Source organism: Marinoscillum sp., from assembly GCF_965229915.1.
In the GTDB taxonomy this organism is placed as follows: Bacteria; Bacteroidota; Bacteroidia; order Cytophagales; family Cyclobacteriaceae; genus Marinoscillum.
In genome coordinates, this window is sequence record NZ_CBDDJZ010000001.1 from 4,598,604 (window position 1) to 4,656,274 (window position 57,671).

At 42.8% G+C, this 57,671-nt stretch carries 53 protein-coding genes (2 of these 53 cut by a window edge); 24 read left to right on the plus strand and 29 right to left on the minus strand.

Annotated elements, in window-relative coordinates; all coding sequences use genetic code 11:
* Positions 1 to 199, plus strand: partial view of a hypothetical protein gene (locus ACO067_RS19625; protein WP_421877304.1) — the 3' portion only. It extends 221 nt beyond the left edge of the window; the window shows 199 of its 420 coding nt (coding positions 222–420); the start codon falls outside the window, past its left edge; the stop codon is at positions 197 to 199.
* On the opposite strand, the gene trpS is transcribed toward ACO067_RS19625, so the two are convergent.
* Positions 196 to 1,164 (minus strand): tryptophan--tRNA ligase, encoded by a 969-nt coding sequence (gene trpS / locus ACO067_RS19630; protein WP_421877306.1) that lies wholly within the window; start codon positions 1,162 to 1,164, stop codon positions 196 to 198. The two genes, ACO067_RS19625 and trpS, sit on opposite strands and share 4 nt — an antisense overlap.
* 85 nt (positions 1,165 to 1,249) lie before the next feature.
* On the opposite strand from trpS, the gene ACO067_RS19635 reads away from it, so the two are divergent.
* Complete coding sequence (locus ACO067_RS19635) at positions 1,250 to 2,332, plus strand: DUF1573 domain-containing protein (protein ID WP_421877309.1); 1,083 nt, start codon at positions 1,250 to 1,252, stop codon at positions 2,330 to 2,332.
* Between the two features lie 76 nt (positions 2,333 to 2,408).
* Here the strand turns inward: ACO067_RS19635 and ACO067_RS19640 are convergent, their stop codons facing one another.
* Positions 2,409 to 4,292 (minus strand): M1 family metallopeptidase, encoded by a 1,884-nt coding sequence (locus ACO067_RS19640; RefSeq protein WP_421877312.1) that lies wholly within the window; start codon positions 4,290 to 4,292, stop codon positions 2,409 to 2,411.
* Between the two features lie 73 nt (positions 4,293 to 4,365).
* On the opposite strand from ACO067_RS19640, the gene ACO067_RS19645 reads away from it, so the two are divergent.
* Positions 4,366 to 4,506, plus strand: coding sequence for a hypothetical protein (locus tag ACO067_RS19645; RefSeq protein WP_421877314.1), 141 nt, complete (start codon positions 4,366 to 4,368; stop codon positions 4,504 to 4,506).
* Positions 4,507 to 4,508: 2 nt separating this feature from the next.
* On the opposite strand, the gene gyrB is transcribed toward ACO067_RS19645, so the two are convergent.
* On the minus strand, positions 4,509 to 6,467 hold the full coding sequence (gene gyrB / locus ACO067_RS19650) for a DNA topoisomerase (ATP-hydrolyzing) subunit B (protein WP_421877316.1): 1,959 nt from the start codon (positions 6,465 to 6,467) through the stop codon (positions 4,509 to 4,511).
* Between the two features lie 100 nt (positions 6,468 to 6,567).
* On the opposite strand from gyrB, the gene ACO067_RS19655 reads away from it, so the two are divergent.
* The gene (locus ACO067_RS19655) at positions 6,568 to 7,968 is read left to right on the plus strand and encodes a hypothetical protein (RefSeq protein ID WP_421877318.1); all 1,401 of its coding nucleotides are present in this window, start codon (positions 6,568 to 6,570) and stop codon (positions 7,966 to 7,968) included.
* A 1-nt stretch (position 7,969) separates the two neighbouring features.
* Here the strand turns inward: ACO067_RS19655 and ACO067_RS19660 are convergent, their stop codons facing one another.
* From ACO067_RS19660 to ACO067_RS19670, 3 genes are read right to left on the minus strand one after another with little or no spacing between them, the layout of a single operon-like run.
* Entirely contained in the window at positions 7,970 to 8,338 is a 369-nt protein-coding gene (locus tag ACO067_RS19660) for a CoA-binding protein (RefSeq protein WP_421877320.1), read from the minus strand.
* A 1-nt stretch (position 8,339) separates the two neighbouring features.
* The gene (locus ACO067_RS19665) at positions 8,340 to 10,181 is read right to left on the minus strand and encodes a membrane-binding protein (protein WP_421877322.1); all 1,842 of its coding nucleotides are present in this window, start codon (positions 10,179 to 10,181) and stop codon (positions 8,340 to 8,342) included.
* Positions 10,182 to 10,198: 17 nt separating this feature from the next.
* Positions 10,199 to 11,140, minus strand: a complete 942-nt coding sequence (locus ACO067_RS19670; RefSeq protein ID WP_421877324.1) for a tryptophan 2,3-dioxygenase family protein — start codon at positions 11,138 to 11,140, stop codon at positions 10,199 to 10,201.
* Between the two features lie 60 nt (positions 11,141 to 11,200).
* On the opposite strand from ACO067_RS19670, the gene ACO067_RS19675 reads away from it, so the two are divergent.
* Positions 11,201 to 12,424, plus strand: coding sequence for an acyl-CoA dehydrogenase family protein (locus ACO067_RS19675; RefSeq protein ID WP_421877327.1), 1,224 nt, complete (start codon positions 11,201 to 11,203; stop codon positions 12,422 to 12,424).
* 105 nt (positions 12,425 to 12,529) lie between these two features.
* Here ACO067_RS19675 and ACO067_RS19680 read toward each other — a convergent pair whose 3' ends face one another.
* Positions 12,530 to 14,977, minus strand: coding sequence for an ABC transporter permease (locus ACO067_RS19680; protein ID WP_421877329.1), 2,448 nt, complete (start codon positions 14,975 to 14,977; stop codon positions 12,530 to 12,532).
* 139 nt (positions 14,978 to 15,116) lie between these two features.
* Between ACO067_RS19680 and ACO067_RS19685 the strand changes: the two genes are divergently transcribed.
* Positions 15,117 to 18,119, plus strand: a complete 3,003-nt coding sequence (locus tag ACO067_RS19685) for an amidohydrolase family protein (RefSeq protein WP_421877332.1) — start codon at positions 15,117 to 15,119, stop codon at positions 18,117 to 18,119.
* Between the two features lie 4 nt (positions 18,120 to 18,123).
* Complete coding sequence (locus tag ACO067_RS19690) at positions 18,124 to 19,437, plus strand: amidohydrolase family protein (RefSeq protein WP_421877334.1); 1,314 nt, start codon at positions 18,124 to 18,126, stop codon at positions 19,435 to 19,437.
* 173 nt (positions 19,438 to 19,610) lie between these two features.
* Here ACO067_RS19690 and ACO067_RS19695 read toward each other — a convergent pair whose 3' ends face one another.
* Positions 19,611 to 20,027: a hypothetical protein gene (locus ACO067_RS19695; protein WP_421877336.1), complete on the minus strand. Its 417-nt coding sequence runs from the start codon at positions 20,025 to 20,027 to the stop codon at positions 19,611 to 19,613.
* 92 nt (positions 20,028 to 20,119) lie between these two features.
* Between ACO067_RS19695 and ACO067_RS19700 the strand changes: the two genes are divergently transcribed.
* The 4 genes from ACO067_RS19700 (at position 20,120) to ACO067_RS19715 (ending at position 24,051) form a co-directional block, all read left to right on the plus strand.
* Positions 20,120 to 20,983, plus strand: a complete 864-nt coding sequence (locus ACO067_RS19700; RefSeq protein WP_421877338.1) for a tyrosine-type recombinase/integrase — start codon at positions 20,120 to 20,122, stop codon at positions 20,981 to 20,983.
* Between the two features lie 69 nt (positions 20,984 to 21,052).
* Positions 21,053 to 21,691, plus strand: a complete 639-nt coding sequence (locus ACO067_RS19705; protein ID WP_421877341.1) for a hypothetical protein — start codon at positions 21,053 to 21,055, stop codon at positions 21,689 to 21,691.
* A gap of 1,219 nt (positions 21,692 to 22,910) precedes the next feature.
* Positions 22,911 to 23,261 (plus strand): hypothetical protein, encoded by a 351-nt coding sequence (locus ACO067_RS19710; protein WP_421877344.1) that lies wholly within the window; start codon positions 22,911 to 22,913, stop codon positions 23,259 to 23,261.
* Between the two features lie 16 nt (positions 23,262 to 23,277).
* Positions 23,278 to 24,051, plus strand: a complete 774-nt coding sequence (locus ACO067_RS19715) for a hypothetical protein (RefSeq protein WP_421877346.1) — start codon at positions 23,278 to 23,280, stop codon at positions 24,049 to 24,051.
* A 7-nt stretch (positions 24,052 to 24,058) separates the two neighbouring features.
* Here ACO067_RS19715 and ACO067_RS19720 read toward each other — a convergent pair whose 3' ends face one another.
* Positions 24,059 to 24,310 (minus strand): hypothetical protein, encoded by a 252-nt coding sequence (locus ACO067_RS19720; protein WP_421877348.1) that lies wholly within the window; start codon positions 24,308 to 24,310, stop codon positions 24,059 to 24,061.
* A complete protein-coding gene (locus tag ACO067_RS19725) occupies positions 24,279 to 25,283 on the minus strand; it encodes an IS110 family transposase (RefSeq protein ID WP_421877351.1) in 1,005 nt (334 codons plus the stop codon). The genes ACO067_RS19720 and ACO067_RS19725 overlap by 32 nt, the downstream gene beginning before the upstream one ends.
* Before the next feature lie 301 nt (positions 25,284 to 25,584).
* Here ACO067_RS19725 and ACO067_RS19730 point away from each other — a divergent pair, with 301 nt between their 5' ends.
* From ACO067_RS19730 to ACO067_RS19755, 6 genes are all read left to right on the plus strand, one after another.
* Entirely contained in the window at positions 25,585 to 26,247 is a 663-nt protein-coding gene (locus ACO067_RS19730) for an acyl carrier protein (RefSeq protein WP_421877354.1), read from the plus strand.
* Positions 26,248 to 26,497: 250 nt separating this feature from the next.
* Positions 26,498 to 27,112 (plus strand): hypothetical protein, encoded by a 615-nt coding sequence (locus tag ACO067_RS19735; protein WP_421877356.1) that lies wholly within the window; start codon positions 26,498 to 26,500, stop codon positions 27,110 to 27,112.
* A gap of 272 nt (positions 27,113 to 27,384) precedes the next feature.
* The gene (locus ACO067_RS19740; RefSeq protein WP_421877359.1) at positions 27,385 to 27,864 is read left to right on the plus strand and encodes a hypothetical protein; all 480 of its coding nucleotides are present in this window, start codon (positions 27,385 to 27,387) and stop codon (positions 27,862 to 27,864) included.
* Entirely contained in the window at positions 27,864 to 28,244 is a 381-nt protein-coding gene (locus ACO067_RS19745) for a hypothetical protein (protein WP_421877361.1), read from the plus strand. Before ACO067_RS19740 ends, ACO067_RS19745 begins: the two co-directional genes overlap by 1 nt.
* 344 nt (positions 28,245 to 28,588) lie before the next feature.
* Positions 28,589 to 28,930, plus strand: coding sequence for a type II toxin-antitoxin system RelE/ParE family toxin (locus tag ACO067_RS19750; protein ID WP_421877363.1), 342 nt, complete (start codon positions 28,589 to 28,591; stop codon positions 28,928 to 28,930).
* Positions 28,927 to 29,238, plus strand: coding sequence for a helix-turn-helix domain-containing protein (locus ACO067_RS19755; RefSeq protein ID WP_421877365.1), 312 nt, complete (start codon positions 28,927 to 28,929; stop codon positions 29,236 to 29,238). The genes ACO067_RS19750 and ACO067_RS19755 overlap by 4 nt, the downstream gene beginning before the upstream one ends.
* 239 nt (positions 29,239 to 29,477) lie before the next feature.
* Here the strand turns inward: ACO067_RS19755 and ACO067_RS19760 are convergent, their stop codons facing one another.
* Positions 29,478 to 30,482, minus strand: a complete 1,005-nt coding sequence (locus tag ACO067_RS19760; RefSeq protein WP_421877351.1) for an IS110 family transposase — start codon at positions 30,480 to 30,482, stop codon at positions 29,478 to 29,480.
* Positions 30,483 to 30,840: 358 nt separating this feature from the next.
* On the opposite strand from ACO067_RS19760, the gene ACO067_RS19765 reads away from it, so the two are divergent.
* Positions 30,841 to 31,353, plus strand: coding sequence for a hypothetical protein (locus ACO067_RS19765; protein WP_421877367.1), 513 nt, complete (start codon positions 30,841 to 30,843; stop codon positions 31,351 to 31,353).
* Here ACO067_RS19765 and ACO067_RS19770 read toward each other — a convergent pair.
* Entirely contained in the window at positions 31,341 to 31,526 is a 186-nt protein-coding gene (locus ACO067_RS19770; protein WP_421877370.1) for a hypothetical protein, read from the minus strand. The two genes, ACO067_RS19765 and ACO067_RS19770, sit on opposite strands and share 13 nt — an antisense overlap.
* Before the next feature lie 205 nt (positions 31,527 to 31,731).
* Between ACO067_RS19770 and ACO067_RS19775 the strand changes: the two genes are divergently transcribed.
* The 3 genes from ACO067_RS19775 (at position 31,732) to ACO067_RS19785 (ending at position 33,113) form a co-directional block, all read left to right on the plus strand.
* A complete protein-coding gene (locus ACO067_RS19775) occupies positions 31,732 to 32,052 on the plus strand; it encodes an ArsR/SmtB family transcription factor (protein ID WP_421877373.1) in 321 nt (106 codons plus the stop codon).
* 23 nt (positions 32,053 to 32,075) lie between these two features.
* On the plus strand, positions 32,076 to 32,546 hold the full coding sequence (locus ACO067_RS19780; RefSeq protein WP_421877377.1) for an SRPBCC family protein: 471 nt from the start codon (positions 32,076 to 32,078) through the stop codon (positions 32,544 to 32,546).
* 93 nt (positions 32,547 to 32,639) lie between these two features.
* Entirely contained in the window at positions 32,640 to 33,113 is a 474-nt protein-coding gene (locus ACO067_RS19785) for a VOC family protein (RefSeq protein ID WP_421877379.1), read from the plus strand.
* A 105-nt stretch (positions 33,114 to 33,218) separates the two neighbouring features.
* On the opposite strand, the gene ACO067_RS19790 is transcribed toward ACO067_RS19785, so the two are convergent.
* From ACO067_RS19790 to ACO067_RS19800, 3 genes are all read right to left on the minus strand, one after another.
* Positions 33,219 to 33,947 (minus strand): hypothetical protein, encoded by a 729-nt coding sequence (locus ACO067_RS19790; RefSeq protein ID WP_421877382.1) that lies wholly within the window; start codon positions 33,945 to 33,947, stop codon positions 33,219 to 33,221.
* Between the two features lie 88 nt (positions 33,948 to 34,035).
* A complete protein-coding gene (locus ACO067_RS19795; RefSeq protein ID WP_421877385.1) occupies positions 34,036 to 35,331 on the minus strand; it encodes an amidohydrolase in 1,296 nt (431 codons plus the stop codon).
* Between the two features lie 117 nt (positions 35,332 to 35,448).
* Positions 35,449 to 36,585, minus strand: coding sequence for a hypothetical protein (locus ACO067_RS19800; RefSeq protein WP_421877387.1), 1,137 nt, complete (start codon positions 36,583 to 36,585; stop codon positions 35,449 to 35,451).
* Positions 36,586 to 36,704: 119 nt separating this feature from the next.
* On the opposite strand from ACO067_RS19800, the gene ACO067_RS19805 reads away from it, so the two are divergent.
* The 3 genes from ACO067_RS19805 (at position 36,705) to ACO067_RS19815 (ending at position 38,156) form a co-directional block, all read left to right on the plus strand.
* On the plus strand, positions 36,705 to 37,151 hold the full coding sequence (locus ACO067_RS19805) for a DinB family protein (protein WP_421877389.1): 447 nt from the start codon (positions 36,705 to 36,707) through the stop codon (positions 37,149 to 37,151).
* Entirely contained in the window at positions 37,148 to 37,597 is a 450-nt protein-coding gene (locus tag ACO067_RS19810) for a GNAT family N-acetyltransferase (protein ID WP_421877391.1), read from the plus strand. The genes ACO067_RS19805 and ACO067_RS19810 overlap by 4 nt, the downstream gene beginning before the upstream one ends.
* Before the next feature lie 118 nt (positions 37,598 to 37,715).
* Positions 37,716 to 38,156 (plus strand): hypothetical protein, encoded by a 441-nt coding sequence (locus ACO067_RS19815; protein WP_421877393.1) that lies wholly within the window; start codon positions 37,716 to 37,718, stop codon positions 38,154 to 38,156.
* Between the two features lie 39 nt (positions 38,157 to 38,195).
* On the opposite strand, the gene ACO067_RS19820 is transcribed toward ACO067_RS19815, so the two are convergent.
* The 14 genes from ACO067_RS19820 to ACO067_RS19885 all read right to left on the minus strand — a co-directional run.
* The gene (locus ACO067_RS19820) at positions 38,196 to 38,870 is read right to left on the minus strand and encodes a heavy metal transporter (RefSeq protein ID WP_421877396.1); all 675 of its coding nucleotides are present in this window, start codon (positions 38,868 to 38,870) and stop codon (positions 38,196 to 38,198) included.
* 128 nt (positions 38,871 to 38,998) lie between these two features.
* Positions 38,999 to 40,132, minus strand: coding sequence for a sialate O-acetylesterase (locus ACO067_RS19825; RefSeq protein ID WP_421877398.1), 1,134 nt, complete (start codon positions 40,130 to 40,132; stop codon positions 38,999 to 39,001).
* A gap of 190 nt (positions 40,133 to 40,322) precedes the next feature.
* The gene (locus ACO067_RS19830; protein ID WP_421877401.1) at positions 40,323 to 44,300 is read right to left on the minus strand and encodes a carbohydrate-binding domain-containing protein; all 3,978 of its coding nucleotides are present in this window, start codon (positions 44,298 to 44,300) and stop codon (positions 40,323 to 40,325) included.
* 366 nt (positions 44,301 to 44,666) lie between these two features.
* Entirely contained in the window at positions 44,667 to 45,209 is a 543-nt protein-coding gene (locus tag ACO067_RS19835; RefSeq protein WP_421877403.1) for a YceI family protein, read from the minus strand.
* A gap of 200 nt (positions 45,210 to 45,409) precedes the next feature.
* Complete coding sequence (locus ACO067_RS19840; RefSeq protein WP_421877405.1) at positions 45,410 to 47,023, minus strand: SulP family inorganic anion transporter; 1,614 nt, start codon at positions 47,021 to 47,023, stop codon at positions 45,410 to 45,412.
* A 573-nt stretch (positions 47,024 to 47,596) separates the two neighbouring features.
* The gene (locus ACO067_RS19845; RefSeq protein ID WP_421877407.1) at positions 47,597 to 49,825 is read right to left on the minus strand and encodes a hypothetical protein; all 2,229 of its coding nucleotides are present in this window, start codon (positions 49,823 to 49,825) and stop codon (positions 47,597 to 47,599) included.
* 5 nt (positions 49,826 to 49,830) lie between these two features.
* Entirely contained in the window at positions 49,831 to 50,946 is a 1,116-nt protein-coding gene (locus tag ACO067_RS19850; protein ID WP_421877410.1) for a DUF4249 domain-containing protein, read from the minus strand.
* 4 nt (positions 50,947 to 50,950) lie between these two features.
* Complete coding sequence (locus tag ACO067_RS19855) at positions 50,951 to 52,075, minus strand: DUF4249 domain-containing protein (RefSeq protein ID WP_421877412.1); 1,125 nt, start codon at positions 52,073 to 52,075, stop codon at positions 50,951 to 50,953.
* A gap of 1 nt (position 52,076) precedes the next feature.
* The gene (locus ACO067_RS19860; RefSeq protein WP_421877415.1) at positions 52,077 to 54,641 is read right to left on the minus strand and encodes a carboxypeptidase-like regulatory domain-containing protein; all 2,565 of its coding nucleotides are present in this window, start codon (positions 54,639 to 54,641) and stop codon (positions 52,077 to 52,079) included.
* Positions 54,642 to 54,747: 106 nt separating this feature from the next.
* The gene (locus tag ACO067_RS19865; RefSeq protein WP_421877417.1) at positions 54,748 to 55,488 is read right to left on the minus strand and encodes a pirin family protein; all 741 of its coding nucleotides are present in this window, start codon (positions 55,486 to 55,488) and stop codon (positions 54,748 to 54,750) included.
* Positions 55,472 to 56,068 carry a nitroreductase family protein gene (locus tag ACO067_RS19870; RefSeq protein WP_421877420.1) on the minus strand — a complete coding sequence of 199 codons (597 nt, stop codon included), beginning with the start codon at positions 56,066 to 56,068 and terminating at the stop codon, positions 55,472 to 55,474. The genes ACO067_RS19865 and ACO067_RS19870 overlap by 17 nt, the downstream gene beginning before the upstream one ends.
* A gap of 74 nt (positions 56,069 to 56,142) precedes the next feature.
* A complete protein-coding gene (locus tag ACO067_RS19875) occupies positions 56,143 to 56,442 on the minus strand; it encodes a response regulator transcription factor (protein ID WP_421877422.1) in 300 nt (99 codons plus the stop codon).
* Between the two features lie 57 nt (positions 56,443 to 56,499).
* On the minus strand, positions 56,500 to 56,715 hold the full coding sequence (locus ACO067_RS19880; RefSeq protein ID WP_421877425.1) for a response regulator transcription factor: 216 nt from the start codon (positions 56,713 to 56,715) through the stop codon (positions 56,500 to 56,502).
* Between the two features lie 77 nt (positions 56,716 to 56,792).
* A protein-coding gene (locus ACO067_RS19885) for a 7TM diverse intracellular signaling domain-containing protein (protein WP_421877427.1) crosses the window boundary here: on the minus strand, positions 56,793 to 57,671 show its 3' portion. It continues 678 nt past the right edge of the window; the window shows 879 of its 1,557 coding nt (coding positions 679–1,557); its start codon lies off the right edge, out of view; its stop codon occupies positions 56,793 to 56,795.

The following is a 57,671-nucleotide window of genomic DNA, read 5'->3' on the forward strand; positions in this document are numbered from 1 at the left end:
CTACATGGCTTCTACCTACCTGCAAGGAGATGGAAACCATCAGTTTGATGTACCTCCATCGGAGGGAATTGCAGTTGAAGCGGATGATTTTCCGGGTATTAATGCTCGGCTAGTATTGGTCCCGGGGCCCACTAGACTCGTTCTGCAAGGACAAACGGTCCCTTTCAAAGAAACGGTCTGGGTGGCTAGAGAAAATTAATAGCCAATCTTTGCCCGCACTCTTTTCAATACTTCATTGGCAATGACTGCTGCACGCTGTTCTCCAGCTTGCAGCTTCTTTTCTAGTTCCGGGATGTTATTGATGTAGAAGTCATATTGCTCTCGCACTTCTGAAAAACGCTCCACAATGAGTTCATAGAGAGCTTGCTTGGCATGACCATATCCATAATTGCCTCCCTCATAATTATTACGCATTTGAGCTACCTGGTCAGATGTGCCCAGAATCTTGTAAATGGCGAACACATTGCAGGTATCCGGGTTTTTTGGTTCTTCCATTGGAGTGCTATCCGTGACTATCTGCATGACATTTTTACGTAGCTTCTTGTCGGTTTGGAAGATGTCAATTGTGTTGCCGTAAGATTTGCTCATTTTCTGACCATCTGTTCCGGGAATGGTCATCAAGTTTTCGTCTATTTTGGCTTCCGGCAAGACAAAGGTTTCTCCATATTGGTGATTGAAGCTGGAGGCGATATCTCGGGTCATTTCCAAATGTTGCTTTTGATCCTTACCTACAGGTACATAATTGGCGTCATACAAAAGTATATCTGCTGCCATGAGGACAGGATAGGTAAACAATCCTGCATTGACATCTGCTAGTTTTTCAGACTTGTCCTTGAACGAGTGCGCATTCGCTAGCATCGGGAAGGGCGTATAGCAGTTTAGATACCATGCTAATTCACATACTGCGGGCACTTTGGATTGGCGGTAAAACAAGTTCTTTTCAGTATCAAATCCACATGCGATCCACGCTGCTGCCACTGAGTAGATATTGTCAATACGTGTTTGGGCATCTTTAATAGTGGTAAGTGAATGGAGGTCAGCAATGAAGAAAAAGGACTCATTTTTTTCGTCTTGAGAAAGTTCAATTGCTGGCAAAATAGCTCCTAGTAAGTTGCCCAAATGTGGTTTACCCGAACTCTGAATTCCGGTCAATATTCTAGCCATACCAAAATTTTTGTGCAAACCTAAATAATTTGAATCTTTGTCGGCGTTTACGTTGTTGACTATTAAATCAAAAGATCATAAAAACATGAGAGTTGCCTTTGGTGTAATGATACTGACCTTGTTGCTACAAGCCCACGTGGGATTTGCTCAAGAATTGTCCTTTGAAAAGGGGACCCACGATTTTGGTGAGGTGAATGAGGAAGATGGGCCAATTTCTTACACGTTTCGCTTTGTGAATACCTCTGACAAGACAGCACAAATCAAAAATGTGAGTGCCTCATGCGGTTGTACCACTCCACAGTGGACCAGCGAGGTACTGCAGCCGGGGGATTCAGGATTGGTCATCGCTGAGTACAATCCACTCAATAGACCCGGTAAGTTTAATAAGTCCCTGGCTATTAGTTACCTTATAGGAGAGGAGTCTCAATCAAATACCTTATTCATAGAGGGGATAGTAAACCCTAAGCCAACTACCATCGAAGATGAACTGCCAACACTAATGGGTGGACTGAGGGTGAAGTACAAATCCTTCAACATGGGAAGAATCACAGACAAGGAACTGATAGTGAAGCAGTTTGATGTGTACAACGCTAGCGATACAGTCATTGTCTGGAAAGATTCAATGCTCACACCTTCTCATATTAACATCTCATTTTCCCCTGACACCCTACAATCAGGTGACCTTGGAGCGGTCGTATTGACTTATGATCCAAAGGAAAAAAAGGACCTTGGGTTCGTGTCTGATAATGTGGTGCTTTACACCAGTGAGAAGGAGGATGCAGACAAATCGTTTAATGTGATTGCTACCATCCAGGAATATTTCCCAGAAATGACCGAGGAGGAGTTAGCAAGAGCACCTCGATTGTCATTCGATCGTACACAGCATGATTTTGGGCAGGTCTCTGTTGGGAACACGGTAGTAACAGAGTTTACTATCACCAACAATGGACAACAGGACCTAAGTATTCGAAAGACCAAACCAAATTGTGGATGCACCGTTTCTGTACCGGAAAAAGACCAACTGGCTCCAGGAGAGTCCATGAAGATGGAGGTGTCTTTTAATACCTCAGGAAGAAGAGGGCGTCAGTATAAGACAGTTACAGTCTTTAGCAATGATCCTACAGCTCCAAGTCAGATGATCAGCATCAAAGCAGATATACAGGAATAAAAAAGAGGCCGTTCAAAATTCATTTTGAACGGCCTCTTTTCGTTGGTTTGGAAAGGATGCTTTCCACATCATTTAGCTAGTCTTTGTTTTGGTCTGTATCAACTGTTACTTCTTCCATCTGGTAGAGGTTGTTTTCTTTGTTGATATCGGCCATTCTTTGCTTTGGATCGATCTCAATTTTGGCTATTTCTGAGAGTGGGACATCAATCGTAAGACTTCTGGTAGGATGTGTCCACGGCCAGTCTGGTAGGGTGACTCGCTCCAATGCTGTTTCGTTGGGTTTCTCTCCTCTCATAATAGTCAGAGGTAGGTAGTAAATAGTCTGACTTCCATCTGTTTTGGTTACATAGAGATCTATTGGCATTGGCATCAAGCCTATACGCTCCAAAGATATGGTAGTTTTTTGCCCTTCAGCTACCACGGATTGGATGCCATAATCAATCGTTTTAGTCGTATTTACCCAGTACTCATAGTACCAGTCTAGTTCGATTCCACTTTGCTTCTCCATCACTCGAATGAAGTCATTTAGATCGGGATGCTTAAATGCCCACTCAGCATGGTATCTCAACAGGCCCTCATCTCTTGCTTCCGTTCCTATAATGTAGCTGAGCTGTTCTAGTGACACGGCGCCTTTGGTATATGAACCAACTGAATACGCTCTATTAGTATTGAAGTGATCTGCGTGTGTGGATATGGGCTCTTCCTGACCGCTTTGCGACCATCTGATATATCCCCGGTAGCTTCCTGCTATTGGATTTTCTTTGTTTTCTTCCAGAATGGCGTTGGAGATATAGCTCTCGGCAAATGACGTGTAGCCTTCGTCCATCCATGGATAGAAGCTCTCATTTGTTGCCAGCATGCCTTGATACCAGCTGTGCATCATTTCGTGTATGGTCACTCCGATTAATGATTTTAGCGAACGTACTCCGGTACCCCTTTTATTTGCGATCAGTGTGGCCATCGGATATTCCATGCCACCATCGCCACCTTGTATCACTGAGTACTGATCCCATCCATATTTACCAAAGTGTTCCTGAGCATATTCCAGTGCTTTCACCGTATATTCTGGGAGCTGCTCCCAGAGTTTGGTCTCTTCGCTTGGGATATAGAAAAACCGGAGTAAAGGACCATTCGGTACTTGTGCCTTAAGTTGAGTGTATTCTGGGTCAGCAGCCCAGACAAAATCATGAACATTTTCAGCTTTGAAGTGGTAGGTGATCGTTTTGCCTTTACGCTTTACTTTCACTCCCTCGTCTTCATAGCCATAGCCAATTTCGTTCTTGTTCTGAAGGATTCCTGTTCCTGCTACCACATAGTCTTTATCTATTGTGATTTTTACATCATAGTCTCCCCACGGAGCATAGAATTCACGACCGACATAAGGTGTGGTGTGCCAGCCCATTTCGTCAAATTCTGCCATTTTAGGAAACCACTGTGCCATGGAATAGTCCACGCCTCCCAGGTTGAATCGACCACTACGTCTGATCTGAACTGGTACCTGACCATCAAATTGCATCTGAAAAGTGGCAGATGCTCCAGGAAGGATTGGATCCGCCAACTTCACTTCCAAAACAGTCTCTGATACTTCATAAGATAGTGGTGTGCCGTCCTGCAAAAGTTTATTCACCTTTAAGTATCCGATTTCGTCTGGACCTAATCCAGCTATTCGATCCCCAACCCGACCATCTGGGTCTGCGATCGTTCTGGATCTAACATCCATCATACTATTTGGCTGGAATGCATTGAAGTATAAGTGATAATACACATTGTATAGTGTATCAGAAGAGTTGTTATAATAGGTAAGGGTTTGATCTCCAGTGAACTGATGCTTTTTCACATCAAAATCAATCTCCATTTTGTACTCCACTCGCTGTTGCCAATAGTCATGTCCTATGGAGGTATTGGAATAAAACAGAAGTAAACTGCTTATAATTGCAATTTTTGCAAAATAATATTTCATGTGGATAACTTTTATGCAAATATTTGAACAATATGAATATTATGTTCTTTCTTTATAATAGAACTTAAACACAATGGATAAAGTACTCGAATTGTTTATGCTAATTGTGTTGGCGCTAGGCTCAGCGCTCCTGTTTTCTTTTGCCATGATATGGAAATTTGCACAGGCTATTTTCCAGTTGATTATCGGGGCATTCAGATCGGAGCGCTTGTAGTATCAGACGTCAACCTTGGCGTATTTGGCATTCTTCTCAATGAACTCTCTACGTGGAGCAACTTCATCTCCCATTAACATGGAGAAGAGGTGATCGGCTTCCGCGGCAGATTCTATTGTCACTTGTTTCAATCCTCTTGTTTCCGGATCCATCGTAGTAGTCCAGAGCTGCTCTGGGTTCATCTCTCCCAGACCTTTGTATCGCTGCACGTTAACTGAGTCTTCTTTGCCTTCGGGTGCGATTTCCTTGATAATTTTCACACGATCATCTTCAGTCCAGGCATATCGCTCTTGCTTACCTTTCTTGATCAGGTAGAGCGGTGGTAGCGCAATGTACAAGTAGCCGTTCTCAATGAGTTCACGCATGTACCTGAAGAAGAAGGTAAGGATCAGCGTACGAATGTGACTACCATCGATATCCGCATCCGTCATGATGATGATTTTGTGATAACGGAGCTTGTCAGTGTTCAGGGCTTTCTCATCATCTTCTTTACCGAACTGTACTCCAAGAGCGGTAATGATGTTTTTGATTTCATCATTGTCATAGATCTTATGCTCCTGGGCTTTTTCCACATTCAGGATCTTACCTCTGAGCGGAAGAATGGCCTGAAACTTTCTATCACGTCCCTGTTTGGCAGAGCCACCTGCAGAGTCACCCTCCACCAGATAGATTTCACAGTTGTGAGGATCTTTGTCACTACAGTCAGCGAGTTTTCCAGGTAGACCAGTACCAGAGAGTACATTCTTTCGCTGCACCATTTCTCTGGCTTTGCGAGCTGCCTGTCTGGCTTGGGCTGCCAGTATCACCTTTTGGATGATTTGTCTTGATTCCTTAGGGTGTTCTTCAAGGAATATGAATAGCGATTCCGATATGCTGCTGTCCACGGCACCACTAGCTTCGGAGTTACCAAGTTTGGTTTTGGTCTGACCTTCAAACTGAGGTTCGGCTACTTTGATGGAAATAACCGCAGTTAAACCTTCTCTAAAGTCATCACCGGTAATCTCTACTTTGGCTTTGTCTAGCAGACCTGATTTATCCGCATAAGATTTTAGCGTACGCGTAAGTGCTCTTCTAAATCCAGCGACGTGGGTTCCGCCTTCTATAGTATTAATGTTGTTTACGTAGGAAACCACATTTTCCGAATAAGAGGTGTTGTAACTCAAGGCCACCTCTACAGGGATCTCTCCATCCTCATTGATCATGTGGATCGGCTCAGGAATGAGTTTTTCTCTGGTACTATCCAAAAAAGCCACGAATTCTCTCAATCCACCTTCTGAATGGAAGGTCTCAGTAAGGTCTTTACCATCATCATCCTGATCTCTATGATCAATCAATGTAAGGGTGATCCCGGCGTTTAGGAAAGCAAGTTCTCTTAGTCGAGATGCCACGGTCTCATATTTGTACTCTTCTACGGTGAAGATGTCCATGTCCGGTTTGAAGTGGATCACCGTTCCAGTGATGTCAGTCTTTCCGACTTCCTTTACCGGATACTGTGGAATACCTCTGGAGTACTCTTGTTCGAATATGGTGCCGTTTCTATGTACAGTGGCTTTCAGGTGGGTAGATAGCGCATTCACACAAGAAACCCCCACACCATGAAGTCCACCAGATACTTTATAGGTGTCTTTATCGAATTTACCACCAGCATGCAGTACGGTCATTACTACCTCCAGGGCAGATTTCTTTTGCTTTGGGTGGATGTCAGTAGGAATACCTCGACCATTATCTGTTACACTGATCGAGTTGTCTGTATTGATCTCTACTGTGATGGTGTCACAATGGCCTGCAAGAGCCTCATCAATAGAGTTGTCGACTACTTCCCAGACCAAGTGGTGAAGGCCTTTCACACCAACATCACCAATGTACATGGCAGGTCTCTTACGTACTGCTTCCAGTCCCTCGAGTACCTGAATATTACCAGCTGAGTAGTCTCCTTTACCTAATGACTTTTCTTGTTCCATACTTTAATTATTAAGCCTCAAAAATATACAAAATATGCTTCCCCGAAGCCTTGTATTTGGACTTTTGGTGTATTAGTTTTGATCAACTAAATATTTAGTTATGAAAAAATCAATTCTTCTGGCAATCCTGTTGTCATCGGTCTTCACTTGCTGGTCTCAGAAGGATGAACTGACGCGTGAACAAGACAGTGTTCGCCAGATCATGGAGGAACGCATGAAGCGATGGGAGGCACAACGAGCCATTTACCAAAGAATGTATGCGGATGATCCTCAAAATGCCATTGACTCAGTGATTGCCGCTGAAAAAATGGATAATCGACCTATGGGGCTGAACCGTTTGGCTTCTTATCAGAGAAATGAACGGATAGATACGCTGAAAGAACTCAACCTGAGTTACGCAGGATTGGAGGAAGTGCCAGCATTCGTTTTTCAGGCAAAGGCTATGGAGGTGCTTATTCTGGACTACAATGACATCAAGAAATTACCCAAAGAACTGGGAGAGCTTCCTAATCTGAAGCGGGTGTACTGGCGTGCCAATAATCTGGATGACTACTGGTGGGTTCGAATTCAAAAAATGGGAGGGATAGAGAAGTTGGATATTAGCAACAATTTACTTACCCGACTGCCCATGGGAGTGAAGAATTTAGACGGGTTAAAAGAGCTAGTGGTTGATCAGAATTTTATTGGTGAAATACCCGTCAAAAGACTGTCTAAAGCTCAAACTGTAAAAACAGTTTCGTTTAACAAGTCACATTCCATGGCTATTCAAAAAGCGGATTACTCCAAGCTTGCATTTCTGAAAGTGTTGAAAATCAATAATTCCGGGATTGATGCAATAGATCCGTCTTTTTATCAACTGGACCAGTTGGATGAATTGCAGCTGCAAGAGAATTCACTAACAACTATTCCTGCGGGTATTTCCAAAATGGAAAATCTGACCAAACTTTCCTTTTATAAAAACAAGCTGGAGGATTTGCCAAACGATTTATTTGAAATGAACTTAAAAGTGATTGATCTCTATTATAACAACCTGGAAGTAATTCCTGAAACAATTGGCAACTTTAAGGATCTGGAGATTCTCTTTCTGGCTCATAATCGCATATATTCTCTACCGGAGACCATCGGGCAGCTTACCAGACTTGAGGAATTTTATGTGCATCACAACCGGCTGAGCGTCCTTCCTGAGAGCGTAAGTGGTTTGACCAATTTGCGTGTAGCCCGTGTCAACGATAACTATCTAACGGAATTTCCAGACCAGTTTCTTGGAATGAAGTCTCTAGAAGACTTTGATGTTTCCAATAATCAATTAACGACATTGGATCCAGGAGTAGAGCAGTTGCCGTCTTTAGAACTATTCAGTTACCAGGAGAATCCGATTGATTTTCAATCACAGGAGAACAAATATGTGTCGCCCATGATCGTGAGAATGTTGGATAGGGGAGTGTCCTGCATTCCGAGAATTTATCAGGAAGAAGTTGCTGAACAGGAAAATGGTAGATGATCTAGTAAGTGTTAGAACTGAGCATCACTAGAGTGCATGCATTCAGCGTTTCTATTCCCTGAGCATTGGCTTTTTCTTGAAAAGAAAGATTTTCAGTGCCAGGATTGAAAATGATCCGATTTGGATTGAGAGATAGAATGTAGTCCATCCACTCGGCTTGATTTCTGGTGCCGATATACATGGTGACCGTATCCACATCCGGGATCTCAGGTTTTTCTCTTAAATCAAGTATTTCTTCTTCGAATACGTCTCCTTTTTTGATCCCGACGGGCACAATGGTATGATCGTTTTGTTTCAATCTTCCAGCTGCAAAGTAGGCGTATCGTTCTGGGTTGGTGGTGGCACCGATGATCACTGTTTTCTTACTCATATTAGAAACTAACCGTTCTTCTTTTGGGACCGGCAAAGCCGATATTGATCGTCAATATGATAGGTAAATAGATTTCGTCCTGGTTTAGTTCACTGAAGTGTTCGTCAAACTGATCCACTGATTCGAATTCCTTAGAAAAAAACCTTCGACCAATCGCCACACCAATATTCATGTCGATCGTAAAACCAGAATCTTCTACTCGCTGCATCCATCGGTTACCAATGAATAGGCCATAAGCAATGCGTTTCTCTGAAGCTTCGAGCTTTCGCTCAACGGTGGCCGGGAATGCAGTGATACTGTCATAAACGTAAGCATGGTGCTGCGAAAAACCACCTAAGATTTGATGACCGAAGTAAAACATACCAAGCCTGGTGTCGTCATGGTAGAACTTCTGACGAATGGCTATGTTGCTGCCTATGCTTTTGGTTTCATTGATTTTCTTGCGATCATAAGTGAAAAAGGGATTTCTCAGCAGAGTGAGCTCTGCTTCAAATCCCATCCGCTCCTGGATATAATACTCCACGGCCAGAGGCAATCTGCCCAGGAGTGTCCAGGCAGGATTGGTGCCGACTATGATCCCATTGTATTCATTGATTCGGGGCTCAAAATAGCGCAGTTTTTTGTTCTTGTACTTGTATTCTGGTTTGTCCTTTTTGTCTTTACCTTCCTTCAGGTCGACCTCTTCCGATGTTCTGAAAATCGGTTTCTGTTCTTCATAAACGGGTCGGTAGGTGCCAGCTACAGAACCATCTGGGTTGTAGAGTGTCCACTCACCAACTCTCCGGTTGTCTTCAATGGTACCTTGCATTTTGATGACACCATTAGGGTAGTAACCCACATAATCTCCTCTGCCGTCTTTAAAAGTAGCCTTGCCATCCTCAAGGCCCTCTTCATTGAAGAATACCCATTCACCTTCTTTTTGCCCATCCACCAGTCTACCTCGGGCTTTTTGTTTACCACTGGCATAGTACTCAATGTATTCACCTGATCCTTGATCGTATCGTCCTTCGCCTTTTACCTCACCGGTCTGGTAATAGAGTTTCCAAAATCCATCTTTTTGGTCTTTTGACATTTGTCCTTCGCTACTCACTGATCCGTCTGGATAATAGTATTTCCACACACCTGTTTTATCTCCTTTATCGAATGACCCAACAGCTGAGACTTGTCCATTCTTATGGTAATAAGTCCAGGGGCCTTCGCGCAGACCATTTTTAAAAGCTCCTTGTGCTTCTATTTCTCCGGATTCGTAATAGTAAGTCCACTGTCCTTCACTTTGACCATGTGAGTTGGTGCCTTCAGTTTTGAGCTTGCCATTGGGGTAGAACTCCTTATAGGCACCTACACCGGAATTGAAATAGGCCTGAGCTTTGAGCGATCCTTCTTCGTAGAAATAATTCCAGATGCCTTCTTTGATGTCCTTAAAATAGATACCACTACTTTTTTCCTGGCCATTTTCAAAATAGTAGGTCCAATAGCCATTGCGGATGTCATTGTGATATACTCCATTGGCTTTAGGTTCGCCACTTTCGAAATAGTAGGACCACTTGCCATTTTGCTTTCCGTTATTATAGGAGCCTTCCATCTTCTTACGTCCATTCTCGAAGTAGTACACCCAGGTACTATCGGAGGTGCCATGGTTGTAATAACCCGAAATGGCCAGAGACCCATTGAGGTAAAGTGACTGGTATTTGCCGTGAAGGCTGGAGTCACTTTTTTGGAGGGTGATGATTTCTTTAAGCTGTGTTTGTTCTTCGTCGTAATAGGTCTTTTTGACAAAGGTCTTTTGGGAGGTAGCGCTAAGAGCTAAAAGAATAAACGATATGGTTGTGCATAGCCTGAACATGGTAATAGGTCATCGGATCAGAGTTTTTCTCTTGATCCCCAATTGGCTATCTCATCAGCAGTCCACAATTCTGGGAAATAGGTGATCATCTGGCGTCTGGGAGGTAAGTACTTTTGCCAGTTAGTTCCTCCGGTTGCTTTGATCACACTTGGATCTTTCTGCAGGTATCTCACCGCAGACTTATAGTGCATCAGTGGCCACTGTACGTTGGCTTTGTAGTCCAGTCCGCGCAGTATCTCTGTGATCTCTTGATCACCTTCGAAATTGTTCAGGTAGAGTTGGCGAAGGTTGGTGGTCTTCACTTGTCGTGCCCGATGAATGAATTTGCTGGAGTACTTGTATTCAAATTGTCGGAGTGTCAATGTCTTCTTACCGGTAGCGAGCTCTGTGGCACCTTGTTTCCAATACAGGTGGTCGTAGATCTCCTCCACGGACTCCACCTCAGCCATCGCTTCGCGTGAGTCGTTGCTGGTAAGCAGATGAAAGTCCGTACTACCGATTTCAATCATTCGGAACTGACCCGACTGAAAGCCAGAAGCCGGAAGCAGAGACATTCTAAAATTCAGGAATTGCTCAGGATCCATACCATCAATCATCACATCAAAAGAGTCAATCAAATGATCAAAATATCGATTCATGCGCTTGGCCCTTTTTAAGAAAATATCTCTTTCAGGGTGCTCCTCGGCCAGGATCAATTGTTCCTGCTCATTGAGTATGAGTTTGAAGTAGAGCTCGGTAATTTGATGGTAAAGAATGAAGATTTTTTCATCAGGAAAACTGGTCCGGGGAGTCTGCAAACTGAGGAGTGTATCAATCTGAATGTAGTCCCAGTAAGTGAGATAGTCTGAGTACAACAGGCCGTCGAGATAAGCGGATAAATCCTGACCCATTGCGTCATATTTTTTCTCCAGTTGTTCTAATTGCGAGAGTACCTCTTCACTAAAACGTTTGTTTCCCATTCTTTCCTATTCTTTGTTGTAAATTTGATCCAATAAAACTGATAAACCAAAAAGAACTGTATGTCAACTGACACGTTAACCCCAAATGGTCAGGCCGCAAAGCGCAATTTTGTAGACGACTTTGAGTCGCCAGACTTTTACCAAATTGATGATTTGCTCACTGATGAGCACAAGCTCATTCGCACTTCCATCAGAGACTTTGTTAAGAAAGAAATCACCCCGTACATAGAAGGATGGGCAGAGAAAAATCACTTCCCATATGAGATGGTTAGGAAATTCGGAGAGATCGGAGCCTTTGGCCCAACTGTGCCGGAAGCGTATGGGGGTGGAGGTCTCGATTACACGGCTTATGGACTTATCATGCAGGAGATCGAGCGAGGTGACTCGGGAATGCGATCCACGGCTTCCGTGCAGGGATCACTCGTTATGTATCCGATCTATGCCTATGGAAGTGAAGAGCAAAAGAAGAAATACTTGCCCAAGTTGGCGTCAGGTGAGATGCTGGGATGTTTTGGGTTGACGGAACCAAACCATGGTTCCAACCCAGGTGGAATGGAGACCAATATTAAAGACATGGGAGACCATTACCTGCTCAATGGTGCCAAGATGTGGATCTCTAATGCACCTAAAGCAGATATCGCTGTAGTTTGGGCTAAAAATGAAGATGGCCGAATCAAAGGCGTAATTGTGGAGCGTGGTATGGAAGGCTTCACCACTCCAGAGACACACGGTAAATGGTCGCTGAGGGCATCATGCACTGGAGAGTTGGTGTTTAGCGATGTGAAAGTGCCAAAAGAAAATATGCTTCCCAACAAAGATGGACTTGGTGCGCCGCTTGGCTGTTTGGATAAGGCACGTTACGGTATCGCCTGGGGAGCCATTGGAGCGGCAATGGACTGCTACGAATCTGCTCGAAAGTACGCTTCAGAGCGTGAGCAGTTTGGAAAACCGATCGGATCTTTCCAGTTGGTGCAAAAGAAGTTGGCTGAAATGCTCACCGAGATTACCAAGGCGCAGTTGGTTAACTGGAGACTCGGTAAACTAATGGACGAAGGTAAAGCAACCACCTCACAGATCTCCATGGCTAAGAGAAACAATGTGGCTCTGGCGCTGGACGTGGCTCGTGAGGCTCGGCAGATTCACGGAGGTATGGGTATCACAGGAGAGTATCCAATGATGCGTCACATGATGAACCTGGAGTCCGTAGTGACCTATGAAGGAACGCATGACATTCACTTGCTGATTCTCGGAAATGAAATCACGGGTATTCCGGCGTTTGCATAATGGAACTAATTGACTCTATCATATAATATTATTGAGTTTTACTGTCACATTGAGCCTGCCGGCAAGGCTGGCTCATCCTGACAACTTAGAGGTACTTTGAGACTCTTACTCATCTTTCAATGAATTCACAGGGTTAGTCATTGCTGCTTTGATGGATTGGAAGCTGATAGTGAATAGTCCAATGAATAGTGCAATCAATCCAGCAACTAAAAAGGTGTACCAGCTAATGCTTGACGCATAAGCAAAGCCACCGATCCACTGATTCATGTAATAGTAAGCCGGCGGAATAGCAATCACCGCAGAGATCAATATCAATTTGGTAAAGTCCTTCGACAGCAAAAGAACAATAGAAGGAACAGAGGCTCCAAGTACCTTGCGCACTCCGATTTCTTTGACTCGTTGATTGATGATGAAGGCAGACAGACCCAAAAGTCCTACACAGGCAATAACTATTGCCAGAAAGGTGAAAATCCCAAAAATCTGTCCGGTTGTTTTTTCTGACTGATAGAATGACTCCAGGTCGTTATCCAAAAAGTACGATTGGAAAGGGGCTTGTGGTGCAAATTCATTCCATTGTGTCTCTATAGAAGAAAGAGTGTTTTTTGTTCGATCCGCAGCAATTTTCACTGCTATTTTAGCTGGAAAGGCATTTTGAGACTCTATACTAGTGATAGCGATAGGTTCCATTTGCACATGTAGTGACTGAAAGTGGAAGTCTTCTACTACACCGATAATGGTGTATTCCACTTGCTCGTTGCTGTTATTGATATTGATCAGTTTTTTACCAATCGGATCGGAAATTCCCAATTTATTGACAGCTGATTCATTCAATATGGTCGAAAGGCTGTCATTGAATTCTTTAGAAAAAAATCGACCTTCCACCAATTTCAACCCAAGAGTCTCAACCATTTCATCATCGAAACTCAGGTTTCTGGTAACCATGCTTTCTTTTTCTGTATCTCCAGGGACTTTCACTACGTAACCAGGGAGTATATCACCCGGCATGGCTGTAGTCACGGCAGCTGATTGGACATTGGGAAGTTTGACAAGCTCACTTTTGAACGTTTCGTACCTATTCCAATTCACTTCATCGTTTGCATTGTTGAGGCCGAAGGCATTTTCAATGACGATGACATTGTCTTCTTCGAATCCAAGAGGCTTATTTAGCAGGAAGCTCATTTGATTGTCCACAATCATGGTAGAACTAATCAGTGCTATAGAAATCGTAAACTGCAGTACAACCAGTACATTTCTCAGTCCGATGCCTTTGGAAGAACTCTTCAGCTTACCCTTTAAGACAGCAACAGGTTGATAGGAGGATATGAAAAAAGCCGGATAGGCGCCAGCCAGAAAGCCAATCATTAAAATGATCAGTACTAGACCAGTGATGGCAACCGGATTGAGAAGTTGCTTAATACTCAGCGAAGTGCCGGTCATGTCATTGAAATAGGGAAGACTGAAAAAAGCCAGGATTCCGGCTAGAGTAGCTCCAATCAAAGTAATGATCACCGATTCGGTTAGAAATTGACCGATCAGCTGTCCTTTTGCCGAACCTAAGACTTTGCGAATACCAACTTCTTTGCCACGTTCTGTTGACCGGGCGGTAGACAAGTTCATGAAATTGATGCAGGCGATAATGAGGATGAAAGCTGCGACTATAGAGAAGATGTAGATGTAAGTGATGTTGCCATTGGCTTTGATTTCACCTTCCAGATGGGAGTGTAGATGTATGTCTTTGATCGGTTGGAGAAAGTAGTCATACCCATTTCCAGATGCCAGGTATTCATCATAAGAAATACCGTTTCTGGCCTGCATTTGCCCTTCTGCGTATTGCTTGAGCATTTGCTGTATGCGGTCTTCGATATCATTTGGATCCACTTCTCCATCTATTTGGATGTAAGTGAGTGCTGAGAAGCTCAACCAGTTGGGTTGGTTGAAAAAGTCCAATGAGTGCATCGGGACTAAAAAATCAAATTCAAAATGAGACGTTTCAGGATAGTCATTGGCAACGGCTGTTACTTCCACAGGATTGGTGGCATTACCTATGGTGAGGAATTTACCTATCGCATTTTCCGGATTCCCGAAGATTTTCTTAGCAATCGTTTCATTTATCACTACCGCATTGGGATCTCTAAGAGCCGTTTTGATATCTCCGATCAGTAATTCAATTGTTAACAAATCGAATATGCTACTGTCTGCAAATACCAGACCCTCTTCCAGATAGCTTTTATCTTCATACTGAATAGTATTTGCTGCAAAAGCCTTGAAAAGCCTGGTCTGATTTGATACTTCTGGAAAGTCAAGAACCATCTGTGGACCAATGGAATGAGGCACAAAGGCGTATTCGACATGTCTTTCTGGATAGATTCTATCCAGCGCTATTCGATATACTTGATCACTTTGAAAATCGTCGTAAGACAAGTCACGGTCCACATAGAGGTAAATAATGAGGCATGTGGCCATTCCCAATGCGAGCCCGATGATGTTGACCAGCGTAAAGCCCAGTTTTTTCCTGAGGCTTCTGATGGAGGAGAGGATATAGTTCCTTAGCATGAAGAGTTAGTTAGATTGATCTGAAATGAAGTTACGAAATAATGAAATAGACGTTTAACCGCTGATGTAAAACCATTCAGCATTCCCGTGATTATTGATTAAAATTCAGCTTGTTTAACTCCTAACGAAACGTATCTGTATGAAGAGGATCATTCTACTATGTGCGGTTCTTTTGGCTCATTTCTCACATGCCCAGGAAGGTTTTCCTAAAAACGGCGTGGCGGATGATCGGCCGGGAATCTATGCACTTACCAATGCCACGATCTATGTGGACTATCAAACAAAAATTGAAAATGCAACACTTATTGTCCAGGACGGGCAGGTACAGTCTGTTGGAGCAGGAGTAAGCATCCCTGCCGGAGCGATTGTGATGGATCTGGATGGTAAGTACATCTATCCTGCGCTAGTGGAGCCATATTCTAATTATGGAGTGCCTGAGCCCGAGCGCTCCAGAGGTGGCAATGGTCCACAGTATGAAAGTAAGCTGGATGGACCTTACGGATGGAATGATGCGATCAAGTCTACCTACAATGCGGTCGAGGACTTTAAAGTTGACGGTAAGACTGCTACCTCCATGCGTAAGATTGGTGTTGGATCGGTCAATGCATTCCGTGAAGACGGGATCATGCGGGGAACTTCACTTTTCGCTCACCTGTCTGATCTGCCTGTGCAGGAAGTGGTAGCAAAGGACAGAGCTGCTGCACACTACTCATTTAACTCTGGAAGTTCCGGACAGCAGTACCCGAGCTCTATCATGGGGATTGTGGCCCTGCTGAGGCAAACGTATCTGGATGGCCAGTGGTATAAAACCCAAAGTGAACAGACTAACCTGTCGCTTCAGGCATGGAATAATGCGCAGAACCTACCTCAGGTATTCGAAGCAAATGGTGGCAAACTACGTGTGTTGCTAGCTGATAAAATCGGAGATGAATTTGGTGTGCGCTATATCGTAAAAGGAAACGGTGATGAGTACCAGCGACTTAGTGAAATCAAGTCGGCCAATGTGCCTTTGATTCTACCGGTTACTTTCCCTGATGCCTATGACGTGGAAGACCCAATCGCTGCATTGGACGTGTCTCTGGCAGATATGAAGCACTGGGAGATGGCCCCTGCCAATGCCAAGATGCTGGCAGATGCAGGTGTGGAATTTGCCTTTACCACTTCAGGTCTGAAAAAACTGGATGATTACTGGTCAGCGCTTAGAAAGACCAAGAAATATGGATTGACGGAATCCCAGGTATTGAAGGCTGTCACTTATACTCCAGCGAAGTATTACAACATGACTGGAAGCGTTGGGGCACTGAAAAAAGGGATGGCCGCTAACTTCTTCATTGCATCTGACAACATCTTTGATGACAAAGCTAAGATTCATCAAACCTGGGTACAGGGTAAGAAATACGAGATTTCAGACTTGGACCCAAAAGACTATTCTGGGAAATACGATCTGACGGTGGGTAGTGATCGCTACAACCTGGAGATCGACAAAGAGTCTGGGAAACTAGTGATCAATGACTCTACGGATGTGAAAGTAAAGCTTGCGATATCGAGCAAGACCATTTCCATGACTTTCAAGCAAGAAGATGACGATGCTTCCACCAGACTTTCTGGTTGGGTTGGCGAGGCTTCTTTTGGCGGGAATGGTCAGCTGCCGGATGGCTCCTGGGTCAACTGGTCAGCCTCACGAACTGGTGACCTGGATAAAGAAGAGAAGAAAGACGAGGAAGAAGAGGAGGAAGTGGAAGTCCCAGAATTGGGCGATATGATCTATCCATTTGTGGCTTACGGCTGGAAAGAGAAGCCCACACAGGAAACGATTCTCTTCAAGAATGCAACTGTGTGGACGATGGAAGGCGATGGTAAAATCGAAGGGGCAGACGTACTGGTGCAAAATGGGAAAATTGCTCAGGTGGGCAAAGGTCTTTCAGCTTCCGGTGCGCGAGTGGTGGATGCTACTGGCAAGCATGTGACGCCAGGTATCATCGATGAGCATTCGCACATTGCCCTTTCATCAGTAAATGAAGGAAGTCATGCCATCACTGCAGAGGTGCGAATGTATGATGCAGTGAACTCGGAAGACCTGGACATTTACAGACACCTGGCGGGTGGAGTAACGGCTGCTCAGTTGCTACACGGATCAGCCAACCCAGTAGGAGGGCAATCTGCTCTGGTCAAATACCGATGGGGAGCAAGCCCGGAAGAGCTCAAGATCAAGGGAGCAGATGGATACATCAAGTTTGCCCTTGGTGAAAACGTGAAGCAGTCCAACTGGGGCAATGATTACCGCATTCGATTCCCACAAACCCGAATGGGAGTGGAGCAGGTATTCGTAGATGGATTTACCAGAGCACGAGAATATGGTGCTGCTAAGGCTAAGTACGATGGCTTAAGCAAGAAAGTGAAGGCTTCAACGCCAGCACCAAGAAGAGACCTTCAGCTTGAAACCCTGCTGGAGATCCTCAACAAAGAGCGATTCATCACTTGTCACTCTTATGTGCAGTCGGAGATTAACATGCTGATGAGTGTGGCAGATCAGTTTGACTTTAGAGTCAATACGTTTACGCACATTCTGGAAGGATACAAAGTTGCCGATAAGATGGCCGAACATGGTGTAGGAGGATCTACTTTCGGTGACTGGTGGGCATACAAAGCAGAAGTGGCAGAAGCCATTCCTTACAATGCATCGCTGATGACCATGACAGGTGTGACTGTCGCTATCAACTCTGATGACGGAGAGATGGCTCGTCGATTGAACCAGGAAGCAGCCAAATCCATGAAATATGGAAATATGGATGAAATTGAGGCGTTGAAACTAGTTACACTTAATCCTGCTAAGCTGTTGCACCTGGATGACCGCATGGGTAGTATCAAAGTAGGTAAGGATGCCGATGTGGTTCTTTGGAATAATCATCCACTGTCCATCTACGCCAAACCAGAAATGACTTTGGTAGATGGAATCGTTTACTTCAGCGTGGAGAAAGACGAGGAGATGCGTCAGTGGGTGGCCGATGAGCGTACACGCCTGGTGAAGAAAATGCTGGACGCCAAAAACGGTGGAGCCAAAACGCAGAAGCCTCGTAAATCGCAGAAGCACTACTTTGAGTGTGAAGATTTGATGGTAGAAGATTACACGCTAAAAGACTAAAATCATGAAAAAGCAACTAATTACATATTTCGTAGCATTGATGGGCATGTCTGTAGCGTGGGCACAAGTACCTGCGCCAGCACCTGCTCAGAGTCAGCCGATCGCCATTATGAATGGTACCGCTCACCTGGGCAATGGCCGGGTGATAGAAAACTCGATAGTAGCCTTTAAAGATGGTAAAATCGAACTGGTAGTCGATGCGACTAAAGTGCGAGTAGACCTGTCAGGTTATCAGCAGGTGGATGCTCAGGGTAAGCACATTTACCCGGGATTGATTCTGCCTAAAACCAATCTTGGATTGGAAGAGGTAGCCGCAGTAAGAGCAACAGTCGATGACAATGAAGTGGGAAATATCAATCCGAACGTACGGTCGGCCATTGCTTACAACACCGATTCAGAACTGATCCCGACGATGAAGTTTAACGGGATACAGATAGCTCAGATCACACCACAAGGAGGAAGAGTGGCTGGTACGAGTAGTATCATGCAACTGGATGCCTGGAACTGGGAAGATGCGCTGTACCAAGTGGATGACGGAGTGCATGTAAACTGGCCAGCATTGTCCTACGGACCAAGATGGTGGAGAGGCGAAACGGAGCGACGACCTAATGAGGATTACAAAGATCAAGTGAATGATATTCTGCAGCTGATCAAGGATACCCGATCCTACATGGAGAGCAATCCAAAGGAGAAAAACCTGAAACTCGAAGCGATGATCCCTGTGGTAGCTGGTGAGAGTCAGCTGTTTGTCAATGCCGATCAGCCGAAGGAAATCATGGAGGCTGTACAGACACTTACGGAGATGGAGATTCCGAATATCGTGTTGACAGGTGCGGCCGATGTGTGGTATGTGAAGGACCTGATCAAGGAGAAGAACATACCAGTGCTACTGACCAACGTGCACCGTGTGCCAGGTAGAAACTCCGAGGATTATGATCTGCCTTACAAACTTCCAGCCTTGTTGCACAAGGAAGGAATCCTGGTAGGGTTGACTTATGAGAATGGTATGCTTGCCAGCAACCGAAACCTACCCTTCTTTGCGGGAACGGCTGCTGCTTATGGCAACCTGGACAAAGAGGAGGCTTTGAAGCTGATTACTTCCAACACAGCGAAGATCCTAAAGATCGATGACAGGACCGGAACGCTGGAGAAAGGAAAAGATGCGAACATCGTGATCTCAGGTGGAGACATTTTGGACATGCCAAGCAATATCATTGTGGCTTCCTACATTCAGGGGAGAGAAGTAGAGCTTCATGCCATGCAGCAGCGACTGTATGAGAAGTTCAAAGAGAAGTACGAGAGCCAAATGGAGGATTAAATCCACTTGATAGCTTTATTAAGAGAAAAGGGCTGGCATTTGCTGGCCTTTTTGTTTGTGAATGGTCCGGCAACCAGCCATCAGTGTAAGCAAAATAGCCTGTGAGCTAGTCCTCGAAGGTATGTAGGTGGTTGTAGTAACTGTTCGATACTGGCGAGAGTGCCCTTGGCCAGTCACAGTTCAAACTTCCAGGGATCGAAATCCTTCATGTACTCCTGCTGTTGTATGATGAGTACTTTTTGTACCGGTTCACCGGAAGTACTAGACTGCTCCACAATGGGCATGTATCCATAGTCATAACAGAGAAAGTAGGTTTTGCCTGGCTTGCCATACAATGAACTAAAGTGGCGAAAGGAAAACCCCATGTTTTCCAGTACTTCTTTTCTGACGGTAGCCTTACCTAAAGGACATAGTGTCTTAAGTATGGTCCTATTTTTTCTTAACTGGGCATTGAGGCGCTTGATGGCTTCTTCATAGGGTCGTTTGTGCTGGTTATGGTAGGTTGCTCGGCACTGATCATCACAAAATTTCTTTCCAGCTCTTCCATGAAGCGGTTCATTGCAGTTTAAGCATCGGTTGGGACTTAACATATCTGTCTAAATATACGAATATTTACGTTTGTATACGAATGTATACGGATAGAAATATACTTAAATGCTGCTGATACCAGAGTTTTGAGCTCATGCATACAGAAGCGCACGCTTATCGGGAAGCAATGGAGCAAATGGTGCTCCGGTTGGAAATGAGGCGGTATAGTCAGAGTACCATAACTATTTATCGCTACATGTTTCGGTCCTTTCTGTCCTACCTGTATCCTAAACCCCTGCACAAGGTTAGTATGGATGATATTCATCATTACCATCATCAGTTGGTCACTACGAAGCAGGTTTCCAGGTCTTATCAGAATCAATCGATCAATGCCATTAAGTTTTATCTGGAGCAGGTGATTGGTCTGGAACGAACGACCTATGAACTCGAGAGACCCCAGAAAATCAGAAAACTGCCAGTGGTTCTTTCCCAGCAAGAGGTCAGTCGACTTTTTGAGCAAGTAACCAATATCAAACACCGCGCTTTGCTGATGACGATTTATGGATGTGGGTTGAGGATATCAGAGGTTCTGGCTTTGCAAATAGGCGATATTGATAGCCACCGGATGGAGGTGCGGGTGAGAGGAGGGAAAGGTCAGAAGGATCGGTTGACAATGCTCTCAGCGGTACTTTTGGAAACTTTGCGAAGTTATTATAAAGCCTATCGACCAAAAGCCTACCTGTTTGAAGGTCCTGGAGAGATGCCTTACTCTGCGACTAGTATACGCAAGGTTCTGGCAAGAGCAGTGAAAAAAGCAAATATTCAAAAGCCGGTTGTGGTACACACGCTCAGACATAGTTTCGCAACACATCTGCTGGAAAATGGAACCAATCTGAGATATATTCAGGAGCTGATGGGGCATGGAAGCCCTAAGACAACAGAAATCTATACGCATGTGGCACAGAGTGACTTGCATAAAGTGGTTAGTCCATTGGATAAATTAGCTGAGATCGGGTAGATTTGATAGAGTATAAGCAACATAGTGCTTATGCTGATGTTATGCGCAACCTCAGCAACCTGAATATTCATGGGTCGAAAAATTTACACAGATCATAACGGAAAGACCCGAATAGGTGAAATCGAACTTTTTCTGGAAATAGCAATTGAACAGGCTTCTTCAGCAATAAGGTTCTCGGACGAACAATCTGAGCTTCTAACATATGAACATGAGGTTTACGATCCATTTTCTAACAAGATGATAACTCTTAAAGGTTGGGGACATTTGGATCGTCTATTTTTTATTGATTCTGAACGAACTAAGAACGAAATCCAAGGAATTACTGCTCTATCAACATTTTACGAGGCACTTATAAATGAGATTGCAATAACTGAACTTGGAAGCACGTATTTCAAGAAACACTTAGATAAACTTACGCACCTCTCCAAATGGGAAATCGTATTGCAACTGGTGTACGGCCGATCTCTTGATAACTCCAAGGAATATTTTGAACACCTCAAAAAATTAGTAGAAGCAAGAAATCAACTTGTGCACTACAGAACGAAAACTCCAGAAGGTGAGAACCAGATCAACCAGCTCAAAATTTTAGTCAACGGATTGAAAAGCTTTCTGATTTTACTGGAAGACTTACGGCAACTGGACACTGAAAAGGGAATTATTAAATTTACGATTCCCACGAAATATCTCGAACGAATTGGCGAACTATAAAGCGCATAACAATCGCTAGCACGAATGCGCCAAACTGCCTCTTTGCTGGCCTCAGTGCGAACATCACCATGAATCCGCCACTGGGAAATACCAGTGCTTTCTATCTGGCACTTCTCGCAGGAGTTTTCTCTTTCTATGCGCAGTGGTTACTTGATACTTTGGAAGCACCGGCAGATTCATTAGTTTTATCAGAACTTGCCAAGCTCGGGGCGCACTCCTGCTAGCTTGGCGTTGGAGCGCATTTGGGCTTCCGAATATCTTGATGAATCATGTGGAAGAAACTATTTTGGATTTGCCTATTTCTACTTCTAATAACGAATGTCTACTGGGTTTATCAAATTTTTGATAGAGCAGTATCCAAAACCTATTTAGAACAGTCTCATGATGAACTTGAACAAGACGTTAGATTACTGAGGAGCCTCATCGAACTGAACTATAACCTTAAATCACTAACCCAGGCTCTTGACAGTGTGAATTACCATTACGAGATTATCAACGACCAAGAGGGAATTGCAATAGTATTTGGAAGTTTTGAAGTCCATTTCAACTCAGATTCGATTATCGAGAGAACCCGAAATTTTTACGAATCTGAATAAGGCTTTATACTATGCCAGACCTTGATGTTTTTGAGAGAATTGCACGAAGAAGACGAAGATTTGAACGTTTTCTTCCACTAAGTTGGGCTCTTGGCATAGCAACCCTGTATTCCTATATCAGGTGGAACGATCAAATAACGACTAGGGTAGTTTTCTTTATTTGGTTTACAGCAATTCTGATTAACCAAGCATATGTTTGGAACATTTTTGGAGGAATTAAGCGAACGAACTATAAACCAAAAACAGACAAAAGAAAGCTAATTGTCTACTCAATCCTGCTAATTGCAATACTCGAACTTTCTGATCTGATTTTACCGACAACCAACTGGTAGGAAAGGAGAAACGCGCTCCAACAAGCGCTAGCAGTTATGCGCCAAAGTGCATTCTACCGACATTTTCAGGAACTTGCCCGCTTCACTGCCCATTCTGAAACATCTCCGCTTTGTAGAGACATTTTCCTTTCTGGCCTTTGATTTTCAGAACGCATTTCTTCGTAGTTGCCGTTGTGGGGGTTGGGCAGTTTCGCTACTTTTATGCTCTTTACAAGCTGGTGGGCGCACACCTGCTAGCTTGACGTTAGATGTCACTATCTTCTGAACGCACAATCCCAACCCGAACAACTCATGAACTTAGCAGATCAGAAACTAATCGAAGCTTGGCAACTGGCAGCAGAAGATCTCGGAATTGAGATCGAAACGAACTACGTTTTGAATACTGTAGAAGGAAAAGTTAACTATCCAGTTTTTGTCAAGAACTTTGGAAGAAAGAGAGGAACTATTGTTGCAAGACATGAACTCTTTATGGACTTCTCTATGCCCAAACACAAGGATTATTACATTTCTGCTGTGAACGCTGAAACCTATTCCAACTACAACAGAGAAAATTTTATAGAGACCCTTGAAGATTGGGGATACTTCGGGCCTGACTCGAACAAACCAACCTGGTACGAAGGAAGAAATTATCAGAACAGTTAAAGACATCCATCCTGCAATGGAAATAGAGAATCCAGCTCACAAAATCTATTTGAACAAAAAACTTTGGCTTGATATCAAACCTGACAAGTTAGTTTTTGGTGGTGATTTTCTGAAGAACGGGCAACACCTTACAATTCCCTTCGGACTAAAGAGCGGTTTTATGGATTTGCATTTGACACAGAATGGGAATCATTATCCTATTTGCTACATGAGCCTTATCACTTTATTCCAAGTATTCTCGAGTCATTGGTCAAAACTAATATTGTCAGTTTTCCAGGGTCTAACAGAACTAACGCCAGAATTCTTTAAGGAGGAACAATTTGAAATTCAAATAGTCAAGGGTCTTGATAAAGTAACAGACAACAAATTTGATGAAGCTATATCCGTTGGCATAACAAACTTAAAATCGACTCCCGATAGCAAAAAGCTTAAAATTGATCAAGAAAGTGACAAATTTCAGAATTTCACTAAAGAGCTAGGAAGTAAGCAGCAGATCAAAACAATAACACCAGAAGAGCTATTTAATCTTGATGAATTCACAGCAATTGCATCAAATGATAGATCAACTTACCTTCTAACAAAAGGACAGCTAACTGGCTTTAAACCCTGTGTCTTCAATTCATTCAATCTTGACATTCACCAAGTTTTAACAGACGTTTTTGGCGGACAGATAATGACATTAGTTGAATCAAGAATGGAGGAAGGAGACAAGATTTTGAACTCTGAAAACGTGAAGGAACGATTAAGTGAAGTCCAAGAAATTGAACTCAAATTGAAAAGCGACATCTAACAGACGCTCATCCGCCATGTGTCATAGTGCTTTCTAAAAGTGCCTCGGTACTCGCCCACGAATCTGCCCATTCTGAGACTTCATCGCTCGTCTCAACTTCTGTGGTTCTGGCATTTGACTTGCGAAACGCAGTGCATCGTGGATACTGTTGTGGGGGTTGGGCAGATTCGCTACCTTTCTGCTTTCTACCAGCTCCGGACACACGGCGGATAGCTGAATTCCAGGGGTTAAACAAGGGGATGGGTATAAATTTCGTCATATATTCTACCATCCCTCACACAAGCAAAAACTCTATGAATAAGCTTATTTCTAATTGCATTGAGCACTAACATTTTGTTTTTACCAGCTTTCACTTTTCGATCATAATAATCTCTCAGCTCACCTGGACTGGATACCGATGATCTGGCTGCCATATTCAGGAGCGCTTTGATGGGTTTGTGTGCTCGATGTGAGACTTTGGTTCTTCCTTTGATGCTCTTTCCAGATTGATAAGGAAATGGCGCTACCCCGCAATGACAAGCCATTTTCCTGGGATCTGAGATGGTCTTAAATTCGTTTGTAAGTAGGATCATCGACAAGCCTACTACCATTCCCACACCTTTGACAGAAGTCACTTGTTGGTAAGTCTGTTTGAGTGCCTGATCTGTAGCTACTAGTTCTTTGATTCTAATTTCCACTTTCTTTAACTCATTGGTAATCTGCTTTAAGATAGGTCTGATATGCTGCTGATGTCCTCTTGACCAATCATCCTTGATCATTTCCAACTCTTCTTTGAGAGGGACTGATAACCTTTGTTTGGTGTCTAGAAGTCTTTTCCTCAACTTCATTAATCCTTTCAATTCTCTGATAATGGACCGAGGTGCCTCCCAGTTTTTAGCCTCTGACTGCTTTAAATAGGCATAAGTGGCTATACGTTCTGCATCTAGTGCATCATTTTTACCACGAGATAAACTATGAAATGCCTTTATTCGTCCAGCGTCTTCCACCCAAAGAAAACAACCTAACTGTTGGCAGGATATTATCACCGGATGACAATAAACACCTGTATGCTCCATGCAAACCATACACTCTGACAAGTTTATGTTTCGCTCCTTAATCAGTCGTTTAAGCCAGCGCAGAAAAGTTTTAGAAGAATTCTCGATTTGCTCTTGATAAACTATCGAGCCAGTAATCATTAAGACAATATCCAGTGTGTTTTTAGATACATCGATACCTAGGATAACAGTTTTCATCAGTATAACTTTAAAGTGGATAATAAGATCAACAGTCTTAAACACTATCAATCCCTTGACAATGGACCTTCCCGCCAGTTGGTGGGTGTTCCTAAATTCCAGATGATGCTTGTTTAAGAGTATCAGCAGAGGAGCTTATTCAGCTAATGGATCTGATCCGGGACGTTATATAGCTCGCCTCTGCTGATGTTGATTTCATTAAAGATATTATTGATACTCTTATAACGGAATACCTATTTCCTTATCTTTAAATAATCCTATAGCACTAAGCTAAAGGGTCGTTATGGGTAATATGACTTCTATGAGTAAAATAGAATTACATCAAATCGACTCTGAAGATATTGAAGATATCATAATTCGACTTGAAGAATCATTCGGAACAACCTTCCCGAACGATGCTTTTAAAGATGTCCAAACATTTGGAGAATTGATCACAGCAATTGAGAACAATCTAACTGCTGAACATTCTGAGAGTTGCACTTCTCAACAAGCGTTTTATCGAATAAGAAGAGCACTGGAACAAATGGATCTGGAACACGAAATAAAGCCAAGTTTACAACTAGCCTCAATTTTTCCAAAAAACAACAGAAGGTCTACTGTTCGAAAATTCATTGAATATCTTGAGATAGATATAAAACTCTTGGAACCCCATGGTTTTGTCCTAGCAGCTAATCTTGTTGGTTTATTAATTGGGATAATCTTATTATTTACCAACACATTTATTGGACTCGCAACAACTGCATTGGCTATTATATCTCTCAGATTGATAACCAAATATGGAACTCAGCTTCGTGTCAAGAATATTAGGGAACTCAGTGAACTACTCATGAACGAAAAATACCGTAAGACTAGGTCAACTCCAACAATTAACAGAAATGAAATCTGGAACATTGTAGCTAGCTATTTAAAGCCTTACGAACTAACGGAACTAAAGGCCGATTCCAAATTTGAGTGGGCAAAATAATACCCATAACAGACACTATCGGTTATGTGCCAAACTGCCTCTTTGCCAGCATCATCAGGACTTGCCCGCGGAAGTGAACCTTCTGAAACTTCATCGCTTTTAGATTCTTCTGTGATTCTGGAATTAGACTTTCACAACGCAATTTTTCATAGATACCGTAGTGCGTGTGGTGCATTTCCGCTATTTTAGCTGTACTTGCCAACTGCGGGCACACAAACCGATAGTTAGGCGTTACAGGGCATAATCGCACATGAGCAAATTTCTTCTCCTTTTATTCTTGCCGATTTATTGTTTCGGACAAACCTCCTTAGGTCCAAATTCAATTGGCCTTGCATATGTCGCAGGTTATGAAGGAACAGAAGGAAGCCACATCTTAATTGATCTTGCTTTTCCAAGTGCTAACCTTAGAAATAATTCAGCTGAACTGAATCGTAAAAGCTTTGAACAAACGGCCAACATCAAAATCTATAATGTGTCACGAAGCTACCTTCTCCTCGATACCACTGCAACTTTTAACTTCAAGGTGGAATTTTGGTGCGAGAACGATGGAGGAACCCAATACCGACCAACAGCTCATTTGAAAGTGGATACCTACGAACTTCTAGGTGACTACCTCATAGAATATGACCTGCAAGACTTACTTGGATTTGCTGTGATCGACTTGGATGAAGAAATTAAGCCTGTAGAATTTGAGGGGTACGAACCTAGAATAACACTGAACACTTCACCAAACTCCAATCCAAACGCAATAATCTGGACTGTTCCAGATGATGCAGAGAACTGTGACGGTGAACCTAATAACAACCTAATGATCTTCCTGAAAACGGCTAACGGCAACTTTAGAATGCGATGCTGTGGACCTTAAAACGCCCTGTAACAATATGTATTAGGCATGTGCTTAAGTGCTTTCTACAAACTGCATTGGGACTTGACCGTGAGTCTGCCGCCGAGAAAGTTTTGTGCTGTTTGGAAACTTCAGCTCGCGGGATTTTTTCACTTTTGGAACGCAGTGCTCTCTACAAACTTTGGAAGCACCGGCAGACTTCACTATTTTACAGCTATTAGCCAAGTGTGAGCACACGCCTCATACATGGACGTTACATGGCATAACTGCAATAGCGCAGATTGCGAACTCATATGAACAGACTTTTAATTCTCCTAACTTTTACAATTTTCGGTTTAACTCTGAATGCACAGAAGGTCAAGGAATCATATCACCCAAAAGTACCTTTTGAACAACGAACTGACACAACAATATCTGCTACGGACATTTCTTGGATATTCCGATCCATCTCGGACGAACACATAACTCAAGAGTATCAAGACGGAAACAAGCTTTTCAAGTACTATTATCGAGATACTGAACTGAACATTCGAACGGTCAACTTCGAATTGACATTTAACAAGATGAACTTTCAGGATTCTATTGGTTTCGAACCAGGAGTATTTACCATGAACTTCCTTGGATTTGAGGGTTTTGACGAACTAACATCTGAACTCCAATTCTTCCTAACTATCAACAAACCCGATACTGACTGGACTTACCCAATTTACTTGTATGTGAACCTGAACGGAAGCAGCCGCTTCGAACTTCCAACATTTGACGAAGATTATTGATGCGAACGTTAACAATTACATTTCTACTTATTTCATTAACTCAGCTGAAAGCTCAAAGATCCGAATTGCTAATTGGAACCTGGAATTGTTACCACAAGGAGCTTGAAGATGGCACAACCTCCGGAACAGATTTCATGGGTCAAGAATTCACCTACTCTTGTAATGACCTAACTCTTGAACTGAAAGACGATGGAACCGGAAGTGAATCACAAGGTGGACTGAAATTTGAATACGTTCTTAAGGATTCATTGCTCCAACTTGGCAATCGGGTTTACGTCATTGAACTGCTTAACAAACAAGAATTGGTTATCCGAGATTATGACCCTGAAGAAATGAAATTATCCGTTTATCGACAGAAATTTCGTAGGGAACAGGAATAGTAAACTGGAAAACAACGCCATGTAACAGGCGATATGGCGAATGGCCAAACTGCCTATCTGATACTGAAGTGCAACTCGCCCGTGAACCTGCCCCTTCTGCTAGCTTTTGTGCTTCTAGCGACTTTTTTCTTTCTGGATTTAGACTTGCAGAACGCAGTGCTTCGTAGATGCCGTTGTAGGTGTTGGGCAGTTTCACTACTTTAGAGGTATTTACAAAGGATATGGCCACTCGCCATATCTGATCGTTACACACCATCTTCTTCAGGGTGAAGAAACATAACAACAAAGTTTACTTTCAACGAAACTTTTCTTAGCTTAGCCGAGTTAACATAAATGTAAACTTGATGATTCAACGATTTGAGGTTGAACTCCTTGAACAGGCTTATGAATTCCTAAGAAAACTTGATCTCAAGCACCGGAAGAAAATTATTCAGAATATGGATCGGGCTAAATTTCATACCGATCCTAAACTGTTTAAGAAGCTTGACGGAGAGATTTGGGAATTCCGGACTTTGTACTCAGGAAAGCAATATCGCTTGCTTGCCTTCTGGGATAAGACCAAACAAACTGAGACGTTGGTTTTTGCAACTCATGGATTCGTTAAGAAAACAAGCAAGGTTGACAAAAAGGAAATTGATAAAGCTGAACGAATTAGACAGCAATACTTTAAAAATAAGGAGTTATGAAACGATATACACTTGAACAAACAAAAGACGACTTGATTGGGAAGGTCGGAACTCCTGAACGCGACCAGTATGAGGTTGAACTCAAATTGGAACTGATTGGAGACATGATCCAACAAGCCAGGAAGCAGCGTAACCTAACACAGCAACAACTCGGTGAACTTATTGGAGTGAAGAAGGCTCAGATTTCAAGGCTTGAGAACAACACAGGGAACGTAACTATCGAAACGATTCTCAAAGTATTCAACGCTCTTGAAGCGAAGGTGAATTTCAACGTTAAGATGCTGAACAATAGAATAAACGTGGCGTAAACGGTGTGTAACAATCACTAGCGGGCATGGCCACATGAGCCATTTGCAGAGTTCATCTGGCTAAACCGCTCACCTTTCCGCCTGGCATATTCCAGTGCCTTCTATCATGCCCTTCTGCTGGGTTTGGTTTCTTGTGTTTTGCAGTTTCGTTCTACATAGTTAATCGCACCGTTCAGGTTCGCTCTTTCTCCGCTATTTATTATTTTTATGGCCACTGCCCGCTAGCAGAATTCCAGGGGTTAAACAAGGGGATGGGTATAAATTTCGTCATATATTCTACCATCCCTCACACAAGCAAAAACTCTATGAATAAGCTTATTTCTAATTGCATTGAGCACTAACATTTTGTTTTTACCAGCTTTCACTTTTCGATCATAATAATCTCTCAGCTCACCTGGACTGGATACCGATGATCTGGCTGCCATATTCAGGAGCGCTTTGATGGGTTTGTGTGCTCGATGTGAGACTTTGGTTCTTCCTTTGATGCTCTTTCCAGATTGATAAGGAAATGGCGCTACCCCGCAATGACAAGCCATTTTCCTGGGATCTGAGATGGTCTTAAATTCGTTTGTAAGTAGGATCATCGACAAGCCTACTACCATTCCCACACCTTTGACAGAAGTCACTTGTTGGTAAGTCTGTTTGAGTGCCTGATCTGTAGCTACTAGTTCTTTGATTCTAATTTCCACTTTCTTTAACTCATTGGTAATCTGCTTTAAGATAGGTCTGATATGCTGCTGATGTCCTCTTGACCAATCATCCTTGATCATTTCCAACTCTTCTTTGAGAGGGACTGATAACCTTTGTTTGGTGTCTAGAAGTCTTTTCCTCAACTTCATTAATCCTTTCAATTCTCTGATAATGGACCGAGGTGCCTCCCAGTTTTTAGCCTCTGACTGCTTTAAATAGGCATAAGTGGCTATACGTTCTGCATCTAGTGCATCATTTTTACCACGAGATAAACTATGAAATGCCTTTATTCGTCCAGCGTCTTCCACCCAAAGAAAACAACCTAACTGTTGGCAGGATATTATCACCGGATGACAATAAACACCTGTATGCTCCATGCAAACCATACACTCTGACAAGTTTATGTTTCGCTCCTTAATCAGTCGTTTAAGCCAGCGCAGAAAAGTTTTAGAAGAATTCTCGATTTGCTCTTGATAAACTATCGAGCCAGTAATCATTAAGACAATATCCAGTGTGTTTTTAGATACATCGATACCTAGGATAACAGTTTTCATCAGTATAACTTTAAAGTGGATAATAAGATCAACAGTCTTAAACACTATCAATCCCTTGACAATGGACCTTCCCGCCAGTTGGTGGGTGTTCCTAAATTCCAGATGATGCTTGTTTAAGAGTATCAGCAGAGGAGCTTATTCAGCTAATGGATCTGATCCGGGACGTTATATAGCTCGCCTCTGCTGATGTTGATTTCATTAAAGATATTATTGATACTCTTATAACGGAATACCTATTTCCTTATCTTTAAATAATCCTATAGCACTAAGCTAAAGGGACGTTAGCACACATATGAGGTTCATCCTACTTTTATCTGTTATTACATTACTTAGTGCTTGTCGTTTGACCAGAACGCCCTTGAACTATCCAACTGCTGACCAACTAACTCTTGAGGAAGTAGAAGCTTTGGAACGTCAACTCAAATCTGAAGATGTAACACCGGATCACCTTATAAGCATAGGAACAGGCATCTATCCGAACACCCACAACTTTGAACTCGGAACACCGAAAACCTTTAGACTCAAAGAGAACAGAAACTTAACTCTTGAAACCGAGTATTTTTTGGACTCCTCGAACATTGTTCGGGTGATACTCTATCAGTGGGACAACACTAAAAATCCAAGCTTTTTAACTGACAAACAGAAGAATAAGAAATACCTGCTGTTTCAAGAAAAATTTGATCAACTAGCTAGCAGGGTAACAACTGAATTTGGAGAACCAACTGAGAAGGATATTCAGTCCACTAATAATCCTGAGAACTTTCGTGACGGAATAAAGTGGCTTTACGGAACGAAGAACGCTTACCTGTTCATGTTTGGGAACAACTCTAACGGATACAGGCAGATCAGGCTTGCGATTTATGGCGAATAAACGTGTGCTAACAATCGCTGATCGGGCATATGTCTCCCGAGGATTCGGGAGTGTCTTCTGGCTGGTTTCAGTGCAAACTTCTCCGCGCCGCGTAGGCCATGAATCAGCCGCTGAGGAAACTGCAGTGCTTTTCCCGAAGTGATGCCTTCGGCACTACCAACTTCAGCTCTCAAATTCCTACTTCGGCAGATTTACCTACTTTGATTTCCGCATAATTCTAGTGTTACCCTACCAGCTGGCAACTCTTATCGACTTCCTAATGAAAAAAATCAACAATAAATTATAAGAAACCGATTGGTTGCGTGTATATTAGCAACCGAATAGTTTCCTATTGTGTGATATCATATAGGTAGTTGTTTTGAACCTAAAACATGAAAAATGCGTCGAGATATCTTTCAAGCAATTGCAGACCCTACTAGACGAGCTATTATCGCTTTGATTGCGATCCATGCGATGACACCCAATGCCCTCGCTGAGAACTTCAATATTACAAGGCAAGGAATATCCAAGCATCTGCGAATCCTAACAGAATGCGATCTGGTAAGGCAAGAGCAGCAGGGCCGGGAAATTTACTATTCGCTGGAAATTGAACGAATGAAAGAGGTTGACCTATGGCTTGAGCAGTTCAGGAAAATATGGGAAACCAAGTTCAACCATTTGGATAGTATTCTTGAAAACATGAAAAAAAATAACAAATGAACCACTTATTATTTGACTTCACCGTGGACAAAGCATCTAAAACGGTATCTATTATTAGAGAATTTGATGCAGACCTCCATTTAGTTTGGGACGCCTTTACCAAGAAAGAAATTTTGGATCAATGGTGGGCACCTAAGCCTTTCCAGTCAAAAACACTAGCGATGGATTTCAAAGTTGGTGGGCGGAGATTTTATGCCATGATAAATCAGGAAGGGGAAGAAATAGGTTGGCAGATTCAAGATTACACTTCCATAAATCCAAAAACCAACTTTAAATTTTTCAACGCATTTGCCGATAAAGATCAAAACCCTGATTTGCCAGGATCAAATTGGGATTTGAGTTTCAGCGAACGTAATGGATTGACCAAAGTATGCATCACGATCTATAACGACTCCCTTGAGCGTATGGAAAGGATGATAGAAATGGGATTCAAGGAAGGTTTTACTGCGACATTAAATGGATTGGAATTACTGCTGCTACAATTAAAGAAGTAAAAAATGAAAGGGAAAATGAATATCATCCGAGCTATAACAATACTATCTTTTCTGATACTGATAGCTTGTTCGAAGAATAAAAACTCCATAACAATGGCGGATACAAATCAAAAGATAACTCCTTGCCTTTGGGTAGAGACCACAGACGCAAAAGCCGTGGCAGACTATTACCTGTCGATTTTTAAAGATGGCGTATTAAAAGAGTACCACCAATATACGAATCCACCAGAAGCAGGTGGGGGTAACTTTGAAACAGCAATTATAGAAATAGCTGGTATGGAATTAAGTATCCTGGCAGCTGGGCCATATTTCAAATTCAATGAGTCAGTCTCTTTTGTTATTAACACCAAAGACCAGGCGGAAACTGATTATTACTGGGAAGCGCTTACTTCGAATGGTGGAGAAGAAAGTCAGTGTGGTTGGTGTAAAGACAAATATGGTCTATCATGGCAGGTGGTACCAGTTGAGTATTTTGACCTGATCAACAGTGATGATCCTGAAGTCAGGGACAAGGCAATGAAAAATACCATGACGCAAAAGAAGATAGTCCTTTCAGAACTTAAATGAATCTGTAATCTGATTACCTGAGAGAGCTTCAGATATGAAAAAGACATGATAGCAAAGGAATATGTGAACGATCACCTGGTCTCTTCCTTAAAGTAGTTTCATCGCCTACTGCTCCAACTTCACCACCGTTCCATTGGAGTCGTCCTGCCACTTGTACAGTCCGGATAGATGATCGGAGTTCATCGTGAGTGCGTTACTGTAATGCATCAGGCCCAGCTGATCGCGCCCTCGATAGTACACCAGTTGCTTTTGACCGGTATCCAGTGCATATTCATACTTAAATGGAGACCTGGCTTTGATGATGAACTTCACTGAATCCTGCTTGGGACTAATGATCGAATATCCACCATCAAAATCCGATATGGCTTCAGGAAGTTTCTTTAGCCTGTTCACTTCATAGTAGATTGTATCTCCGGGGTTTTCTACTTGCTGGTAAATCAGCTTACCCGTTTGAGTGTTCCTATAGAATTTGCCATAGTCTGGATTAGGTGTCGTATAGCAGATGATGTTGTCATAGCTACACGATTCATTTTTATACAGTACCTCATCAAATCCCTGCCATTTGATTCGGGCATCTGATGTGCTGGACTGCACGTTGAGTAGGTACTTATCTGCCACTATATAGCGGCCAGTGAAAGATCCCGAATCCTGACCAAGTGTATCTCTTAGCAATTGACTGATAGAGGAGGTTTTAGGTAAGTATTCTTCAGCTTTTTGGGTCTTTTTGTACTGCTCAGGTACTTTGACTTTGGAGTCTTTCACCACTTTTTTGCTGTTGGAGTTGCAGCTGAATAATACGATGGCGGCACTCAGGTATAAAAAATGGAGTTTCATGATTAGCGGTATTGATCTATACCTTCACTAAACATCAAACTCCATTAAATGTTATAAATATCTAAATTAATATTAGATTAATACAATATTATTGATACATGAAGCCGAGAGTTGCTGCAAGCATTGACTTAACCCCCGTGATCATCCCTGCATCATCCACATAGAAATCAGGCGTGTGGTGTGGCGCAGCTTCTGCTGGATCGGTTCCTTCCGGGCATCCACCTACAAAGAAGAAAAATGCAGGTACTTCATTAGCATAAAAGGAAAAATCCTCAGCTCCGGTCATGGCTTTTCTTATCGACACATTTTCTGAGCCAATGGCTTTAGTTATAAATGGAACCAGTGTAGCTGTAAGCTCCGGATCATTGTAAGTCACTGGTACATGATTTTCAATTTCCAGTTCTACGGTAGCACCCATGGCTTCACCAATATTGGTGGCCACTCTTCGGAAATCATCATGCAATTTTTTCTGCATGTCAGGATCCAGCGTACGGATCGTTCCGATCATTTCTACCTCTTCAGGAATGATGTTGTTTCGTACACCGCCACGGATCAACCCTACAGATAATACTGCAGCTTCTTTGGTCAATTCGGTATTACGGCTGATGACCGTTTGCATGCCCGTGATGATCTGTCCGGCCGTGGCAATTGGGTCTACACTCGTCCACGGAGTAGAACCATGCGATTGCTTGCCTTTGATTTTCATCACCCACCTGTCTGCTGCAGCCATGGTGCCACCCGACTTGTAGTTGATCGTGCCCACTTGGGATTGGGCATTGATGTGCAAACCAATCATCACATCGATATCCGGATTTTTCATCACACCTTCTTTCACCATCAGCTTGGCACCACCTTCTTCACCAGGAGGAGGTCCTTCTTCCGCAGGTTGGAAGACGAACTTCACCGTGCCGCGCAGGTCGGCTTTCATTTTGGATAATACTTCGGCTGTAGCCATCAATATGGAGATGTGCGTATCATGACCACAGGCATGCATTACTCCGGTCTCAATGCCATTGTACTGAGAGGTGACTTTAGAGGCCCACGGAAGTTCCACTCGTTCGGTTACTGGCAAAGCATCAATATCGGCTCTCAGTCCTACGACTGGTCCCGGTTTGCCACCTTTCAGTATTCCGACTACTCCCGTTTTGGCCACTCCTGTTTGCACCTCTAGTCCAAGGCCTTTTAAATGTGCGGCAATTTTTTCTGCGGTTTTAAATTCTCTGTTGGATAATTCAGGGTTTTGGTGGATTTCATGGCGCCATTCGATCATTTTTGATTCTATATCTTCAGCTAGTTGATATGCCTTCTGAGACACCTTGGCAGGTTGAGCAATAGCTACCAGTGATAGCATCAAAGTGGCGAAGCTCAATAGGTATTTATTCATCTTCAATGTGTTTTTCATGTCCTCTAAAATACCAGTAAAACGCATAAATCGGAAGCCATTTATTGGATCATATAACCATTCATAATTATAGAATTGAAATGGTTCTGAATGTGGCCATTAATCTTTGGAATAGAAAAAAGGAAAACTTGCATTCCAAGAACCATAACCGCTAAACTCGTCACCGATTTTGCTTTCATCTAGCTTAAAAAGTATGAGATGCTCGCCAGGACTAAGTCGGCTAATATCCACAAACAACAGGTACCCGTACTCCTTCTCTTGTTTGAATGTGTTACGAATTGCTTTGATACCGTATGCTTGATGATCAATGTAAAACTTCAAAGCATCTTTTCTGAAAATCTCATCATGAAGCCATCCACTCCGAATAAATATTTGCAACATGCTTTTATCCTGTAAATAGGAGTCAATGCTGATGTCATAGACAGAGTATGGTTCCCTTCGGTCATCGTAGTATTTATTTTCAAAAAGCTCATACTGATGGTCTGGAGTTAACAGTGGAGGTCTTCTTTGCATCTCCCAAACATTGAAAAAACCTAGGGTAACGGATAAGACGGTGAAGCAAACAAAACCTACAATAAGTTTCATCTTGTGTACATGCTGAATGAGGTAATAATAAATGTCACGATAAAGGAAAGACAAGGAAATCCAATAGAGTGGTATCAATAATGGTATCAGAAAAAGTCCAATTTTGCTTTTTTTAAGCCAGCCCAAGCTTACGAAATCAACTAAAAGTACTGAGAGAATTAAAAATGTTAAGCTTTCATCTAATCCGATGAATGGTAGAATCAATAGCAGTAAAGTAGTAGCAACCGATGCTCCTAACGAGATGAGCATCAGAAAGAATGTAATGGAAAAGATGAGACTGGATATTCTTCCAAGGTGAGTTGCTTTTTGGTGGATATCAGTATCGGAAACACGTCTCAAATAATAGGGTTTGAATCTTGTTTGTGTTGAATCATATGGTTTGTTGATAGCACTGGCAAGACCCATGTAAACAATCCAAAGGCCTCGAGTGATCAAATGCAAAACAAAGCCTATTGTTAAGGATGCAAGAGTTGCTGATAAAAAAGTGAAGGCAACCATTAGCCCTGGGATTCTGAAGGGAGAAAGCCAGTTGTACCATTCAACTAGTATTGGTTCTACATTCAGAAGCGTAAGAATTAACCCTCCGGAGACAAATAATTCAGGTTCCCAGCTAATCAATTGCCATTTTTTAAACGTAGCTTCCTTGCGCATGTATCCTCTTTATTGACTAAAAGTTAGGGAAAAATGTAGATAAAGTCTACCGACAACTCGTACTGAGTTGGAATCAATTGCACACATTTTTGTACCTTTAACGGAGGGCAAAATGTATCATGAAGGAGTTTTTCAAAGACCTTTTTTCCTATCATCACCATTACAATCAGGAATTGTTAGTAATCCTAATGGAAAATGAGACAGTCCTCAGTGAGCGTACCATACCATTGTACTCGCACATCATCAATGCACATCAGATCTGGAATTCCAGGATCATTGGTGGTGATTCTTTTGGAGTGAATGACGTACATAGTCTCTCGGAGTGTGCCGTTCACGACCAGACCAATTACCTAAACTCACTCAAAATACTGGAAAGCCGCTCACTCGAGGATCATCAGACGTATTTCAATTCCAGGGGAGATCAGTTTGAAAATTCCATCCGTGATATGCTCTTTCAGGTTATTAATCACACCACACATCATCGGGGCCAGATTATTTCTGATTTGCGTCGGAGCGGCATTGCTCCACCAATAACTGACTATATTTGGTTCAAAAGGAAGCAATGAAAATCAGAAGGGCGACTAGAGAGGATGTAATGTTCATTGTGGAAATGCTGGCGGACGATGAGCTGGGCAGTCAACGTGAACACTACACAGATCCATTACCCCATGCTTATTATGACGCTTTTGAGTCGATTGATAAAGATCCTTTACAGGAGCTGATGGTGGTAGAAATTGATGGGAGAGTTGTAGGGACATTCCAACTGTCCTTTATTCACTATTTGACCTACCAGGGAGGTATGCGGGCCCAGATAGAAGCCGTAAGAATCCATAAAGATCACCGAGGCACAGGTGTGGGAACCAACGTATTTGAATGGGCTATCGAACGCGCCAGATCCAGAGGTGCTCATGTATTACAGCTCACCACGGATAAAAAACGACCCGATGCACTTCGGTTTTACGAAGCATTGGGTTTTCGAGCCACTCATGAAGGGATGAAACTCCACTTTTAATTAGATTAGCCGATGCTCAAGCGGCTTTTACACTCGATCAGGTTGCGTCTGTTCGCTTGCCTTTTATTCTTCGGGAGAAAACTCACACTTTTAAGCCCAATCAAACAATCAGCAATAAATGTCTTACATCAAACGATCCCTCTTGTTACTGACTGTATGCGCTCTCAGTTCGTGTAATCTATTTGATAATGAAAAGGTGGAGGAGCCCGACTTGGCCTCTGAGGTAGCGGGTACCTACCTGGTCACTTATGAAAGTAAGGACTACACGGCCAGTGACGTCTTGGTGGAAATAACGAAGACCTACAACGATGAAGTTAGGATTAGTCCTCCTGAGCCCTCTGATCATGCGACATTTAAGGCATCTGTGACCAGATCATCAGGAGATAATCTTGGACTTGGCGTCAAAGATCAGTTCTCAGAGGACTTAATCATTTATGGTAAAAGCTCCAGTGGATTGGACGGGAGGTATAAACCGGAAGATCAATCTCTGGTGTACACAGTCATTTACGAATACGCTGGCGTTCAAGATACAGCTGTGGTAGCTGGTGTCCGCCAATGACGGGTGTTTCCCAATCCAATATCCTGCGGAGACGTGATTTTACTCCTTAACTAACTCTTTATAGTGCTTTTTGAGATAGTTTTCAATGGATTCATAGTAGTCATCCAGCTCCATCTCATCTAGGTCTATGGTCACCGTATCGGATGCTTTGAATGATACGATCAATTTGGAGAGGTGTCCTTTATCGTCATTGACGATTTCAATTTTAGTAATATCGCTGAGCGGATATTTACCCTCCAGTTCATTGTTTTTGTACTCTAGATAGCTATCAGTGAGCGTCAAAAAGTCGTTATAGTTGTTGATGCCAGAGACTAATTTTCCGATGACAGGTAACACCATGGTGACAGCAGCCCACCCAAAAAACCTAAAGGTGTTCACTTCGAAATTGAGATAGAGAAAGACGACTATGATTGGAATAATCAGGTATATTAATCCTTGTATTTTGAGTTTTGTCCGGTGATTTCGAAAGATCAAGCCGTCATCATGAGGTTTGATGGTGACAGGGAATAAGATTTCCTCCCAAAGGATCAAAACCATCACCAGCACGGCGGTGCTTACTAAAAACTCTCCCACGTAGATGTTGAGAATTCCGGAAAGGTTTGGTTGTTTTTTTTCGAAAAGCTGGCCGGATAAGAAAAAAACCGTGGCAAATATGATGATGAGCACACCAACGCTGAAGTCCTTTGGATAGGTCTTACGAATAGTCTTAGACATGTTTCTAGTTTAAATTATATTGCCAATAAGACACTTTCCAACGGACCGGAAAATTACGTTATTCTTGGTGTTAAATGAAAGGAGATGCATTCATTTTACTACAATATTTATTAGGGCGTAGAGTGAACTTACCTTACTAATATCCTGCTACTATGGGTGTGGCCTGCTGATTCGATAATGATAAAATAAGCTCCTTTTGGTAGGTCATCAGCATTGTATGCTAGCGAGTAAGAACCGGCACTGTAAGACTTGTTAGTTAGCTGCATGACCGATCTGCCCACCAGATCCTGGAGGTATATGTTTACTATCTCTGTGCTGGGAGTGGAAAAACTGATCTGCAATGGCCCGCTTGTGGGATTTGGATAAACAGCTTCCAGATGGAGTCCATCATGACTGGGCTGAGCAGCTTCCAGGGGGACAACAGTTTTGTCAATGACTTCCAACATCTTTTCTGCATATCGTTTACCCAGTTCACGATAACCTGCCGAATTAAAATGTATGTTATCATCCTGATCAGAACAGCCACTCGAAGAAATCACATAGGAGTTGTCGAGCACATCAGGCAGTTGGTTGATGATTGTATTCATACCGGCAAGCAGTCCATCTTGATCTTCATGTACCATTTCTCCGGCAAGTAGGGGAGTTTTAGTGGGGTCAAGCTGCAGATCTGTTACCATGTCTTCATAGATCTTTTTGACTTTATCTGGCCACTGGTTATCGGAGTTGTTGGACTCACCCTGGTGCAACAGAATGCCTTTGATAATACCATCTTTTTGTGCTTCTTTGGCCAGGTCTATCAGGTATTGATACGGGTTTCTTCCATAGTCATTGATGGCGTTTTGAAACCACTCCTCCGTATACGTGTTGGTGTAATTCTCATAGATATCTTTGTCAAATAGTTCAATCCTGCACCCTCCAACGGATACGTTGATTACACCCACACGTACTTGCTCAGGTAGATTCTCTACCATTGTTCTGCCGAAATAATCAGCTGGAGAAAGCCTCGTCCAGCATCGGGTAAGGGGAGGGATGGCGGGATACCAGTTTCCTTTCTCGCGGCTGAGGTTGGAGCAGTCTAGTGCTTGATAGACCTGAAACCGCTCGTTCACCGTACGGTCTACGGATTCAATAGTGCCCTGGCCTTCCATGTTGGACTGTCCAAAACACAAAAACAGGTAGAAGTTTGGGTCCTGGGCGTGCGTGCTCTGGGTGACTGAAAGGCAAACAACTGCGAAAAAGAGTTTGATGATATGACGTTGCATATAGATTGATCGGATGTGTTGAGATAGAAAACTACTCTATCTGCAGATCAGTAAGGGATAAGTTTTGTCATATAGTTTGGAAAGCGAACAAATCATGCCTAAGTCATGCACATAAAAAACATAGCCCCGCTCAACTGATGCTTCGCGGGGCTATTCTCTGGACGGGTAGCTTTCTTTTGGGACTGACTGCCTAGTCCTGTTTGAAGAAGCGCTTTGTGATCGTCCCGTCCGGACCTGACAAACGAATCAAGTAATGTCCGGATTTCAGTGATGAGATGTCTACTGGTATTTGGGTGGTATTGATCATTTTATTGGATAGTTGTCTGCCTGTGATATCCAGTAATTCCAGATGAGCATAGTGCTGGTTCAGTTGGAGGTGGATTACATCCTTTGCCGGGTTTGGATATATTAACAAGCTGCTACTTTCGATCACCTCATCTGGAGTAGATGCCTGCCGCGATCCGGTACTACAGTTTCCAACGGTAAAGCTGTGTTTGTCTCCTGCAGAGTTGCGTTCACCACCTTCAGGTACACTGTAGGTGTAATAGAAATAGATCGTCTGCCCACTGCTAGCGCTTATCTGAAATGGGGTGTTTGGAGATACGCCATATCCAGGATACGGTCCATTGGGGTCGGTTCCATAATACAGCAACGTGGTAGGATTACCCACGCCTGCATACCCAGGTACAAATGTTAACGTAGGATCACTACTGTCTTCAGAGATTTCCACGGTGTAATCTCCGTTTGGTCCAGATTGAGTACATCCGGTTGGTGTGGAGGTGTTCTCTGTAAAATCCACGTAGTTGAGATTGATGCCCGGTGAGATGAAATGAATACGCATGGTGTGGTTGCCAGGAGCAATCGCTATGTTCGCTACAGAGAACGATTCGTAAACTTGCCAGCCACCTGTGTTGGGAACCGATATGGGACCAGACACATCTACTCCATCAATCTCTACCCTCAAGCTACCACCGCCGGTTGCAGAAGCAGCGCGTAGGCTTAAATCAAAACTGGATGCATTTGCTGATACGTCATATTCGAGCCATTCGCCAGCTTCTGTCCAGCCAACATTGTAGAGTCCTTCAGCATCGCCAGTGCCTTCTATGTCCACATCTTCAGCAGGTCGGAATGCTCCTCCAGTATTGCCAGCTGAGGTGTCATAGTATCCCACATTTTGGCCGCCATCATTGAAGTTTTCTGCCTCGACTCTTCCAGGTAGAGTCCAGCCAGTTGATACACTATTTACGATAACCTGGGCAGTTCCATTCACTGCACCACTGGTGGCTGTGACGGTATAACTGCCGGCTGATGATCCGGTATACAATCCATTGCTATCTACGGAGCCTCCATCCGTAGACCAGCTAACTGAAGAACTCATCGGGTTACCATTTTGGTCCAGACCCTGGGCTGAGAATTGTTGTGTTTGTCCTTGGTCAATGGTTGCCGTGCTGGGAGATATCATGATGCTGGTTAGAACTGGTTGCTGAGCTTGCACCTCGCTTGCCTCCAGGTAATTGATATTGAACCCAGCTGCATCTATTACAACTCTCATGACATGACTCCCAGTAGCAATAGACACGTCCTCCACAGTTACGGTGGTGTAGGATTGCCAGCTTCCTGTGTTTGGAGCATTTATGGGTCCAGAGACGTCTACTCCATCAATTTCAACATGCAGTTGTCCGGTGCCTGAGGGAGATGCTAGTCTGGCACTAATGTCATACAATGCTGAGGATGCAGAAGCATAAATGGTATACTCGAGCCACTCGCCAGCTGCTGTCCATCCTACATTGTAAGCACCAGTAGCGTCTCCAGTAGCTTCTATGTCTACATCGTCATTTCGGTACGCTCCACCACTGTTTCCTGCAGAGGTATCATAGTAGTTGTCATAATCTTCAACTTCAATAGTTCCAGGTATGGAAATCCCGGAGATGACTTCATTGACGGTGATACTGGCAGTGCCAGTAAGGCCTTCACTAGTAGCACTTATTATAAAAGTACCATTATCTGATCCAGTGAATAGTCCGTTGGAATTGATAGTACCCCCAGCTGCTGACCAGCTTACAGAGGTGCTAATTGGGTCTCCATTCTGGTCAAAACCCTGGGCTGAGAATTGCTGCGTTTGTCCCTGATTAATGGTGGCATTGGTTGGTGACACATCAATACTTGTGAGCACTGGTTGGTTGGTGCCCGTGTATTCAAAGTAAATATCCGAAAGCGCCAGATCTGAAATGTTTCCGGTTCCATTGATGCTCAGAAGTGTTTCCACTCCAGATAAATTCACACCCGTAAAATCAGCAAGTGGAATGGTGAGCTCGTGCCATTGACCATCTCTCACAAAGCCATAAGGGTCGTTCCCAGCTTCAAAGACTATTGTCCCAAGAGCCAGACCAATGTTGATAGACAGGTTGAGTGTTTCCTGTGAAGAAGACTTCATGGCCAGGTGCAGATTACCTCCCTCAAATGCCGACAGATCGTGCAGCTGATCGGCAGTGATGCCCAGACCGAACCATCCAAGATTATTGGTGACATAGCTAAGAGCGGGCTGTCCGTTGTAGGTTTCGGTAGGTCCTTCGAGCAACGTTTGCTCCCAGACAAACACATCACCGTCTGTACCCAGTACCAGTTGGTCAGCTACTGGTGAGGAGGTGAACAGCCCATAATTTCCCTGGACCGGCACATACTTTGAAAATCCACTAGCAGGTTGTGATGAAAAGTGTATTTCATCGATTAGAAATTGTGAAGAGGTGGATGGATTGCTGTTTTCTACATTGCTGATGACGAATGGAGAATAGACCTGTTGGAAGTTAGAAACTACCAATTCTATTGGGATTTCCACGTCGTGCCATTGTCCGTCTCTCAGCAGGCCAAACTTCTCCTCACCAGCTGCAAAGTCCACTCCGGCAGATCCTGCGGCGCTTTCCGCTGCTATTCTAAAAGGCTCCTGAGAAGTGGTGCTTACTTTGAGTCGTAGAGAGCCACCTGAGTAGTTAGAAAGGTTAAGTACATCTGAGCTGTTGAGTGTCATTCCAGCCCACTGGTTGGCAGGAAATGTAATCTCATAAGCTTCGGATCCAAAGGAACTGCTAACCGTGTTGAGCTGTATTTCTGGAGCTGCAGCATCTTCCCAGAGAAATAGTTCGGCATCTATACCAAAGTCCAGCTGACTATCCACAGAAGTACCATCTGCAAATATTCCAAAGCCATTCGAGCCGAGAACCTCTTCTTCCACATTGCCAAGGTTGACTTCACCAATACCGCCTATATCATATACACGGACATATTCCACAAGCATCTGAGCTTCACTCCCGGCTGTTGGTAGCGCAGTGACATTCCCGGCATTGTTTTCTGGCTCACTGAATGGCAACCAGCCACCAACGGCCAAATTAAGTAGGATGTAGAAGTTATCCCCCGAGAAGAACTCACTCTGAAACGTGGGCTCATTTGGGATGGAAAATACTTCATATGCGGTTGATTCAATGGGGTTGTTGTTGGCATCAGTCTGTAGTACGTAGGCTGTCAGGCTGGTAGGTGTCCAGTCCACACGATAGACAAAGAAATCATCATTTAAGCCATTTCCACTTTCGGCAGGTGCATCATATTTGAAGTCATCCTCATTACCGTATTGGAGATTGCCAGTAACACCTGCATCTTCTGCACGCCAAAACACGTTGGCTTTTGCAACAGCATTGGCATCTGTGGAAGTTGCATTGAATCCAGCCTCCATGATGTCAATCTCCCCGGTATATGGCCATCGATTTCCATCTCCCAGCATCCAGAATGCCGGCCAGAGTCCATTGTTCATGTCGGGGAGTTTGATACTGGCTTCAACCCGACCATACTTCACACTTACCTTGTCCTTCGTTAAAAGGCGAGCAGAGGTAAAGTCCTTTCCGTTGACCGTTTCGCGTCTGGCAGTTATCACCAGCTGGCCATTCACGATGGACGTATTGTTGTTGGTGTATGTTTGGAGTTCTTGATTGCCCCAACCACAGATTCCCTGATCACATCCATCGCCAATGGCATAGGTCCAGACAGATTGGTCAAGCTGAGGAGTGTTGAATTCATCCGACCAAAGCAATGTTTGGGAAAACGATGCGTAGGTGAATGAGAGCAGCATGAAGGCAAGGACTACATGTAGTTTCCCATAGAGTAGTTGTTTTTTCATCATTGTGAGTGTTTTTATTGTGTTTACAAAATGCTTCTGTAATCACGCAGGCAGTGGGGATTATTCATTTGGATTAGGTATAAAATGAAATAATCGTATTTAAAGCTGCCTAAAAGGTCTGTAAATTGAAAAAATAGCAATACATCAATACTACATCAGGTAGGTGAAAAGTATTCGTCAGTAACAGTATTGCGGAGAGTGGAAATGTTGAATGAGAGGAGTGAGCGTATTCACACTACATCAAAACTACATCAGCTGAGATGAGCTCATTAAATTAGGTAGACGGTATTCATGTTCCTTTTACTTTTTTTATCAGACATAAAAAAAGCGGGCATTGCCCGCTTCTTAATTTGTTGTTATGAAAATGGATTATACCGCTGCAGCTTCTTTAACTTGCTCCACTACCTGCACATTTAGGTGGAGTTTTACATCGTCACCTACTACTACACCTCCGGCTTCTGTTACCATGCTCCAGGTAAGTCCAAATTCTTTTCTGTTGATTTTACCATTGATTTCGAACCCGGCTTTGTTTTGCCCATAACCATCTACCATTGTGCCACCCAGTTCTACATCCAGTTCGATAGGTTTGGTGATATCTTTCACTGTTAGGTCGCCTACCAATTTGAAATCGTCTCCAACTTGCTTCAGATTTCCTTCAAAAGTTAGTTTAGGATACTTCTCTGCATCAAAGAAGTCCGCACTTTTTAAGTGTCCGTCTCTGTCTGCCACGTTGGTATCAACGCTTGCTGTATCCAAGGAAAAAGATGCTTTTGCGCCATCAAATGTATCTCCAGAAGTCTCTAAAGATCCTGAAAACGTCTTGAAAGTTCCTGTAACTGTTGAGATTACCAAGTGCTTTACTTTAAACTGTACCTCACTGTGAGTAGGGTCGATGTTCCAAATTTTTGACATGATCGTTGTATGTTTTGTGTTAATTAAATGTACCTACATGTAATATGTAGTGTATTTAACTGTACGTACATACAAATGTTTCAGTTCATGCAAGAAATATTTGTAAGAAATTCTTAATTATCAGATTATCAGCTAGTTGTGAGTATAAAAAAAGGGTGATCTAAAAAGATCACCCTTCATTATTGCGATGAAGATCCTCTTTACGCTTCCTTATCCAATAAATCCGTTACCACATGGTATCGAGGATCGTCTATGCTTGTTTCAATAACCTTGCCAAAGTCAGGATCCAGTTTGGTTAGTAGTCCCTGGCATTCAGGACTCAGGTGTGTGAGTTTAATGGATTTTCCTAAATCGATGTATTTCTTTACCACACTGCTCAAAGCTTCCACACCAGAGTGATCACTCACTCTGGATTCTATAAAGTCTATTTCTATCGCATCAGGGTCTGTTTTAGGGTCAAATTTGGTATTGAACGCCTGGGTGGACCCAAAGAATAATGGTCCCCAAATCTCATAAACTTTAGTGCCGTCCTCTTTGATGTGTTTACGTGCACGAATCATGGTTGCATTTTTCCATGCAAAGACCAGAGCTGAGATGATTACACCGGCGATTACGGCTATAGCCAGGTCTTGCCATACAGTGATAGCTGATACGGCAATAAGGACAATAGCATCTGATTTGGGGATTTTATTGATCACACGGAAGCTACTCCAGGCAAACGTGCCGATTACCACCATGAACATCACTCCCACTAGGGCAGCTATTGGTATTTGTTCGATCAATGGTGCGCCAAATAATATAAAGCATAGTAGTGCAACCGCTGCTACAGCACCGGATAGTCTACCACGGCCGCCAGAGTTTACATTGATGATGGACTGCCCGATCATCGCACATCCTCCCATTCCACCAAATAGGCCATTGAGTATGTTGGCACCACCCTGAGCTACACATTCACGGTTTCCGCTACCACGCGTCTCAGTGATGTCATCCACCAGATTGAGTGTCATGAGTGACTCGATCAGACCGACAGCTGCTAAGAGTGCGGCTGTTGATAAGATAAGCCCCCAATGACCGGTTAGTGTGTCAAATAATGAAAAGATCTGAAACTGAAAGGAGGGAAGAGATCCTTTAAGGCCAGAGCCACCTCCATCACGGATAAATGAACCAACAGTACTGGCTTCAATGCCACCAAAGATGGTAAGGCATGCTACCACCACTATGGCCACCAATGCTGCGGGTAGTTTTTTGGTCACCTTGGGCAATAAAAACATGATAGTCATGGTAAGAGCTACCAGACCGATCATTATCAAAAGCGGTTCAGTTTCTAGCCAGTGAGTAGATCCATTTACTGTTTTTTTAAACATTCCCAGTTGGGATAAGAAGATTACAATGGCCAGTCCATTAACAAATCCCATCATCACGGGATGAGGGATTAGTCTCACAAATTTTCCCAGACGTAGTACACCGGCTAAAATCTGGAACGCTCCGACAAAAAGAAGCGTGATGAATAGCCACTGTAAGCCCAGGTTCTCAATGGGCTGCGCTAATCCCATTCCCACTTCATTACCTTGCTGTATCATGTGGACCATTACGACTGCCATGGCTCCAGTGGCTCCAGAGATCATTCCGGGTCTTCCTCCAAACAGCGAGGTGATTAATCCCATCATGAACGCTCCATAAAGCCCAACCAAAGGGTCGATACCTGCTACAAAAGCGAATGCCACTGCCTCCGGCACCAATGCGAGTGCAACAGTTAGTCCCGATAGAATATCGTTTTTAGGATTGAATGTGAAATTGTGAAAAATCTTACTCATCTAGCCGATTTTGTATGAAAAAAGGCGCAAAGATAGGGATTCTTTGGACGAAAAGTAAGTAAAGTGTAGAATTGATGAAAAGTTAATAACATAAAAACCCGACATGCTTCTCATGTCGGGTTCGAATCTGAATAGCCACAAGGGCTTGCTTACTTGACTTATGAACTACGATTGTAAGCGACAGGAATGAGGATACGCTAATTATCAGTCAACTGCTTACGCTTAAGTTCATGGGTACGAACATACGAGTTGATTTTGGAGGAATTCTGTAGAAAAGGCAAACTCAGCTAAGAAATCAAAAACCCGACCACTTAGGGTCGGGCTTTCTTAAGGATTCTGAAGTTTCCGAAATAAACGGAGGAAACAATAAAGTACAGGTATGTTTCAAAGCTGAAAAAAATATTGCTTCCAATCAGTATTACAAGTTTAACACAAAAACGGTGGTAATTCAAGCTATTCTTATTCAATGAGCGGGATGCGTGAATGAATTGGTGTTAGAGGCTTTAAGTAACGGTTTTGATAATTGTGTAAAACGGTTCGAAAGTTGTGTCGCTAAGTTGAATTAAATGCAGATCAATCCATTACTTTGAATTTCTTGTGAATATGAATAGGTTGATTGTTGCCGTCTATTCCTTGAATGTCAATAATGTAAACTCCAATGTCATCAGAGGTGTAGAATTCTATTGGATTTGATCCTGACCTTAGATTCATGCTGGGATTCCAAAGCAATATGGGTCTGAAATCAGGCATATTAGCAGGTACATTCAATTTGTCGTGGAGTGCGAAATTACCCTGTGTGAAAGCACCATTCAATTCATGGCTAAAATGGTTGGTATCATCTGTTTCATAAAAATTCTTGTTTTGAGTCCAGACTTCAAAAACACCATCGAAAATGAATCCATTTAAATATACGGGTTCATGAGTGATGTAGATTCTTTTAAGGCTTTCGGGAGAAAGGCTCATGATCAGATCATTGTCAAACACAGGAACACCATCTATTAGTCTCAATGGTTGGTTTTCCATTAGTTCAGTGTAAAACCCCTTCTTTTTATCAAGTCTATTGAGATAAAATTCAATTCGATTGTTTCTTGTTTTTGTCTTGACGCCAGGTAGGAATTCTCGTATTACCTCCTGAAAGTTCTGCAATGTGATGTACTCGTCTAAATTGATTGTAAAATCTGGCTCATATGACAAACTGCTAAATGCATCATTCTTTTGATCGGTGGAGATGCCCTCAGGTCGATAGGTGTTCTGAATGGTTCGGTTTTCATTAGCATACTTCAGGTAGTCTATCATGGCGTTTGATGCTGTAAATGTGGTAGGGATCGGATCAAGGCTCAATGAATAATCATCAATTTGATACAGAAGTTTCTGATTCCTGTTTTCGGCATCTTTGACCTTCAGAATTATCGGTGCTTCCCCCTCGAACATCTTAGGTTGAAAATAGAATAAGCCTGAAGAGTTAGTTCTGGAAAAGATCATTTCCGGATCATCTTTTAGAATTGTGAGAGAAATAGTTGTATCTGCTAAAGGGTTGCCATCCTGATCAGAAACATTGCCTAATACATGCAAAACGGATGTATTTTCAGGTAGTATATAATCAGTTTTCTGGATGCTCAGTGGTTGGAAAAGAGAATCCAACGCTATTAGGTTAGATGAATTCTCATTGATACTTTCTGAGATTACCTCATCAACTAGCCTACCCGACAGGTTGAGGTAACTGTACTGATCAATTGTTGGTAGTCTTTCTGCTTCAAAAAATGATGCTTTGCGAATAGCGATTGAGACATTGGCTGTTTCGGTCCCTGTTAGCGTAATCGATGCTCTTATCTTTTCCCTTCTTCCATAAAGCGAATCAACGTCATCAACCTGTAAGTTTGAAGCCACATCAGCACCAAGAAGCTGTGTTGAAGCAATAAGTTTATCGTTTTGATCTCTAATCTCTAATCGATTGATGCCCGCAGGTAAGGAACTGCTTGGGACAGTAAATTCTATCCCGGAAGGATTTACTTCAGGGTTCATACTAAAAAGTATGTTTTCATCTCTCTTTAGTGAGACGTTCAGTTTTTTGGTCGAGAATTCTTCGCCAAAGAAGATTGTCACTTTATAAGCTCCTTGCTTTTGCTTCAGTACTTTAATACCAAGTGTGTTGGTCATAGCCTTTGGTAAGGGAAACGTATTGAGATCGCCATCACGTATCACTTTCAAATGATAATCATTATCAGCAATCGGAGTGAAAAGTAAGTTGCCAAACCCTTTTTGAAGCTTCAGTTGTCCGAGGGTATCAGTGGTGCTACACAAGAGCACATTGGACTCGGTAGGTACACTGCTGAAATAAGTAAGGTGATTCAATCGATTAGCAACGAGATTCCCTCCTTCAGGAAAGAATTTCACCCAAAGTGCATCTGGCGAAGAACTAAGTTTATCAGATCTGTTGATTATTTGAATGCGCTGAGTGAAGCATCGTTCCGGGCTTAGCTTCATCTCATTGGTAAATGCTATCAAGATGTACTCACCACTTTTCATATTCTTCTCTAGCGGAATAATTGATGCTCCTTTTCCTTCTTTCAATACCAATTGTCTCAGAAAAACAGTGCTGCCATCAGCTCTATTGAGCTGTATGTATAGTACTTCATTCTGTTGGCCATAGGGAAAATGATAGGCTGAAAAACGAATGCTGTCATCGGACAAATAATAAGGTCTATCCAGATGCAGAAACACATCTCCTGTCTGAGATAAAGATGACCAGCCTGATAATAGGGCCAAAAGTAATAGTGAGAGGGAATAGATAGTTTTTCGCATACTTGTCAATAACTCCAAAATGAAGGTCTGGTGGTAGAAGTATTCGGGTAAAGCCTGCAGTCGCAGCAAAACTCAAAAGGCTTTGGTTGTAGCTCAGGTTCAACCGGTAAAGTTTGAGGAAAGCAGTCTGGATAAGCTTCATTTGGTAACAGTACCACTTTGAAATCTGTAGGCCTTATTACCGCTCTCTTACTGGAAGTTGAAGCAACCACAAAAGCTCCGAGTGCCTGTTCATTCGGGTTATCAACTTTAGCAATGTTCCCAACAATTTCGGTAGGAGGTGGATCGAATAAACTACCACCAAATTCTTGTTGGAGTCTGATCTGGTCGAAGTAATTGTATACATCTTTTGATATTCTGTAACGCTTGACCAGCATGTTGTAAGCAATAGAGAATTTGAAGCTTGGGTATAAGGTAAAAAGTGTGGTTTCGTTTAATTCTCCTGTTTGAAGTTCTTCAGTGGTATGTAGGTTGAGTTTAGAAGGCACTTCCTCTGATGCGAAACATCGGAGTGGGGGAGCTGGTGGAGGTGTAGATACCTCTTCATAAAAGCATTCAGTGCTGCCCTGCTTAGGAGTTTCAAAAGCAAAGACACCCTCATACTCATGCCAGAAGTATTTGGGGGTTTCGCTGGAAGGTATGGTGGTAATTACTTTGGCTACTTTGCTTTCTATCGCAGAATTATTACTTACACTAGTAATGACATCATGCATTATGGTTAACTCATTTATAGGCTCAGGAGCAAGCATTTCTTGCATTTCAGACTCATAACGCTCTCCACCTGGTAGTTCTACTTGTAGAGAGTAGGAGCGACCTATGGTTGGCGTAAATGATGAAGTATCTGTCATATACCTGCCGTTGGCCAGTTCGATAAAATCGAAAGAATTATTCAGATCGTCCTTTATAGTGACAATTGCACCTGGGACTCTTTCTGACCCCAAAGAAAGATCAATGGATTTGGTTCTACTCAAGGTGGCAAAATGTGGAATATCTTCATTGGTGATCAGACATTCTATGACAAGTCTTGAACTATTCTCTTCGTTGATATTTGGATCAAATTGCTCGATGCAAGATGCAAGACCAGTAAGTGTAATGAGTAGGATATTTACGAATCTTTTCATACGATTAATAATTCCAATAGGATGGTCTGGTGGTAGAACTATTTGGATAAAGCCTGCAATCGCAGCAATAATCAACCGGTCTTGGCTGTAACTCTGGTGGTGTTGGGGGAGGCAGCTGTTGAGGGAAGCAATCTGGATAAGCCTCATTGGGCAACTGCTCCACTTTGAAATCTGTAGGTCTGATAATTGTTCGCTTACTGGTGCGGGTAGCCACTATGAACATACCTAGTGCATGCTCATCAGGGTTGTCAATTTTGGCCATGTTTCCAAGAATTTCCGTCGGTGGCGGGTCGAATAAACTACCACCAAATTCTTGCTGCAGCCGTATCTGATCAAAGTAGTTATAAACATCTTTGGAAATGCGGTATCGTTTGATCAGCATGTTGTAAGCAATAGAGAATTTGAAACTAGGGTAAAAAGTAAATAGTGTTGGATTATCTGTCTCAGTAGTCTGAAGTTCATCATTGCTATAAAGATTCAGCTTGGATGAAACCTCTTCAAATGCGAAACATCTAACTGGTGGTCCGGGAGGAGGGGTTTCAAGCGAGTCATAAAAGCAGTCTTCGCTACCTTGTTTAGGAGTTTCAAAAGCAAACACACCTTCATATTCATGCCAGAAGTATTTGGGCGTTTCGCTGGAAGGAATGTTGGTAATTACTTTGGCTACTTTGCTCTCTACATCCGAGTTATTACTTACACTGGTTATGACATCATTCATTATGGTTAGTTCACCAATAGGTTCAGGCGAAAGCATCTCTTGCATGTCAGATACATAACGCTCGCCACTCGGGAGTTCTACATGCAGAGAATAGGAGCGACCTACAGTTGGGGTAAACGAAGCAGTATCGGTCATGTATCTTCCGTTTGACAGCTCGATTAAACCGAAAGAGTTATTCAGATCATCCTTTATAGTGACAATTGCACCTGGGATTCTTTCTGACCCCAAAGAAAGATCAATGGATTTGGTTCTGCTCAAAGTGGCAAAATGGGGAGCATTTTCATTTGTGATCAGACACTCTATGACAAGCCTTGCACTATTGCTTTCATTGATATTCGGATCAAATTGCTCAATGCAAGAAGTGAGAATGACAATGATTATTAACAGGCTATTTCGTAATCTGTTTCTCATACTAGAACTTGAAATTGTATGAAATAGCTACCAATGGTCTACCAATCACGATGAACTTGAAGGCATCAGTACCCCTGTCGGCATTGTTTCTTCTATAAAACACGGAGTACACATTTTTTCTAGCATAGATGTTGTAAACGGTTACGGACCAATTGGCCTCCACCTCTTTGTCCTTTTTTAGATTCGTTCCCATGTACAGGGTGAGGTCCAGTCGGTGATAATCCGGAATCCTGTATGTATTTCTCTGGCTATAATGCGCTACTGACAGATCATATAATCTGTAGGAGGTTTCTGGTACTGTGACAGGCCTGCCAGTGTTGTAAATATAGTTAGCAGATAAACTGAATCTTCTGGATAGTACTATGTTGTTGAAAACGTTGAGGTTATGTGGTTGATCAAAGTTGGTAGGGTAGTTATTTCCTTCATTGATCGCTTCCTGTGGGTCAGATGAAGTAACTCTATTAAACGATCTGGAGAAGGTATAATTGATCCATCCAGTTAGATCTCCAGTGTTTTTCTTCAATGATATTTCTAGGCCATAGGCATTGCCAGTTCCCTGAACTACTTCGCCTTCTAGGTCGGGGTTTCTGAATAAGTCTGCACCGTTCTTGTACTCGATCAGATTCTGTGTGAGCTTATAATAGACTTCTGATGAAAACTCGTAATCGTTTTTACTAGAGTTTTGAAAGTATCCAAGCGAAACCTGATCAGCAATGGTGGGTTTGATGAGTTCATTACTCAGCTTCCAGCTATCGATTGGAGTGATTGCAGTGGTGTTGGATATTTGATGAATGTATTGTCTCATTCTGTTGTAACCCAGCTTGATAGACCGGTAAGGGTTCAATCGGTAGTTCACCGAAAAGCGCGGTTCCAGACCGTGGTAAAATGCTGCATAAGTATCTAGACCGCCTTGAAAAAGCGAATATCTCATGCCAGCATAAACTGATAATGAAGGACTGAATTGGTACTGATCACTGACGAAAACCCCAATCTCATTACCACTCTCATCTGCCAGGGTTACCGGTTCTATTATTGAGTTATCTACAGGTTGATAATCTCCAGGACTAAGTGAATGATGAATCAACGACCCACCGAAAGAGAGCTGATGGCCACTAAATCCGAGGTAATCAAATTCTGATTGTACTTTGAAATCGTTGATTCCAGCAGATAGTTGATAAAGCTGGTTCTCATTGGACCTATCAAGCAGGTCATAATGATAACCGCTGTAGTTTATGATCAGATCATTTTGAAGGTTGTTTTTTGTAGAGCCAATCCATTGGATAGTGCCAATCGTATTACGGTAGCCATATTCAGCTTCACTAGCCAGGGTGAAGTCATCGTAACTTGTATAGCCTGAGGCAATTAGTCTGTGGTTTTCACTCAAAGTGTGATCGTACTTCATTGAAAGGTCTCCAAAGAAAGCAGAACTCTGTTTGAAGTCAGGATTATCGACTCGTCTGATGATTGTATTGGGGTATGCGGCTCTAATGGATGTGTTCAAGCTGCTTACTTTTTTCTTGATGGGAAGCTCCAGATTGAACCGAGAAGCTACCAGACCCACTCCACCATTACCTTTGATTTCATGCTTACTGGCACTTTTCAAATCAATATCGAGAGCTGAGGCAATTCTCCCACCATACTCAGCGGGAATCGATCCACGGTACAGTTGCACTTTATCAATGGCATCAGCACTTATTGCTGAGAAAAACCCGAAGAGATGCGATGAATTGTAAAGAGTTCCCTTTTCAAGGAGAATTAGGTTTTGACTAGCGCTACTCCCTCTTACATTAAACCCTGCAGCTCCTTCTCCAACTGTATTTACTCCAGGCATTGAAAGCAAGCTGCGCACTACATCAACCTCACCAAACATAGCTGGAAGTTTTTTGATTTCCTCTATGGTCATTTGCTCAGATCCGGCGATCACACTGGTCACGTTCTCGTCACGATCTTCTGGGGAGATGATGATCTCATCCAGTTGAGTGATGTCTTCATACATATTGAGGTTGAATTCTCCGTTTGAATTGAGCATGATAACAAAGGAGAGCTCGGAGTAACCCAAATACTTATATGTGATTGTTTGGACCCCCACTGGTAACTTAATGCTATAATTCCCCGACTGATCAGATACCGTAGAATACTCGTCTGTAAACACCGCCACTCCAGGAAGTGATTCTCCTGTCTCACCAGAAGAAATGGTACCAGATAAGACTGCTTCGGTTAAGCCAACTTTCACATCCCCAATTGCTATGATATTGGAGTTAGCGCTGGGAGTCTCCTCTTGATAAGAAAAAGTGGTAGACCCATCTTTAAGAAGGATTATGAGATCTGTGTCTCGAACAATGAAGCTGATTCCATAAGGCTTCAGTAAAGAAGTCAGAGTCTCATTGAGTTGGTTTTTAGATACCGATCCCGAGACTCTGATATCTTGTATCCACTCTTGTTTATATCTAAATTGAAGATTATAAGCTTTTCCAAGACGGTTAATGACCTGCTCTAGTGACTCATTCGAGAATGATAATTGTCCACCCGAATCCTGAGTTCGTCCACTCAGAGTTAAGACGAACATCAAAATAAGGGTTATGAGATATCTTGGAGTTTGCAAAGTGGAATTCTAGTTTGACATTTTCTACCTAAACATAGGTAATAATTCCATTGCACAGAAATTACTTTACTCAAAAAGGACTCTCAATCATCGGCACTTCTATTAAAAGAATTTTGGCATCTTCTGAAGCTTGTAATTTGAGCTCCCCTATGTCAGTAAAACCAGCAGCATCCCGCCGATCTAATTCTGTGTCATTGACCATAGCCTTACCTTCTATCATAAACACGTATACTCCATTGCTACCCTTATGCTTTTGGTAATTAATCGTATGATCGGCATCTAGATCCGTTAACGTAAACCATGCGTCTTGATTGATCCGAAGGGCTTGATCATCATCTGGAGCCACTACGGTTTGTAGTTTGTTTCTACGGTCTTTTGGTTCAAAGGTGATCTGTTGGTAGCGAGGTTCGATATCTCGCTCTTTTGGTAGGACCCAGATCTGCAGAAAGTTGACTCGGTCAGACTTGCTATGATTGTATTCGGAGTGTGTTAATCCATAGCCTGCGCTCATGATTTGCACATCCCCAGTTTTAATCACTTCTGTGTTGCCTGTACTATCTTTGTGTTCCAGATCACCTTCTAGTGGAATAGACACTATCTCCATGTTGTCATGAGGGTGTGTCCCAAAACCCATTCCTGCCTCCACTATATCATCATTCAAAACGCGTAGTGCTCCAAAATGTATCCGGTCTGGATTGTAATACCTTCCAAAGCTAAAAGTGTGCTTGCTCAGCAACCAACCAAAATTGGCCGTTCCGCGACTGTTTGCAGGATGCAAGGTGACCTGCTGTGTTTTATTTAAAGTCTCCATAGTAAATGATTTCGTTTAGTTCTTTTCTATTTCTTGGTGCTAGTTCTCGAGCTCTCAAATCTTCCGTGAGCTGATCCGGATTTCCTGGGTAACCCAAAGCTATGACTGTGACGGGTTCATAATCTTCCGGCAGATTGAACAACTCAGCCAGTTGAGATCTGTTGAATCCTCCCATTTGATGCAGGCCAAGTCCTTCGTGAGTTGCCTGGGCACTCAGATTGCCGATAGCCAGTCCAAGGTCATGTTTCGCTGAACCATTTGGTGCTCCGTTTCGTGTGTAGGTTTTTTTGATAAGTGTGGTTAGAAGAACCGGTGCCTTTGCAGCCCAGGGCTGATTGCCAGGCATGAGACTTTCAAACATGCGTTGATAGGCCGAGTCACCCTTGCGCCCAACAATGATGCGCCATGGCTGCTCGTTCATAGCTGAAGGTGCCCAACGCAACGCTTCAAAGAGTCTTTCGAGTGTGTCCTGAGTGATGCTTTCATCAGAAAAACTTCTTGGACTCCATCTATTTTTAATCACGTTTAGTATGGCATGATCAGTAGGTGTTTCTTTGTTATATGCTGTGATAACTTCCATGTGTACGTAACTGTAATTGTTTTACAATAGTTATTACGTACATACATTAAATGTAGTTACATATAAAAGGATCGTTAAGTAATCAGGCCCTCTCTCATACTTTGAGCCACCAGGTGGATACCATTGGCACAACCTGATTTTTTTAGCATATTTCTCTGGTGTGTTTTGACCGTATGTGGCGAAATATGAAGCACATCAGCTACCATATCGGCTGTGAGTCCATCAGCCATTAGCGACAGTATGTCGATTTCCCGGTCTGTCAAGTCCCATGCATGTGTGCTGTCTGGTGCAATGGATACCTCTTTGGCCAAACTCTGACGTGGTTTGAGCAGTTGGAGGTGATAGTCTTCAAATACCTTCTGTGTGGCGTTCATGATTGATCATTTAAATGGTTCAAGGTTCAAAGCTGTTGACGATTATATGCTGTTAGTTTATTGGTCCATTTCATGCAATACCTTCACCCAGTCTGCCTGACTTTTAATACCAAGTTTCATTCGGATATTTTTGCGATAGCCGTCGTAGGTGAGTTTGCTAATATTTAGTTGTTGGGAGATTTGATCCCTACTTTCGCCATCTGAAATCAACTGTAATACTTGGATTTCTCTAGGAGAAAGTATCTGGGCGATTTGATTGGCGGTCTTTTTCATACCCCCTAATTAAGGGGCTTTAAATGGGGTAAAGCAACTTTTTGTCGTGAATAGCAGGATTCCTTCCGTGAATGACACTAAGATTCTTGTGAAGCATTTAACCGATTGTGCACATGAGGCTTGTATTTCCTTGACATGCGTACCTCAGATCCATCGTTCATGACTAGTTTGTCAGCATACATCGCTTTAACATGGTCCAGATTCACAATAAAGCTACGGTGGGTTTGTAAGAAATATGCAGGCAACCTGTCTAATGCTTGACTTAAGGAGTTTCGATCGATTTCTTTTTTGCCAGAAGTGAGCACATATTCCAGATAATGGTCATCCGATTTGATGTAAACAATGTCACTTACATTGATAGTGGCTTTGCTATTAAGAAGAATGTAGCCGTCCTGTTGAGCTTTGGCTTTTACTTTTATCTTCTCTATCGTTTGCTTGAGTGAATGATTGTCTTGTTGCACCTGCTTCCCTTGATGGATGATTCTTTTGAGAATTACTCCCATAGCCACTGAAAGGACGCTTACCTCAACTAAAAAACCGACCATGATGGGATCATACCTCAATTCGTACTCATTTACCACACCATACTCTGCAACTATCTTACTCAGAATGGCCGATAAAAATAGTGAGTAGGCAAGCAGAAACATGTGGGATCTAAATTTCTCCACTTTCCGATAAGCTATGGATGCGGTGAAGGTGAAGGCGATACTGGTGGTAAATAGTGTATACCGAACCACAAACAACCTGGTGGCGTATTCAACAAATTCATCTGGAAAAAGAGCCCAAGCCACATATCCTAAACTGAAAAAAACCAACACACCGGTCATCACCTTGTGAAACATTGGCAGGGTTACTCGGGTGTTAAAAAAAGACCGCACATAAACGATCAATGCCATGACTGCTAACTGACCGGCTACCGGCAGAAAATGTCTGTTTACCTCTGGCAGATTCGGGAT

What these genes read in the sequence shown, in the direction of transcription:
- trpS (WP_421877306.1), bottom strand. Translation starts at nt 1,164, where the DNA reads ATGGCTAGAATATTGACCGGAATTCAGAGTTCGGGTAAACCACATTTG.
- ACO067_RS19635 (WP_421877309.1), top strand. Translation starts at nt 1,250, where the DNA reads ATGAGAGTTGCCTTTGGTGTAATGATACTGACCTTGTTGCTACAAGCC.
- ACO067_RS19640 (WP_421877312.1), bottom strand. Translation starts at nt 4,292, where the DNA reads ATGAAATATTATTTTGCAAAAATTGCAATTATAAGCAGTTTACTTCTG.
- ACO067_RS19645 (WP_421877314.1), top strand. Translation starts at nt 4,366, where the DNA reads ATGGATAAAGTACTCGAATTGTTTATGCTAATTGTGTTGGCGCTAGGC.
- gyrB (WP_421877316.1), bottom strand. Translation starts at nt 6,467, where the DNA reads ATGGAACAAGAAAAGTCATTAGGTAAAGGAGACTACTCAGCTGGTAAT.
- ACO067_RS19655 (WP_421877318.1), top strand. Translation starts at nt 6,568, where the DNA reads ATGAAAAAATCAATTCTTCTGGCAATCCTGTTGTCATCGGTCTTCACT.
- ACO067_RS19660 (WP_421877320.1), bottom strand. Translation starts at nt 8,338, where the DNA reads ATGAGTAAGAAAACAGTGATCATCGGTGCCACCACCAACCCAGAACGA.
- ACO067_RS19665 (WP_421877322.1), bottom strand. Translation starts at nt 10,181, where the DNA reads ATGTTCAGGCTATGCACAACCATATCGTTTATTCTTTTAGCTCTTAGC.
- ACO067_RS19670 (WP_421877324.1), bottom strand. Translation starts at nt 11,140, where the DNA reads ATGGGAAACAAACGTTTTAGTGAAGAGGTACTCTCGCAATTAGAACAA.
- ACO067_RS19675 (WP_421877327.1), top strand. Translation starts at nt 11,201, where the DNA reads ATGTCAACTGACACGTTAACCCCAAATGGTCAGGCCGCAAAGCGCAAT.
- ACO067_RS19680 (WP_421877329.1), bottom strand. Translation starts at nt 14,977, where the DNA reads ATGCTAAGGAACTATATCCTCTCCTCCATCAGAAGCCTCAGGAAAAAA.
- ACO067_RS19685 (WP_421877332.1), top strand. Translation starts at nt 15,117, where the DNA reads ATGAAGAGGATCATTCTACTATGTGCGGTTCTTTTGGCTCATTTCTCA.
- ACO067_RS19690 (WP_421877334.1), top strand. Translation starts at nt 18,124, where the DNA reads ATGAAAAAGCAACTAATTACATATTTCGTAGCATTGATGGGCATGTCT.
- ACO067_RS19695 (WP_421877336.1), bottom strand. Translation starts at nt 20,027, where the DNA reads ATGTTAAGTCCCAACCGATGCTTAAACTGCAATGAACCGCTTCATGGA.
- ACO067_RS19700 (WP_421877338.1), top strand. Translation starts at nt 20,120, where the DNA reads ATGCATACAGAAGCGCACGCTTATCGGGAAGCAATGGAGCAAATGGTG.
- ACO067_RS19705 (WP_421877341.1), top strand. Translation starts at nt 21,053, where the DNA reads ATGGGTCGAAAAATTTACACAGATCATAACGGAAAGACCCGAATAGGT.
- ACO067_RS19710 (WP_421877344.1), top strand. Translation starts at nt 22,911, where the DNA reads ATGAACTTAGCAGATCAGAAACTAATCGAAGCTTGGCAACTGGCAGCA.
- ACO067_RS19715 (WP_421877346.1), top strand. Translation starts at nt 23,278, where the DNA reads ATGGAAATAGAGAATCCAGCTCACAAAATCTATTTGAACAAAAAACTT.
- ACO067_RS19720 (WP_421877348.1), bottom strand. Translation starts at nt 24,310, where the DNA reads ATGACGAAATTTATACCCATCCCCTTGTTTAACCCCTGGAATTCAGCT.
- ACO067_RS19725 (WP_421877351.1), bottom strand. Translation starts at nt 25,283, where the DNA reads ATGAAAACTGTTATCCTAGGTATCGATGTATCTAAAAACACACTGGAT.
- ACO067_RS19730 (WP_421877354.1), top strand. Translation starts at nt 25,585, where the DNA reads ATGAGTAAAATAGAATTACATCAAATCGACTCTGAAGATATTGAAGAT.
- ACO067_RS19735 (WP_421877356.1), top strand. Translation starts at nt 26,498, where the DNA reads ATGAGCAAATTTCTTCTCCTTTTATTCTTGCCGATTTATTGTTTCGGA.
- ACO067_RS19740 (WP_421877359.1), top strand. Translation starts at nt 27,385, where the DNA reads ATGAACAGACTTTTAATTCTCCTAACTTTTACAATTTTCGGTTTAACT.
- ACO067_RS19745 (WP_421877361.1), top strand. Translation starts at nt 27,864, where the DNA reads ATGCGAACGTTAACAATTACATTTCTACTTATTTCATTAACTCAGCTG.
- ACO067_RS19750 (WP_421877363.1), top strand. Translation starts at nt 28,589, where the DNA reads ATGATTCAACGATTTGAGGTTGAACTCCTTGAACAGGCTTATGAATTC.
- ACO067_RS19755 (WP_421877365.1), top strand. Translation starts at nt 28,927, where the DNA reads ATGAAACGATATACACTTGAACAAACAAAAGACGACTTGATTGGGAAG.
- ACO067_RS19760 (WP_421877351.1), bottom strand. Translation starts at nt 30,482, where the DNA reads ATGAAAACTGTTATCCTAGGTATCGATGTATCTAAAAACACACTGGAT.
- ACO067_RS19775 (WP_421877373.1), top strand. Translation starts at nt 31,732, where the DNA reads ATGCGTCGAGATATCTTTCAAGCAATTGCAGACCCTACTAGACGAGCT.
- ACO067_RS19785 (WP_421877379.1), top strand. Translation starts at nt 32,640, where the DNA reads ATGGCGGATACAAATCAAAAGATAACTCCTTGCCTTTGGGTAGAGACC.
- ACO067_RS19790 (WP_421877382.1), bottom strand. Translation starts at nt 33,947, where the DNA reads ATGAAACTCCATTTTTTATACCTGAGTGCCGCCATCGTATTATTCAGC.
- ACO067_RS19795 (WP_421877385.1), bottom strand. Translation starts at nt 35,331, where the DNA reads ATGAATAAATACCTATTGAGCTTCGCCACTTTGATGCTATCACTGGTA.
- ACO067_RS19800 (WP_421877387.1), bottom strand. Translation starts at nt 36,585, where the DNA reads ATGCGCAAGGAAGCTACGTTTAAAAAATGGCAATTGATTAGCTGGGAA.
- ACO067_RS19805 (WP_421877389.1), top strand. Translation starts at nt 36,705, where the DNA reads ATGAAGGAGTTTTTCAAAGACCTTTTTTCCTATCATCACCATTACAAT.
- ACO067_RS19810 (WP_421877391.1), top strand. Translation starts at nt 37,148, where the DNA reads ATGAAAATCAGAAGGGCGACTAGAGAGGATGTAATGTTCATTGTGGAA.
- ACO067_RS19815 (WP_421877393.1), top strand. Translation starts at nt 37,716, where the DNA reads ATGTCTTACATCAAACGATCCCTCTTGTTACTGACTGTATGCGCTCTC.
- ACO067_RS19820 (WP_421877396.1), bottom strand. Translation starts at nt 38,870, where the DNA reads ATGTCTAAGACTATTCGTAAGACCTATCCAAAGGACTTCAGCGTTGGT.
- ACO067_RS19825 (WP_421877398.1), bottom strand. Translation starts at nt 40,132, where the DNA reads ATGCAACGTCATATCATCAAACTCTTTTTCGCAGTTGTTTGCCTTTCA.
- ACO067_RS19830 (WP_421877401.1), bottom strand. Translation starts at nt 44,300, where the DNA reads ATGATGAAAAAACAACTACTCTATGGGAAACTACATGTAGTCCTTGCC.
- ACO067_RS19835 (WP_421877403.1), bottom strand. Translation starts at nt 45,209, where the DNA reads ATGTCAAAAATTTGGAACATCGACCCTACTCACAGTGAGGTACAGTTT.
- ACO067_RS19840 (WP_421877405.1), bottom strand. Translation starts at nt 47,023, where the DNA reads ATGAGTAAGATTTTTCACAATTTCACATTCAATCCTAAAAACGATATT.
- ACO067_RS19845 (WP_421877407.1), bottom strand. Translation starts at nt 49,825, where the DNA reads ATGCGAAAAACTATCTATTCCCTCTCACTATTACTTTTGGCCCTATTA.
- ACO067_RS19850 (WP_421877410.1), bottom strand. Translation starts at nt 50,946, where the DNA reads ATGAAAAGATTCGTAAATATCCTACTCATTACACTTACTGGTCTTGCA.
- ACO067_RS19855 (WP_421877412.1), bottom strand. Translation starts at nt 52,075, where the DNA reads ATGAGAAACAGATTACGAAATAGCCTGTTAATAATCATTGTCATTCTC.
- ACO067_RS19860 (WP_421877415.1), bottom strand. Translation starts at nt 54,641, where the DNA reads ATGTTCGTCTTAACTCTGAGTGGACGAACTCAGGATTCGGGTGGACAA.
- ACO067_RS19865 (WP_421877417.1), bottom strand. Translation starts at nt 55,488, where the DNA reads ATGGAGACTTTAAATAAAACACAGCAGGTCACCTTGCATCCTGCAAAC.
- ACO067_RS19870 (WP_421877420.1), bottom strand. Translation starts at nt 56,068, where the DNA reads ATGGAAGTTATCACAGCATATAACAAAGAAACACCTACTGATCATGCC.
- ACO067_RS19875 (WP_421877422.1), bottom strand. Translation starts at nt 56,442, where the DNA reads ATGAACGCCACACAGAAGGTATTTGAAGACTATCACCTCCAACTGCTC.
- ACO067_RS19880 (WP_421877425.1), bottom strand. Translation starts at nt 56,715, where the DNA reads ATGAAAAAGACCGCCAATCAAATCGCCCAGATACTTTCTCCTAGAGAA.